This window comes from Tenacibaculum sp., assembly GCF_048269885.1.
GTDB lineage: Bacteria > Bacteroidota > Bacteroidia > Flavobacteriales > Flavobacteriaceae > Polaribacter.
Genome location: NZ_JBLWTZ010000012.1, coordinates 1 through 57,671 on the forward strand (window position 1 = coordinate 1; position 57,671 = coordinate 57,671).

At 31.8% G+C, this 57,671-nt stretch carries 55 protein-coding genes and 3 tRNA genes (1 of these 58 running past the window's edge); 27 read left to right on the plus strand and 31 right to left on the minus strand.

All coding sequences use genetic code 11. The annotated features are described in order from the left end of the window. The 3 genes from ACN0WY_RS10165 to ACN0WY_RS10175 form a co-directional block, all read left to right on the plus strand. On the plus strand, positions 1 to 3,272 hold a 3,272-nt coding region (locus ACN0WY_RS10165; protein WP_417800295.1), incomplete at its 5' end, for an RHS repeat domain-containing protein. Between the two features lie 8 nt (positions 3,273 to 3,280). Beyond that, a complete protein-coding gene (locus tag ACN0WY_RS10170) occupies positions 3,281 to 7,681 on the plus strand; it encodes a DUF6443 domain-containing protein (protein WP_417800296.1) in 4,401 nt (1,466 codons plus the stop codon). Beyond that, entirely contained in the window at positions 7,674 to 8,297 is a 624-nt protein-coding gene (locus tag ACN0WY_RS10175; protein ID WP_417800297.1) for a hypothetical protein, read from the plus strand. The genes ACN0WY_RS10170 and ACN0WY_RS10175 overlap by 8 nt, the downstream gene beginning before the upstream one ends. 107 nt (positions 8,298 to 8,404) lie before the next feature. Here the strand turns inward: ACN0WY_RS10175 and ACN0WY_RS10180 are convergent, their stop codons facing one another. From ACN0WY_RS10180 to ACN0WY_RS10195, 4 genes are all read right to left on the minus strand, one after another. After that, positions 8,405 to 8,686, minus strand: coding sequence for a hypothetical protein (locus ACN0WY_RS10180; RefSeq protein WP_417800298.1), 282 nt, complete (start codon positions 8,684 to 8,686; stop codon positions 8,405 to 8,407). Positions 8,687 to 9,014: 328 nt separating this feature from the next. After that, a tRNA-Leu gene (locus tag ACN0WY_RS10185) sits at positions 9,015 to 9,100 on the minus strand. 63 nt (positions 9,101 to 9,163) lie between these two features. Continuing rightward, positions 9,164 to 9,252, minus strand: a tRNA-Leu gene (locus tag ACN0WY_RS10190). A gap of 23 nt (positions 9,253 to 9,275) precedes the next feature. After that, positions 9,276 to 9,347 (minus strand) — tRNA-Gly (locus ACN0WY_RS10195). A gap of 138 nt (positions 9,348 to 9,485) precedes the next feature. Between ACN0WY_RS10195 and cyoE the strand changes: the two genes are divergently transcribed. From cyoE to tsaB, 9 genes are all read left to right on the plus strand, one after another. Next, a complete protein-coding gene (gene cyoE, locus ACN0WY_RS10200) occupies positions 9,486 to 10,424 on the plus strand; it encodes a heme o synthase (RefSeq protein WP_330487896.1) in 939 nt (312 codons plus the stop codon). Then, on the plus strand, positions 10,424 to 11,008 hold the full coding sequence (locus tag ACN0WY_RS10205) for a cytochrome c oxidase subunit 3 (protein ID WP_330487897.1): 585 nt from the start codon (positions 10,424 to 10,426) through the stop codon (positions 11,006 to 11,008). Before cyoE ends, ACN0WY_RS10205 begins: the two co-directional genes overlap by 1 nt. A 56-nt stretch (positions 11,009 to 11,064) precedes the next feature. Further along, a complete protein-coding gene (locus ACN0WY_RS10210) occupies positions 11,065 to 12,048 on the plus strand; it encodes a cytochrome c oxidase subunit 3 (RefSeq protein WP_330487898.1) in 984 nt (327 codons plus the stop codon). Between the two features lie 19 nt (positions 12,049 to 12,067). Next, on the plus strand, positions 12,068 to 12,406 hold the full coding sequence (locus ACN0WY_RS10215; RefSeq protein WP_099215117.1) for a cytochrome C oxidase subunit IV family protein: 339 nt from the start codon (positions 12,068 to 12,070) through the stop codon (positions 12,404 to 12,406). 66 nt (positions 12,407 to 12,472) lie between these two features. Beyond that, a complete protein-coding gene (locus tag ACN0WY_RS10220; RefSeq protein ID WP_330487899.1) occupies positions 12,473 to 13,120 on the plus strand; it encodes a hypothetical protein in 648 nt (215 codons plus the stop codon). Between the two features lie 11 nt (positions 13,121 to 13,131). Then, positions 13,132 to 13,779, plus strand: a complete 648-nt coding sequence (locus ACN0WY_RS10225; RefSeq protein WP_330487900.1) for an SCO family protein — start codon at positions 13,132 to 13,134, stop codon at positions 13,777 to 13,779. A 1-nt stretch (position 13,780) separates the two neighbouring features. After that, positions 13,781 to 14,305 carry a DUF420 domain-containing protein gene (locus ACN0WY_RS10230; RefSeq protein ID WP_330487901.1) on the plus strand — a complete coding sequence of 175 codons (525 nt, stop codon included), beginning with the start codon at positions 13,781 to 13,783 and terminating at the stop codon, positions 14,303 to 14,305. Positions 14,306 to 14,705: 400 nt separating this feature from the next. Further along, positions 14,706 to 16,037, plus strand: coding sequence for a TolC family protein (locus ACN0WY_RS10235; RefSeq protein WP_330487903.1), 1,332 nt, complete (start codon positions 14,706 to 14,708; stop codon positions 16,035 to 16,037). A gap of 97 nt (positions 16,038 to 16,134) precedes the next feature. Continuing rightward, entirely contained in the window at positions 16,135 to 16,809 is a 675-nt protein-coding gene (gene tsaB, locus ACN0WY_RS10240; protein ID WP_417800299.1) for a tRNA (adenosine(37)-N6)-threonylcarbamoyltransferase complex dimerization subunit type 1 TsaB, read from the plus strand. Here tsaB and ACN0WY_RS10245 read toward each other — a convergent pair. The 3 genes from ACN0WY_RS10245 to ACN0WY_RS10255 all read right to left on the minus strand — a co-directional run bounded on the left by ACN0WY_RS10245 (position 16,806) and on the right by ACN0WY_RS10255 (position 18,296). Then, positions 16,806 to 17,612 carry a mechanosensitive ion channel family protein gene (locus ACN0WY_RS10245; protein ID WP_330487905.1) on the minus strand — a complete coding sequence of 269 codons (807 nt, stop codon included), beginning with the start codon at positions 17,610 to 17,612 and terminating at the stop codon, positions 16,806 to 16,808. The genes tsaB and ACN0WY_RS10245 overlap by 4 nt on opposite strands. Before the next feature lie 55 nt (positions 17,613 to 17,667). Beyond that, complete coding sequence (locus tag ACN0WY_RS10250) at positions 17,668 to 18,024, minus strand: DUF1304 domain-containing protein (RefSeq protein ID WP_330487906.1); 357 nt, start codon at positions 18,022 to 18,024, stop codon at positions 17,668 to 17,670. Positions 18,025 to 18,095: 71 nt separating this feature from the next. Beyond that, positions 18,096 to 18,296 (minus strand): dodecin family protein, encoded by a 201-nt coding sequence (locus tag ACN0WY_RS10255; RefSeq protein ID WP_330487907.1) that lies wholly within the window; start codon positions 18,294 to 18,296, stop codon positions 18,096 to 18,098. A 172-nt stretch (positions 18,297 to 18,468) separates the two neighbouring features. Here ACN0WY_RS10255 and ACN0WY_RS10260 point away from each other — a divergent pair, with 172 nt between their 5' ends. Then, complete coding sequence (locus ACN0WY_RS10260) at positions 18,469 to 18,816, plus strand: toxin-antitoxin system YwqK family antitoxin (protein ID WP_417800300.1); 348 nt, start codon at positions 18,469 to 18,471, stop codon at positions 18,814 to 18,816. 56 nt (positions 18,817 to 18,872) lie between these two features. Here ACN0WY_RS10260 and ACN0WY_RS10265 read toward each other — a convergent pair whose 3' ends face one another. Beyond that, positions 18,873 to 19,511: a viroplasmin family protein gene (locus tag ACN0WY_RS10265; protein ID WP_417800301.1), complete on the minus strand. Its 639-nt coding sequence runs from the start codon at positions 19,509 to 19,511 to the stop codon at positions 18,873 to 18,875. Further along, positions 19,504 to 20,073 carry a phosphoribosylglycinamide formyltransferase gene (locus ACN0WY_RS10270; RefSeq protein ID WP_417800302.1) on the minus strand — a complete coding sequence of 190 codons (570 nt, stop codon included), beginning with the start codon at positions 20,071 to 20,073 and terminating at the stop codon, positions 19,504 to 19,506. Before ACN0WY_RS10270 ends, ACN0WY_RS10265 begins: the two co-directional genes overlap by 8 nt. A 180-nt stretch (positions 20,074 to 20,253) precedes the next feature. On the opposite strand from ACN0WY_RS10270, the gene ACN0WY_RS10275 reads away from it, so the two are divergent. The 5 genes from ACN0WY_RS10275 (at position 20,254) to pyk (ending at position 24,478) form a co-directional block, all read left to right on the plus strand. Then, positions 20,254 to 20,490 (plus strand): acyl carrier protein, encoded by a 237-nt coding sequence (locus tag ACN0WY_RS10275; RefSeq protein ID WP_028891431.1) that lies wholly within the window; start codon positions 20,254 to 20,256, stop codon positions 20,488 to 20,490. Positions 20,491 to 20,496: 6 nt separating this feature from the next. After that, positions 20,497 to 21,747 carry a beta-ketoacyl-ACP synthase II gene (gene fabF, locus ACN0WY_RS10280; RefSeq protein ID WP_330487911.1) on the plus strand — a complete coding sequence of 417 codons (1,251 nt, stop codon included), beginning with the start codon at positions 20,497 to 20,499 and terminating at the stop codon, positions 21,745 to 21,747. A 6-nt stretch (positions 21,748 to 21,753) separates the two neighbouring features. Further along, a complete protein-coding gene (gene rnc / locus ACN0WY_RS10285) occupies positions 21,754 to 22,491 on the plus strand; it encodes a ribonuclease III (RefSeq protein ID WP_330487912.1) in 738 nt (245 codons plus the stop codon). Positions 22,492 to 22,575: 84 nt separating this feature from the next. Continuing rightward, a complete protein-coding gene (locus ACN0WY_RS10290) occupies positions 22,576 to 23,046 on the plus strand; it encodes an IPExxxVDY family protein (RefSeq protein ID WP_330487913.1) in 471 nt (156 codons plus the stop codon). Between the two features lie 4 nt (positions 23,047 to 23,050). Then, the gene (gene pyk / locus ACN0WY_RS10295; protein WP_330487914.1) at positions 23,051 to 24,478 is read left to right on the plus strand and encodes a pyruvate kinase; all 1,428 of its coding nucleotides are present in this window, start codon (positions 23,051 to 23,053) and stop codon (positions 24,476 to 24,478) included. Positions 24,479 to 24,532: 54 nt separating this feature from the next. Here pyk and ACN0WY_RS10300 read toward each other — a convergent pair whose 3' ends face one another. After that, positions 24,533 to 26,833, minus strand: coding sequence for a M20/M25/M40 family metallo-hydrolase (locus ACN0WY_RS10300; protein ID WP_417800303.1), 2,301 nt, complete (start codon positions 26,831 to 26,833; stop codon positions 24,533 to 24,535). Positions 26,834 to 26,933: 100 nt separating this feature from the next. Between ACN0WY_RS10300 and ACN0WY_RS10305 the strand changes: the two genes are divergently transcribed. After that, positions 26,934 to 27,401: a CBS domain-containing protein gene (locus ACN0WY_RS10305; RefSeq protein WP_417800304.1), complete on the plus strand. Its 468-nt coding sequence runs from the start codon at positions 26,934 to 26,936 to the stop codon at positions 27,399 to 27,401. On the opposite strand, the gene ACN0WY_RS10310 is transcribed toward ACN0WY_RS10305, so the two are convergent. Both ACN0WY_RS10310 and ACN0WY_RS10315 read right to left on the minus strand, forming a co-directional pair. Continuing rightward, complete coding sequence (locus ACN0WY_RS10310; RefSeq protein WP_330487917.1) at positions 27,402 to 27,752, minus strand: hypothetical protein; 351 nt, start codon at positions 27,750 to 27,752, stop codon at positions 27,402 to 27,404. Further along, entirely contained in the window at positions 27,742 to 28,284 is a 543-nt protein-coding gene (locus tag ACN0WY_RS10315) for a GNAT family N-acetyltransferase (RefSeq protein ID WP_330487918.1), read from the minus strand. Before ACN0WY_RS10315 ends, ACN0WY_RS10310 begins: the two co-directional genes overlap by 11 nt. Before the next feature lie 171 nt (positions 28,285 to 28,455). Between ACN0WY_RS10315 and ACN0WY_RS10320 the strand changes: the two genes are divergently transcribed. The 3 genes from ACN0WY_RS10320 to ACN0WY_RS10330 all read left to right on the plus strand — a co-directional run bounded on the left by ACN0WY_RS10320 (position 28,456) and on the right by ACN0WY_RS10330 (position 32,571). Next, positions 28,456 to 28,791 carry a single-stranded DNA-binding protein gene (locus ACN0WY_RS10320; protein WP_417800305.1) on the plus strand — a complete coding sequence of 112 codons (336 nt, stop codon included), beginning with the start codon at positions 28,456 to 28,458 and terminating at the stop codon, positions 28,789 to 28,791. Positions 28,792 to 28,950: 159 nt separating this feature from the next. Next, a complete protein-coding gene (locus ACN0WY_RS10325) occupies positions 28,951 to 29,694 on the plus strand; it encodes an energy transducer TonB (protein WP_330487920.1) in 744 nt (247 codons plus the stop codon). An 18-nt stretch (positions 29,695 to 29,712) separates the two neighbouring features. Beyond that, positions 29,713 to 32,571 (plus strand): TonB-dependent receptor domain-containing protein, encoded by a 2,859-nt coding sequence (locus ACN0WY_RS10330; RefSeq protein WP_417800306.1) that lies wholly within the window; start codon positions 29,713 to 29,715, stop codon positions 32,569 to 32,571. A gap of 123 nt (positions 32,572 to 32,694) precedes the next feature. Here ACN0WY_RS10330 and ACN0WY_RS10335 read toward each other — a convergent pair whose 3' ends face one another. The 3 genes from ACN0WY_RS10335 to ACN0WY_RS10345 form a co-directional block, all read right to left on the minus strand. Beyond that, positions 32,695 to 35,100, minus strand: a complete 2,406-nt coding sequence (locus tag ACN0WY_RS10335; protein WP_417800307.1) for a TonB-dependent receptor — start codon at positions 35,098 to 35,100, stop codon at positions 32,695 to 32,697. Positions 35,101 to 35,185: 85 nt separating this feature from the next. Further along, on the minus strand, positions 35,186 to 36,088 hold the full coding sequence (locus ACN0WY_RS10340) for a FecR family protein (RefSeq protein ID WP_417800308.1): 903 nt from the start codon (positions 36,086 to 36,088) through the stop codon (positions 35,186 to 35,188). A gap of 53 nt (positions 36,089 to 36,141) precedes the next feature. Then, positions 36,142 to 36,660 carry an RNA polymerase sigma factor gene (locus ACN0WY_RS10345; RefSeq protein WP_417800309.1) on the minus strand — a complete coding sequence of 173 codons (519 nt, stop codon included), beginning with the start codon at positions 36,658 to 36,660 and terminating at the stop codon, positions 36,142 to 36,144. A gap of 128 nt (positions 36,661 to 36,788) precedes the next feature. Here ACN0WY_RS10345 and ACN0WY_RS10350 point away from each other — a divergent pair, with 128 nt between their 5' ends. After that, positions 36,789 to 38,183, plus strand: coding sequence for a hypothetical protein (locus ACN0WY_RS10350; RefSeq protein ID WP_417800310.1), 1,395 nt, complete (start codon positions 36,789 to 36,791; stop codon positions 38,181 to 38,183). Positions 38,184 to 38,252: 69 nt separating this feature from the next. On the opposite strand, the gene ACN0WY_RS10355 is transcribed toward ACN0WY_RS10350, so the two are convergent. The 3 genes from ACN0WY_RS10355 to metG form a co-directional block, all read right to left on the minus strand. Next, on the minus strand, positions 38,253 to 40,376 hold the full coding sequence (locus ACN0WY_RS10355; RefSeq protein WP_417800311.1) for a Tex family protein: 2,124 nt from the start codon (positions 40,374 to 40,376) through the stop codon (positions 38,253 to 38,255). A 67-nt stretch (positions 40,377 to 40,443) separates the two neighbouring features. After that, a complete protein-coding gene (locus ACN0WY_RS10360) occupies positions 40,444 to 41,895 on the minus strand; it encodes a hypothetical protein (protein ID WP_417800312.1) in 1,452 nt (483 codons plus the stop codon). A 75-nt stretch (positions 41,896 to 41,970) separates the two neighbouring features. After that, positions 41,971 to 44,025: a methionine--tRNA ligase gene (metG, locus tag ACN0WY_RS10365; protein WP_417800313.1), complete on the minus strand. Its 2,055-nt coding sequence runs from the start codon at positions 44,023 to 44,025 to the stop codon at positions 41,971 to 41,973. Between the two features lie 115 nt (positions 44,026 to 44,140). Here metG and ACN0WY_RS10370 point away from each other — a divergent pair, with 115 nt between their 5' ends. Continuing rightward, positions 44,141 to 45,127, plus strand: a complete 987-nt coding sequence (locus ACN0WY_RS10370) for an LD-carboxypeptidase (protein WP_330487929.1) — start codon at positions 44,141 to 44,143, stop codon at positions 45,125 to 45,127. On the opposite strand, the gene ACN0WY_RS10375 is transcribed toward ACN0WY_RS10370, so the two are convergent. Then, complete coding sequence (locus ACN0WY_RS10375) at positions 45,124 to 45,333, minus strand: DUF2892 domain-containing protein (RefSeq protein WP_417800314.1); 210 nt, start codon at positions 45,331 to 45,333, stop codon at positions 45,124 to 45,126. The genes ACN0WY_RS10370 and ACN0WY_RS10375 overlap by 4 nt on opposite strands. A gap of 39 nt (positions 45,334 to 45,372) precedes the next feature. Here ACN0WY_RS10375 and ACN0WY_RS10380 point away from each other — a divergent pair, with 39 nt between their 5' ends. Then, a complete protein-coding gene (locus ACN0WY_RS10380; protein WP_417800315.1) occupies positions 45,373 to 45,732 on the plus strand; it encodes a YraN family protein in 360 nt (119 codons plus the stop codon). Positions 45,733 to 45,791: 59 nt separating this feature from the next. Here ACN0WY_RS10380 and ACN0WY_RS10385 read toward each other — a convergent pair whose 3' ends face one another. Further along, entirely contained in the window at positions 45,792 to 47,174 is a 1,383-nt protein-coding gene (locus ACN0WY_RS10385; protein WP_417800316.1) for a redoxin domain-containing protein, read from the minus strand. Positions 47,175 to 47,297: 123 nt separating this feature from the next. Here ACN0WY_RS10385 and ACN0WY_RS10390 point away from each other — a divergent pair, with 123 nt between their 5' ends. Then, positions 47,298 to 48,092 (plus strand): SDR family oxidoreductase, encoded by a 795-nt coding sequence (locus ACN0WY_RS10390; protein WP_330487933.1) that lies wholly within the window; start codon positions 47,298 to 47,300, stop codon positions 48,090 to 48,092. Here ACN0WY_RS10390 and ACN0WY_RS10395 read toward each other — a convergent pair. Then, on the minus strand, positions 48,089 to 48,445 hold the full coding sequence (locus tag ACN0WY_RS10395; RefSeq protein ID WP_330487934.1) for a hypothetical protein: 357 nt from the start codon (positions 48,443 to 48,445) through the stop codon (positions 48,089 to 48,091). The two genes, ACN0WY_RS10390 and ACN0WY_RS10395, sit on opposite strands and share 4 nt — an antisense overlap. 82 nt (positions 48,446 to 48,527) lie before the next feature. Between ACN0WY_RS10395 and ACN0WY_RS10400 the strand changes: the two genes are divergently transcribed. Continuing rightward, positions 48,528 to 49,058, plus strand: coding sequence for a CvpA family protein (locus tag ACN0WY_RS10400; RefSeq protein ID WP_330487935.1), 531 nt, complete (start codon positions 48,528 to 48,530; stop codon positions 49,056 to 49,058). Between the two features lie 34 nt (positions 49,059 to 49,092). Here the strand turns inward: ACN0WY_RS10400 and ACN0WY_RS10405 are convergent, their stop codons facing one another. From ACN0WY_RS10405 to ACN0WY_RS10450, 10 genes are all read right to left on the minus strand, one after another. Beyond that, complete coding sequence (locus ACN0WY_RS10405) at positions 49,093 to 49,719, minus strand: carbonic anhydrase (RefSeq protein WP_417800317.1); 627 nt, start codon at positions 49,717 to 49,719, stop codon at positions 49,093 to 49,095. Between the two features lie 140 nt (positions 49,720 to 49,859). Beyond that, complete coding sequence (locus ACN0WY_RS10410; protein WP_330487937.1) at positions 49,860 to 50,489, minus strand: carbonic anhydrase family protein; 630 nt, start codon at positions 50,487 to 50,489, stop codon at positions 49,860 to 49,862. Positions 50,490 to 50,544: 55 nt separating this feature from the next. Then, the gene (locus tag ACN0WY_RS10415) at positions 50,545 to 52,125 is read right to left on the minus strand and encodes a SulP family inorganic anion transporter (RefSeq protein ID WP_417800318.1); all 1,581 of its coding nucleotides are present in this window, start codon (positions 52,123 to 52,125) and stop codon (positions 50,545 to 50,547) included. A 184-nt stretch (positions 52,126 to 52,309) separates the two neighbouring features. Then, the gene (locus ACN0WY_RS10420; protein WP_330487939.1) at positions 52,310 to 52,609 is read right to left on the minus strand and encodes a hypothetical protein; all 300 of its coding nucleotides are present in this window, start codon (positions 52,607 to 52,609) and stop codon (positions 52,310 to 52,312) included. A gap of 54 nt (positions 52,610 to 52,663) precedes the next feature. Continuing rightward, on the minus strand, positions 52,664 to 53,416 hold the full coding sequence (locus tag ACN0WY_RS10425) for a tetratricopeptide repeat protein (protein WP_417800319.1): 753 nt from the start codon (positions 53,414 to 53,416) through the stop codon (positions 52,664 to 52,666). Next, on the minus strand, positions 53,416 to 55,179 hold the full coding sequence (locus tag ACN0WY_RS10430; RefSeq protein ID WP_417800320.1) for a BatD family protein: 1,764 nt from the start codon (positions 55,177 to 55,179) through the stop codon (positions 53,416 to 53,418). The genes ACN0WY_RS10425 and ACN0WY_RS10430 overlap by 1 nt, the downstream gene beginning before the upstream one ends. Before the next feature lie 51 nt (positions 55,180 to 55,230). After that, positions 55,231 to 56,055 (minus strand): tetratricopeptide repeat protein, encoded by an 825-nt coding sequence (locus ACN0WY_RS10435; protein ID WP_417800321.1) that lies wholly within the window; start codon positions 56,053 to 56,055, stop codon positions 55,231 to 55,233. Positions 56,056 to 56,063: 8 nt separating this feature from the next. Beyond that, the gene (locus ACN0WY_RS10440) at positions 56,064 to 57,101 is read right to left on the minus strand and encodes a VWA domain-containing protein (RefSeq protein WP_330487943.1); all 1,038 of its coding nucleotides are present in this window, start codon (positions 57,099 to 57,101) and stop codon (positions 56,064 to 56,066) included. 28 nt (positions 57,102 to 57,129) lie between these two features. After that, positions 57,130 to 57,363 carry a hypothetical protein gene (locus tag ACN0WY_RS10445; protein WP_417800322.1) on the minus strand — a complete coding sequence of 78 codons (234 nt, stop codon included), beginning with the start codon at positions 57,361 to 57,363 and terminating at the stop codon, positions 57,130 to 57,132. 36 nt (positions 57,364 to 57,399) lie between these two features. Beyond that, positions 57,400 to 57,671: the end of a VWA domain-containing protein gene (locus ACN0WY_RS10450; RefSeq protein ID WP_330488009.1), read on the minus strand. It continues 736 nt past the right edge of the window; 272 of the gene's 1,008 nt are visible here — the last part of the coding sequence; its start codon lies off the right edge, out of view; its stop codon occupies positions 57,400 to 57,402.

Consider the following 57,671-nt stretch of genomic DNA (forward strand, 5'->3'; position numbering starts at 1 on the left):
GCTTAATCGTATGCGTATTTAAAACTCATGCACAGTTTTATGATATTAATACAATTATACCTAATTCTCCAACTACATCTAAATTTGAAGAAATTAAATCAGCTAACGTTAACGAGTTCCAAGGGAGCTTAGATTTAACTGTTCCTATTTTTAATATAAAAATAGATGATTTGGAAATTCCAATTTATATCCAGTACGATTCCAAAGGAATTAAAGTTGAAGAAGAGGCTAGTTGGATAGGTCAGTCTTGGTCGCTAATTGCTGGAAGTATTATAACACGAAATCAAATAGGAGTACCAGACGATGTAAAAAAGAATGTTGGATTTGTTCCGAACTCGACAGTATATATAAATCCTATCACAAATCAATCTGAAGTTGTAACTTGCTATACTGGAAAAGTTTTTGACAACTGTGGTTGGCTTTATTCAAATAATATGGTTGGTAGAATAGTAAACCTAGAAAAGAATAATTGGAATACGCCTAATCATGATGAAGAATCAAAATATCTAGGAAGTATTTTTCAAGGAGCTTCTGATAGCGCACCAGATATTTTTAATTTGTTTTTACCTAATAAAAAAGGGGAAAAATTCTTTTTTAAAGATTTAAATGAAATCCATTTTTTTGATAAAAATTCAATTAAAATTAATTATTCTTTAAGTGATAGTAATGGAATAACAGAGTTTGAAATTAAAGATGTTGATGGTACTAGGTATAAGTATAATGATACTGAGCTTTTACGTTATCAAAGACAAAACTATATTAGTAATTCTGGAGTAACTAACGTGCCTTCTGGATTGGAAACTTTAGCTAAAACTACCCCTATTAACAAGCTTTCTCAAATGCAAAGAGCTGCTCCATATTCTTTTTGGGATGCTTTAGGACAAGCTAAATGCCAAACAGGAACCGAACCTGAAGCAGTAAGTATTTCAGAAAGACTTTGGCCAAAAGCTTGGCATATTTCAGAAATAACAACTTTTAAAGGAAAAAAAATTACTTATGAGTATGAGACTGATACCATCTATAATTTATCTAACACTCACTGGAAGAGGAATTTATATCTAGGTACACTTGCTGGAGGTATATATCAAAGAGCTTACAATTATTACAATAGTTTACAAAAAATAGCATATCCAAGATTAAAAAAGATAGTTTGGAATAAAGGAAGTATTGAGTTTATTTCAAGTTCGTTAAGGGAGGATGTTTATTCAAATAACGAACAAAAAATTAATTCACAATCAAAGAAGCTTGATAGAATAAGAGTTTATAATGCCAAAAATCAGTTGGTTAAAGAGGTTGAGCTGCTTCATTCATATAATATTGCAGAAGGGTATAATAATGTTTTACCTGAACACGAAAAATCACTTTATAAAAGACTTTTTTTAGAAAAAATTATTATTAAAGACAGTAAATTAAAAAAAGTAAGTAGTTTTAATTTTGAGTATGACTCTACACAATTACCATATAAATTTTCTTATGAACAAGATTATTGGGGGTATTTTAATAATAATAATGGGGCTACTTTTTTACCAAACTTATGGTGGTATCCAGAAGAAGAAAGAGATTATATGGATCAAGGAGTGTTTTCATTATACCCTAGACCTTCGTATGCAGGAACAGAATCTAGGCTTTTTAACTATCAAAAAAGTGGTGATTCAGAGGTTAAATTTGCTGATAGAAGACCAAATTTTAATTTTTCTAAGGCAGGGATTTTAAAAAAAGTTATTTACCCAACGGGGGGAGAATTACACTTAGAATATGAGCAAAATGAATACTTATGGAGAAATATAAATGTTAATGGACCAGGTTTAAGAATTAAGAAAACTACTTTAAAGTCAAGTATGGATGATGTAAACCCTATTATTACTGAATATAATTATAATAATAGTGCAGGACTTACCAATGGAAGGATTCAAACAATACCTATGTTTACTGGTTTAGGAAGATATTTTAGCGAGAGTAACCCAACTCCATTATATTATATTTCATCTGCTCCGATAAATGATTTTAACTATACATTTAATACTAATTTTGGGTATTCAAGTGTAGAAAAGAGAATAATCTCAGGAGGGCAAAATAACGGTTACATTAATACTGAATTTACTAATTATATAACTTTAGGAACAACAAACTATGTTTCCAATCAAGGTGTAGAATTATACAAGTCATCAATATTTAATCTTAGAGGAGATTTTACATATCTTTTTGTTCCTAGTACAGGAAATGGAAGGAGAGAGAATACCCATGATTATTTTCCATATCCTCCAGAAACAAATTTTTCTTTTGCTACAGGAAAGCCTTTAGTAAAGCAAATATTTGATAACGAAAATAATTTAATAAATCAAAAAGTAAATCAATATGGTTTTTCAGATAATATGGATGTTGTCGAATCTTATTTTTCTATTCCAGGAGAAGGAAGTTCTGTAATCAAGTATCTAAGTAACAAGCATAATGTTTTAGAAACAGAAGATAAGAGGATTGAAGATGGTGTTGAAATAGTTAGTAGAACCTCATTTAAGTATAATAATGATTTCCTTATTTCAGAAGAAGAATCATTAAATTCATTAGGAGAAAAGATAAAAGCTGAATACAAATATCCAAAGGATAAGTCAACTTTAATAAATGTTCCTTCAGAAAACTTAGAAGCTATTGATAAGTTAATTGAGAATAATCGTTTATCAGAGGTCTTGCAAAAGAAAACTTATAAGGATAATGCTTTATTAAGTACTGAGCAAAAATTATTCGATTTTCTGGAGCCTAAGTTAAGTAAAATCAGAGTAGGTAAAGGCACCAAAACACTAGACGATTATATAGTTTTTCATTCTTATGATAGTAAAGGCAACCCTGAAGAGGTTAGTAGAAAAGGAGGAAAACATACTGTTTATATTTGGGGCTATTATCAAACACAGCCAATAGCTAAGATAGAAAACGCAACTTTGGCAGAAGTTAATCTAGCTATCTCTACATTAAATGCTAATTATAATACACTTGAAGAAATACAAGAGTTATCTAATTTAGATGATGATAACTGTACAGATTCAGAGTTATGTGATGAAAAGAATCTACGAACAGCGTTAAGCTCATTAAGAAATGCTCTATCACCAAAATCAAAAGTTACTACATTCACCTACAATCCTTTAATAGGAGTTACTAGTATAACTGACTTACGAGGAGAGACAACTTATTACGAGTATGATGATTTTAACAGATTGAAACTTGTAAGAGATGCCGACGGGAATATTTTAAAAGAACACAAATACCATTATAAAAACTAACTCTTGCTATGAAAAAAAATATATTATTAATAATTGTCTCTCTTTTTTTTATAGGAAATCTTTTTTCTCAAACGTTACCAACACCAATAGATACAGGCGAAGATAGTGTTTGGTACCGCGATGCAGATGGGGATGGGTTAGGGAATCCTTTAATTACATATAGAAGTGCAACCCGTCCCAATGGTTATGTTTTTAATGATTTAGATTGTGATGATAGTGACCCAAATGCTACGTTTGAAAAAAGTTGGTATAGAGATAATGATGGAGATGGATTAGGAGATTCGAATACTAGAATTTATAGTTGTAAACAGCCGTCTGGTTATATTTCTACAGGAGGTGATTGTGATGATAGTAATTCTTCTCTTCCTAGGTATTATTATAGAGATAATGATGGAGATGGCTATGGAGATAAAATTAACAGAGTTCTTGATTGTTCAGAACCTTCAGGTTATGTAAGTAATTTTAGTGACTGTAATGATTCTGATGCTACACTTCCTAAATATTGGTATTTGGATTCAGATAATGATGGATATGGAGGAGGAGGAGGAATCCTATATTGTAGTAAACCTGAATTTATTGGTCCTGATGGACAACCTTTATTTTACTCAAATAAAGATGGCGATTGTAATAATAATAATCCAGAAATTAATCCTTTGGCTATTGAGATTTCTGATGGCATAGATAATAATTGTGATGGACAAATAGATGAAAATAGTTCCAACAATAATCCTGATGATTCTATTTATAGTACTAATGAAAACTATACTTTTACAAGGACTTATCAAAAGCCAATGACAAGCTCCAAAGAAATAGTAAGTAATAAAGATGTACTAGAAAGTATTACTTACTTTGATGGATTAGGTAGAGCCAAACAAAGTATTGCAATACAAGCTGGAGGGGTTTTAACGAGTAATGAAATTCCAAAAGATATCGTTACACATATTACCTATGACCCATTAGGAAGGAAGGCTGAAGAATATTTACCTTACGCCACTACAACAAATAATGGAAATATAACAACAGGAGATGTAGCGAGGGCAACAAAGACCTTTTATCAAGCAAAATATGCGGAGGATTTTCCAAATGTAACAGATGTAAATGAAGTAAATGCTTATTCAAAAAAAGAATTTGATGGATCTCCACTTAACAGAGTACTAAAACAAGCGGCTCCAGGAGAGGCGTGGAGATTAAGAAATGGTCATGAAATTGAATTTGATTATGACGCTAATTTAGTTACAGAAGTAAAGGCATATAAGGTAAGCGTTTTAGTTACTGAAAATACCTATATACCTACGCTAATAGGAGGTGATAGTAATTATGAAGAAGGAGAGCTGTATAAAACAGTAACTAAAGATGAAAATTGGACTTCAGGTTTAAATCATACAACTGAAGAATTTAAAAACAAAGAAGGACAAGTCATTTTAAAACGAACCTATAATAACGGTCAAAAACACGATACTTATTACGTATATGATGACTTTGGAAATTTAACTTATGTGTTGCCTCCAAAAGTAGAGGCTCAAGCCGATAAGCCAACTACAACAGAGTTGAATGAGTTATGTTATCAATATGTATATGACTATAAAAATAGATTAGTAGAAAAGAAAATACCAGGGAAAGGTTGGGAATATATTGTGTATGATCAATTAAACAGACCCGTTCTCAATCAAGATGCTAACCTAAGAAGTGTTAACAATACAAGTATTGTAGATGATAAAAAGTGGTTGTTTACTAAATATGATGTTTTTGGAAGAGTAATTTACACAGGTATTTATACTCATAGTTCAATTATTAATAGAGAAGAGATGCAAACCTATTTTGACAATCAAAATAGTTCAAAAGAAAAATACTATGAAGAAAAATTAACTAGCTCAGGAGTATTAGGAGTTTATTACAGTAGCAGTGACTTTCCAAACACAAACTTAGAAGTATTAACTGTAAATTATTATGATGATTATACATTTAATAGGGAAGGCAATGACACCTCTGTAAGCACAGTGCACAATGTAAGTTCAACAACACGTTTACAAGGCTTAACTACAGGTAGCAAAGTTAAAGTTTTAGGAGTTTCACCAGAAAAGTGGGTAACAACAATAACTTATTATGATGAAAAAGCAAGACCAATTTATGTATATAGTAAAAATGACGAATTAAAAACTATCGATATAGTAGAGAATAAATTAGATTTTACAGGAAAGCCTATTGAAGTAAGAACCACCCATAAAAGGGGAGGGCAAGAAGCAGTTGTAATTGTAGATTCTTTTATATATGACCACTCAGGAAGGTTATTATCCCAACAACAATGTATAGGAGATGTTTCTTTAATAAGCTGTAGTAACGAAGCGAACTCAACAGACATTGTGTTTTCTGAAGTAATGACTTTATCAGAGGATAAAATAATAGTAGATAACAATTCTATTACTTTAAAAGAAGGTTTTCAGGTTATAGCTGAAACAGGAAAGTCGATTAAGTTTACTATATCAGAAGTAAACGGAGAAACTATCGTAAGCAATCAATATGATGAATTAGGGCAATTAAAAGCTAAAAAGATTGGAGGTAATTTACAAAAGATAGATTATGAATATAACATAAGGGGTTGGTTAAAAAAGATTAATGAGGATGATGATGCTACCGATAACGATTTGTTTAACTTTAGTATCAACTACAACAATCCTCAAAACGGTGCTACGCCCCTATATAATGGGAATATAAGTGAAACTTCTTGGAATACCTTAAACACCGATACTAGTACGAGGTCTTACTCGTATGAATTTGATGCATTAAATAGATTAGTCAGTGCTACAGGAAATATAGACCGATATGACCTAAGTTCGGTAACTTATGATAAAAATGGGAATATCAAGACGCTTGTAAGAAAAGGGCATTTAAATATAGGAGCAACAAGCTTTGGTACGATGGACGATTTAACATACAGTTATGATAGCGGTAATAAGTTACTAAGAATCTCAGATGGAGCTACTACAGACCAGTTTGGGTTTAAAGATGATGTGCTAGGTAGTACAGTAGATACAACAGATGATTACACCTACGATGCGAATGGTAATATGCTTACTGACACCAATAAAGGTATCACCTCAAATATTACGTACAATCACTTAAACTTACCAGTACAAATCAATGTAGGAGGTCAACTAATTAAATATACCTACGATGCTTCAGGTGCTAAACTGAAAAAAGTAAGTAATGGTGTTACCACAGAGTATTCAGGAGGGTTTAGATATGTAAATGGTGCATTAAAAGACTTTAAACATGCTGAAGGATATGTAAAGAAAGATGGTAGTAGCTTCAATTATGTGTATTCATATACCGACCATTTAGGGAATGTACGCTTGAATTATTCAGACTTAAATAACGATGGAGTTATACAAGCTGCTACTGAAATTTTGGATGAGAAAAACTATTATCCATTTGGTGGAACTCATGAAGGCTATAATACAGCTATCAATGGAGCATATTATCCATTTGGGTATAACGGTAAAGAAGAAAACGATGAAAATGGCTTAGCAACCTTAGATTTTGGCGCAAGAAACTATGATAAATGGGCTGGTCGTTGGATGAATATTGATAATAAAGCAGAAGCAGTAGGTCAAATTCATAGTAGCCCTTTTGGTTTCGCATTGAATAAGCCTACAAACTTAACTGATCCTGATGGAGATTGCCCTCCTGGAATTAATTGTGAAAATGTTTTAGATGGTATGGAAAGAGTAAGAGTTAATAGAGCAAGTAATTTAGGGGCAGGTTATACAAGAAATAATGGTAGAAAATGGCATGCAGGTCATGATTTGTATGCTCCAGCAGGAAGTAATGTCAGAGCCTCGATGTCAGGTAAAGTACATAAGGCAGGAACAAGTAGTTCATATGGTAATTATGTTACTATAAAAACTACTCATACAGATCACGTACCTACAGGTGAATATACAACTAGAAGTGATGGAACAATTATTCCTGAAACAAAAAAAGTAACTAGAACCTATTATACATTTTATGCTCATTTAGAATCAACTGATGTTAAAACTGGAGACACAGTTAAGGCTGGTCAAAAAATAGGAGCAGTTGGTACTACAGGAAATGCAAATGGATTAACAGGAAATAATGTACATTTACATTTTGAAATAGGGACAGAGTTGAGAGGGAAGAACAATCCATTTTTGAAAAAATCAAAACTTTTAGATGCAAATACTGCTTATAAGGATGTGTTCTTTAAATCCCAAGATGAAAGTGGTAATCAAAGTATAACAGGTGTAGTAAGAATATCTAAAGATAAAGATGGTAATATAATTTTTACATTTCAGAACTTTAAAAATACTACTGAGAATGGTAAAAATCAAACAAGACTAATATCTAATCAAAGAAAAGACGAATTACTAAATGGTACAGGGTTTGAATAAAATAATAATAATTCTTTTGGTTATTACATCTTGTAATAGCCAAAAGAAAGCTAAAGAAGAAAGTACTTCTATCGTTAATGAAACTTATAAGAAAGCTGAAGAAAAGCAAGTGAATTCAAAAGAGATTAAAACAGTAGATTCAATTTCTAAAAAAGAAATAGAACCTGTTAAGTTTTTAAAAAAAGCAGGTGTCATTAATAAATCTTATGTTTTTACTGAAGAAATAAGTTATAAAACATATAATAACATTAATTATCAAGTAAATTTGTTAGTGTTAAGTTATGAAGAAAGTTTAGGGAGTCTTTTTTTAGAAGATCCTGTTGTAAACATTTTCTATATCAGAGAAAAAGAAAATCTTTTAGATTATCGTATTATTTATACTATAGATGATGAAGATTTTAAGTTTTCCTTTAAGAAAGGGGAAATCTATTTTTTTGAATATTATGATTCTTCTACAGGCTGGAAAAAAACCATTTTTTATAATAAAAGTTTTTATCAAACACATAGATATGATGAGTCTGATAATATAGATATTGAATCTATCGACTTAAAAAACGGTACATACAAACTAAAAAACAAGAATGAAGTGTTTAAGTTTGAAGAAATAAAAAAATAATAAAAACCACCTTTAAGGTGGTTTTTATACTTCTATATATTATTTGTGTAATTCATAAAACTTCGTGTTTTATTTTTTACAGTTTCAGTATTAAAAATAATTTTTCCTCAAAAAGGAAAAATTATTGATTTAATTTTTTTCTCAAACTCACCTCCAAAACTAGAAACTAAAGTAAAAGGAAGTTTAGGTGAACTTTTAAAGTCTTTGTGTTTTATTAGTTTTTTAAACCTTTGTAGGATTATTAATTCACTTATCTGTTTTGATGCTCCCAATGCGAAAATATATTCAGACAAATCATCCATAGCAAAGAAAATATATGCAGTTTCTTCCGTTGTTTCTCTAGTATAATAATCTACGTAAAGTATTTCTTTTGATCTGGTGGCTTTCATATTATTTAGGGATATTAACTCTTTTTGTTGTACATACTTAAAAACAAATTCCCCTGCTCCCGCTAGTATTTACTAGTGGCGGTTATGCGTAAGCAACTAGAAATTAAATTTTAAAAAATAACAAAGATGAAACCACAGCAGTAATGTTGTGGTTTTTAAAGAATGAGCTTTTAGCTTCGTATTAAGATATAACAAAACTAAAATGATACTTTTACCTTAAATACCATGCTTAATTACTTTTTATAAATAAGGCGATTATGTGTGAACTTACTTTAGGACGGGATATAAGAATAAAAAAAGCCTTAACAACTAAATGTTAAGGCTTTTGTACTGAAGGCGGGACTTGAACCCGCACGGGCATTACGGCCCATTGGATTTTAAGTCCAACGTGTCTACCAATTCCACCACTTCAGCGTATGTGTTTTGTTAATGACTACTTTTTTAAAATGAAACCTCACTCATACAAGTGAGGTTTCTTGGTACTGAAGGCGGGACTTGAACCCGCACGAGCATTACGGCTCATTGGATTTTAAGTCCAACGTGTCTACCAATTCCACCACTTCAGCATACTCTTTTATAAAAAGGCTTGAGCGAAAGACGGGATTTGAACCCGCGACCCTCACCTTGGCAAGGTGATGCTCTACCCCTGAGCTACTTTCGCGTAGTCATTTTTTTATTTTAATGAACGTGCATTACTGCGAATGCGGGTGCAAATATAACACCATTTTTTTAATTACAAAGCAGTTTTTAATTTTTTTCAATTTTAATTCCAATAAAAATTTATGGTGGTTCAATAAGAATGGAATATCTTTGCAGAAATTTTTTAAAATTAGAAGTGGATTCCGTTTCATCTGTACATACTAAAACTTCCATAAAATCAATAGTTAAAGACTTTAAACAGTTAACGAAAGTTGGGTTATCCATTAGTGTGGTTTTTACTTCTATCACTGGATATTTATTAGGAGCAGAATCGATTAATTATACTACCATAGTTTTATTAGCTTTAGGCGGGTACTTAATGGTTGGGGCATCAAATGCTTTTAATCAAGTAATAGAAAAGGATATTGACGCCGTAATGCAACGCACAAAAAACCGTCCGTTACCTTCTGGAAGAATGTCAGCAACTACAGCTTTAATCATTGCTACATTATTTACTATTGCTGGTATTGCTATTTTATATGCGATTAATCCTAAATGTGCCTTATTTGGCGCAATTTCTATCTTTTTATATACCAGTGCTTATACACCTTTAAAAGCAGTAACGCCTTTAGCCGTTTTTGTAGGTGCTATTCCTGGCGCTATTCCTTTTATGTTAGGTTGGGTAGCAGCAACAGGAAAATTTGGTATAGAAGCAGGATTCTTATTTATGATTCAGTTTTTTTGGCAATTCCCCCATTTTTGGGCAATCGGTTGGTTACAGTTTGAAGAGTATAAAAAAGCAGGTTTACATATGCTTCCTATGGATAAAAAAGACAAAGGAGCAGTAGTGCAAATTATTTTTTATACCTGTATTATGATTTTAATGTCGATTGCGCCTGTGTTAAAGGTGACGGGAGACTTTTATATATACCCTATAACAGCAGCAATTATTTTATTATTAGGGTTGTTGATGCTTTACTATGGGATAGTTTTATACAAAACACAAAAAAATACCGATGCTCGTAAATTAATGTTAGCGAGTGTTTTTTATATCACAATTGTACCCATAATTTATGTGGTAGATAAATTTTTACACTAATGAGTGAACAATCATTGAAAGAAGAATTAAAAGTAGCGAAACGTAAATCGGCTAAACCAATGTTATGGATTTCCATGATTAGCATGGTGATGTTTTTTGCAGGGTTAACAAGTGCTTATGTAGTTAGTATGAACCGTGAAGATTGGGTTACGTTTGATTTACCTCAAGCATTTTATATAAGTACGGTATTAATAGTGTTAAGTAGTATTACGCTATTTTTCTCTCAAAAATTATTAAAAAAAGATAATATACAAGCTTCATTTACTTTATTACTAATAACTTTAGTCTTAGGTTTAGGTTTTGTATGGTATCAATATGTAGGCTTTAATGAGCTAAAGGCTGTAGGACTTTATTTTACAGGGCCAGAAAGCACCGTATCTACATCGTTTATTATAGGAATAACATTTATGCATATTTTGCACCTATTGGCAGGTGTAATCGTGCTTTTAGTCGTTATTTATAATCATTTTAAAAAGAAGTATTCTTCAGCCGATATGCTTGGGTTTGAACTCGGTGCAATCTTTTGGCATTTCGTTGATGTACTGTGGATTTATCTATTTTTCTTTTTCTATTTTATTAGATGATGAAAAATGCGTAATTTTGGCGCACTGATTTAACAAAAATTAACAATAAGAGATTTATGGGAGCAAATATTGCTGTAAATTCTGACAACAAGGAGACCTGGAGCGGAGGTGGTGTAAAACCATTTGGCGCTAGTTATGGTAAAATGATGATGTGGTTTTTCATCGTATCGGATGCATTAACTTTTTCGGGCTTTTTAGCAGCGTATGGTTTAACACGTTTTAAATTTATTGATTCTTGGCCTATTGCTGATGAAGTATTTACACACTTTCCAGGATTGCACGGTGTACACGCACCGATGTACTATGTGGCATTAATGACGTTTATATTAATTGTATCATCGGTAACTATGGTGTTAGCGGTAGATGCAGGTCATAAAATGCAACAAAAAAAGGTAGCTTGGTATATGTTTGCTACGATAGTTTTCGGTTTGATTTTCGTTGGATCTCAGGCTTGGGAATGGAAAAATTTCATCAATGGATCTTATGGTGCTGTTAAAACTACAGATAATCATATTTTACAATTTGTAAAAGACGGTCATCAAATTGCTTTAGCAGACTTTGTTCACAATGAGAGAAAAGATGAAAGAGTTCAGCATCAAAGAGAAAATGGATTGTGGTTTGAAAAAGAAGCAACAATTTCTCAATATTCAGTAGCTCAGGTACAGGAAGCTTTCAAAGCAGATCCATCCCTATTAATCAGAATTGAAAAAGTAAATCCTGAAACCAAACAAAAAATAATTTTATCAAGAGAAGAGAGTTTAGCTCAATTAGGAAAAGCTAAAATGGTTGTAGAAGGAGCCAACTTGCATGTAAACGAGTATGGAAACCCAATTTTTGCAGATTTCTTCTTCTTTATTACAGGATTTCACGGATTCCACGTATTCTCAGGAATTGTAATCAATATTATCATTTTCTTTAATGTTGTGTTAGGTACGTATGAGCGTAGAGGACACTATGAAATGGTTGAAAAAGTAGGTTTATATTGGCACTTTGTAGATTTAGTTTGGGTATTTGTATTTACTTTCTTCTACTTAGTATAATCAAAAAACAAGAGTAAAAATGGGTCACGCACACGAATCAAATACAAAAAGAATTTGGATTGTTTTAGCAATCTTAACAATAGTAACAACAGTAGAGGTAGCTTTAGGTATTGTAAAACCAGCAGGTTTACACTTACACGGATGGGGTACTAGTTGGTTAAACTGGATATTCATTATCTTAACGATTGTAAAAGCATACTACATTGCATGGGCTTTTATGCACTTAGAAGGAGAAAAACCTTGGTTTAGACGTGCTATCGTTTGGACAGCTGTCTTTCTAATATGTTACTTAGTAACCTTAGTATTAATAGAAGGTGGTTACTTATACGATACATTAGCACCATTAGTAAAATGGTAATCATATAAAATAAAAATTAAAGGTGGTGTCATAACCACCTTTTTTTATACTTAAATTTATAATAAAATGGATAAAACAAAAAGAAATATAGTATTGTTTGCACTGTTCATCGTGCCATTATTGTTTTATATATTTTTATCATTAGGAATCAATAACTTTGCAAAGTTACCTGTACTAACAGAAAATGTAATTGATATTTCTTCAATAAGTAAAAAACACCAGTTTGATAAAAGAATATCAATAGTTGCCTTTATAGGAAGTAATGTAGAAGAGGCAAAAGGAGAATTGTTTAACCTTAATGAAAAGATTTACAAACCATTTTATGGATTTAAAGATTTCCAGTTAATCGTTATTGCTTCCAACGAAGCCAAGGAAGACGTAGAAAAACTTCAGAAAGAAATAGGAGCTTTTACAAACATGATAAAATGGAACTTTATTTATGCTAGTGAAGCTGAAATTGAAGTATTGTACGATAGTTTTAAAACAAATCAGTCATTAGATAAAAACTTACATTCTTCAAAGGCTTTTATAATTGATAAAAAGGGGAGTTTAAGAGGAAGAACAGATGATGAGGACAGTGCAGGGGGTAAGTTGTTTGGCTATCATATGAAGTCTGTAGCTGAACTAAATAATAAAATGAAAGATGATGTTAAAGTAGTACTGGCAGAGTATCGTTTGGCATTAAAAAAGAACAACGCAGATAGAGAAATTTAAGGAAAACTCAGATGAAAAAACAAAATTATTCATACGTAGGTATTTCACTAATCGTATTGCTTTTTGGTATTTATGCAATCCCTAAAATTGTAGCCCACTTCCAAACAGCTAACTTGCATAAGTTCAATAAAGTGCCAGACTTTGAATTTATCAATCAAGACGGTGAAACAATCACTAATAAAAACTACGAAGGAAAAGTGTATGTAGTTGAGTTCTTTTTTGCCACTTGTCCTACTATCTGCCCTTTAATGAATGCACAAATGGTAGAAATTCAAAATGAATTTATGGGGAATCCGAATTTCGGGATAGCATCCTTTTCAATTACACCTGAAATTGATACACCACACCAATTGAAAGAATATGCAAAGAATAATGGGATAAATCATAAAAACTGGCATTTACTTACCGGAAAGTCAGAGGATGTTGTATATGATTTGTCGAATGAAGGTTTCAAGCTATATGCTGGTAAAGGAGAAGCTAGCCATGGTGGTTTTGAGCATTCTGGTTTGTTTGCATTAGTTGATAAAGATGGATACATTCGTTCACGTTATGATGAACATGGTAATCCAATTATGTACTACAGAGCCTTGGATGAGCATAATTTTGGAAACCAAATTAGTGAGTTAAAAGAAGATATTAAGTTATTACTGAAAGAGTAAGATGAGTACAGCAGAAGAAAAAAAGTATAAAAAGTTTATTACCGTAATTTCTATCGTAATTCCTATTGCAGTAGCTGCTTTATTTGGGATTAAAATACCTAATGTAGAACCATTGTCTTTTTTACCGCCTATTTATGCTAGTATAAATGGTTTTACGGCTGTGTTGCTAGTTGCTTCGGTAGTAGCAATTAAAAATGGAAAAAGAAAATTACATGAACAGCTAAATACCACAGCTATTGTTTGTTCTGCGTTGTTTTTGGTGATGTACGTGGCATATCACATGACTTCAGATTCTACTAAATTTGGAGGAGAAGGGATAATTAAATATGTATACTTTTTTATTTTAATAACTCATATATTATTATCAATTATCATTATCCCATTTGTCTTAATAACCTTTATGAGAGCTCGTTTGGGGAATTTTCCTGAACATAAAAAAATTGCAAAAATTACATTTCCCTTATGGTTATATGTAGCGGTTACAGGAGTAGTTGTTTATTTAATGATATCACCTTATTATGTTTAAAAAAATTATATTTTTTATATTTCTAGTATTTTCCCTGAATGCTTCTGCACAATGTGCAATGTGTAAGGCTGTCGTTGAAGGAGGTAATGAAACGATCGCTGAGGGAGTAAATAATGGAATTACTTACTTAATGGTGTTTCCATATATATTAGTCGGACTTTTATTTTACTTTATTTACCGTCACAAAAAGAAAGCAAAAAGCTAGTATTTCAAAATCAAGAATATTTTTTGTAACATTTCTCAGTTTTAATCGTCATATAGTCGCAGTAAAAAATAACTTACCGTATTTATATGGTAGGATACAGAATTGTTTGCTAGTTTTTCTAATTAACAGAAAAGCAATATATTTCTACTTTTAGAAATATCAACTAACTGAGTTTAAATAAAAAATATTGATCTTTTGAAAACTAAAATTGCATTATTTGCAGCTATTTTTACTTCTGTAGCTGTTTTTTCACAAAAACAATGGACACTTAAAGAGTGTGTAGATTACGCCTTAAAAAACAACATATCAGTTAAGCAAAATCGCTTAAGCGTTCAATTAGCTGAAAAGGACGTTGAAATATCTAAAGGAAATTTTTTACCTGATTTAAACGCTTCTTCAAGTGCTGGTTTTAGTTCTGGTTTATCACCAGATCAAACAGGAGTTTTAAAGAATACACAAAATTTTAATTCTTCATTCAGTCTGTCAAGTAGAGGAACTATTTTTAACGGTTTCAGAAATCTAAATCAAAAAAAACAGGCAGAATTGAGTGTTAAAGGAAGTGAGTTGGATTTAGCAAAAATAGAAAATGACATTTCTTTAAATGTAGTAAATGAATACTTAAATGTATTGTTTGCTAAAGAAAATTTAGAGGTTGCAACAGTCCAAGCAGAGATTAGTAAAAAGCAAATAGAAAGAGCTAGAGCTCAGTTTGAAGGAGGGGTAATACCAAAAGGAGACTTATTAAATGTGGAGTCTACTGCTGCGAATGATGTTCAAAGTGTAGTGTTACAAGAAAATACTTTGAGCATAGCCTTACTAAGGTTAAGTCAATTATTGCAAATACCTTCTAAAGATTTTGATGTAGCTGATATTGAAGTAGGCTCACCTTCAGCAGCATTATTATATGATAACTCAGATATAGTATATGAAAAAGCATTAACTGCTTGGCCAGATATAGAAAGAGCAAAGTTAGATGTAAGCAACGCTGACTTAAATATTAAGCTAGAAAAAGGAGCTTACTTACCCAACTTGTCTTATTCTATAGGAGCAAGTAGTTCTTATTTTCACCAGTTTAATAACCTATTTCCAGGCCAAACTAATGAGTACTTTTTTAAGCAAACAAAAGATAGAATTAGGTATAATATAGGTTTATCACTTAATATTCCAATTTTTAATCGTTTTCAAACAAAAAATAGGGTTACTAAATCTGTAATAAATAAAGAGGTTTCTGAACTTGCTTTAGAAAATCAAAAATTACAATTACAACAAGAAATAGAAAGTGCTTTTTTAGATGCAAAAGCAGCTGCTAAAACCTATGAAGCAGCTCAAGTGTCATTAGAGGCTCAAAAAGAAGCTTTTAAAAATGCCCAAGTTAGCTACGACTATGGGTCGATGACTCAATTTGATTTTGATCAAGTACGTAACCGATTGGTGAATGCGGAAGGAGCAATAATTAGAGCAAAATATGATTATGTGTTTAAAACGAAAGTATTGAAATTTTACTACGGAGAGTCAATCGTAGAATAATTTAGAAAGATATATTTATTGTTGGAAGAGCCTTGTTAGAATTTTACTAATGAGGTTTTTCTTTATAATGTATCTTTGCCAAAAATAAATTTCAGATTTGGCAACAATCTTACATATAGAAACTGCAACTAAAAACTGTTCGGTTAGTGTAGCAGCTAAAGGAGAGCTTTTAGCAATACAAGAGTTAAATGATGGAAACTATTCACATGCTGAGAAACTACACCCATTTATTCAGCAGGTAATACAGGAAGCAAAACTTTCTTTTAATGATATTGATGCTGTGGCAGTAAGTAAGGGGCCGGGTTCTTATACAGGATTGCGCATTGGAGTTTCAGCAGCTAAGGGGCTGTGTTTTGCTTTTGATAAACCTTTAATAGCTATAGAAACCTTGCAATCTTTGGCTCATAAAGTTTCTATGGAAGAAGGAGTAATTATTCCGATGTTAGATGCTCGTCGTATGGAAGTATATGCAGCTGTATATAATTCTAAACACGAACGAGTAAGAGATATAAAAGCTGAAATTATAGACGAAAATTCTTTTCAAGAGTACTTGTTAAAAGGAAAAGTATATTTCTTAGGGGATGGAGCAGAAAAGTGCAAAGAAGTTATTACGCACGAAAATGCAGTTTTTATTGATGGAGAGTTTCCTTCTGCGAAAGAAATGGTTCAGTTAAGTTTTGATAAGTACAAAAAAAACGACATCGAAGATGTCGCTTATTTTGAACCTTTTTATTTAAAAGATTTTGTGGTTACGCCTGAAAAAAAACGTTAACTCTCTTTGTGGATTTCAACAGAGTGAGGGTAAGGAATTTCTATTCCCGCTTTATCTAAGGCAATTTTAGTATTTTCTGTTATGTCAAAGTAAACAGCCCAATAATCTTCTGTTTTAGACCAAGGTCTTACAGCAAAATTCACAGAACTATCTGCTAATTCAGACACATTTACTGTCGGAGCAGGATCTTTTAATACCTTGGGGTGCGAAGTGATAACATTCATTAATACTTCTTTAGTTTGCTTAATGTCTGCGTCGTAAGAAACACCAAAAGTTAAATCCACTCTACGAGTCCCTTCCGAAGAATAATTTATAATATTTCCATTCGATAAAGATCCGTTAGGGATGATTATTTCTTTATTAGATAATCCTATGAGTTTGGTGGTAAAGATTTCAATCTCTTTTACAACCCCAATTTCCCCCTGAGCTTCGATTAAATCACCAACTTTAAACGGTTTAAAAAGCATAATTAAAACACCTCCAGCAAAATTACCTAAAGAGCCTTGTAAAGCTAAACCAACAGCCAAACCTGCTGAAGCTAAAATAGCCGCAAAAGAAGTGGTTTCAACACCTAATTTTGCTATTACAGTAATAATTAAAAGAATTTTTAATGACCAGTTTAATAAGTTAGCTAGGAATTTTTGCAATGTAATATCTACCTCTCTTTTAGACATTACTTTTTTTGCTGCTCTAAGAATTAAGTTGATAAGGTAAGAACCTACAATGTAAATAATAATAGCAACAATTGCTTTAGGAGCATACATTACTATGAGGTCCTGAAATTTTTCTAAATACTTTTCCATTTTTTATGGTAAATTTTAGTTGTTAATAAATGATTTTAGTTAGTAGTGGTTAATCTTATAGCATTAGACTAATTATTCCTGCGAAAGCAGGAATAGACTGGATGACAAAAATACGAGGTTTTTTTGTAGAATAAGAACCATAAAGACCAGCAATAAAAACACAGCTCAAAAAAAACAGACCTACATCGGTTTTTTGTGATGCAATAGACCAAATTAGACCAGCTGCTAGAAAACCGTTGTATAAGCCTTGATTAGCAGCCAATACTTTTGTTTCTTCTGCAAAATCTTTTGATTTTAAACCAAAAGTTTTTATTCCCTTGGGGTGGGTCCATAGTAGCATTTCTAGTACAAGAATATATAAATGAATTATAGCTACCAAGGTTAAGAGAATGTATTGTACAATATTCATCATAAATTAAAAGATAAATGCGGTTTAGATAATTGTCAAAACCGCATATAGTAAATAATTTGTTTAGGTTAAGGTTATTTTACTTCAAAAGTTACCTTTAGATTTACTCTAAATTCAGTTATTTCATCATCATTCACAACTACACTTTGCGATTGTACAAAGGCAGATTTAATACCTTTTACCGATTTCGAAGCTTGTTTAATGGCTTTTCTGGTAGCATCTTCCCAGTTTTCTTCTGAGTTTGCTAAAATTTCAATAACTTTCATTACTGCCATAATAATAATTTTAAGATTAATTTATGTAAATGTAAGATTTTTTATAGTCTTTTCAATTTGATAATCAAGTGTTAAAATATTTAATGTTAATTTAATGTTATGTAAATGTTTCAAATATGTAAAATTTTTGTATATTTGTGTTAACAGGTATTAACTTTAAAAGATTTAGATTATGAAAAAATTAGTATTAGCAGCTTGTATGTTGTCGATATCATTTATACAAGCTCAAGATGTAGAGCCAAAATATGAAGTTGAAGGTGATTTAGTAAAAGCCACTTATTTTTATGAGAATGGTACTATTAAAGAACAAGGTTTTTTCAAAAATAAAAAGTTAACAGGTACTTGGACTTCTTTTGATAAGAAAGGAAATAAGGTGGCTATTGGTCATTATGAAGCAGGAAAAAAAGTAGGTAAATGGTTTATGTGGAAAGAAGATGGATTGAAAGAAATCGATTTTAAAGATAATGCCATAGCAAGTGTACAAACTTGGAAAGAAGAAACCAAAATGGCAGTGAAATAAGTTAATATTTTGCAGAATAAGAGAATTAGACCGAGTATTTGAATATGCTCGGTTTTTTATTTTCTTCCAAAATCAGCAGGAATTTCTCCCCATGCTTTGGTTTCCCACTTCAATAAAGGATTTGTAAAAGTGTTTTGTTGTAACCAGTTTTCAGCACGTTTAATTAAGTCTAAAACCTCTTTATTAGAACTATCAAATGTAATATTGGTTCTACACTGCTTTTTTTTAACCCAACTCATAGCAATTTTAGAATCAGAATAAATAGGATAAGAATCCATTTTTTTAGTTTTTAACAGGGCAATTCCATGGACGAGAGCTAAGAACTCACCAATATTATTAGTACCGTTTTTAAATGGCCCCATTTTAAATATTTCTTTCTTGTTATGGGTCAACACCCCCCTATATTCCATTAAGCCAGGGTTTCCTGCACAAGCAGCGTCAACAGAAATACTTTCTAAAATAGGAGAACCGTAGGTAGCTTTTTCTTCTGGAGAAAGTGTTGTTTTTTTAGTGTCTTTTCCCTTGTAGTCGTTATAGCTCTTCTTTATTGCTAACTCAGCTTCTTTTTTATCGGCAAAAGCTTTGTATTGTGCTCCAGTAAAGCCATTAATTTGCTTTTTACAAGCGTCCCATGAAGAAAAGACCCCTGTTTTTTTTCCTTTCCAAACTACGTAGTATTTTTTCTTTTTACCCATTTTGTAAAATAAGCTCTTCTATAATTTTTGGGAAGTGTTTATATTCCAACACGTGAACTTTTTGAGCGATAGTTTCCGGAGTATCATCCGTAGAAACAGCCGTTTTAGCTTGGAAAATAATAGCGCCTTCATCGTAATTTTCGTTTACGTAGTGAATGGTAATACCAGTTTCAGTTTCATTATTTTCTTTTACAGCATTGTGTACATTCATTCCATACATTCCTTTTCCTCCATACTTTGGTAATAAAGCAGGGTGTATATTTATTATCTTATTAGGGAAAGCGTCTACAATTTTAGAAGGAATACGCCATAAAAACCCTGCTAATACAATAATGTCAGCTTCTGCAAGTAAAAAATTTAATACCGTATCTTCTTTATGAAAGCTTTCTTTATCAAATAACGATGCGTCAACATTTAGTTTCTCACAACGATCAAAAACTTTGGCATGCTGGTTGTTAGAAAGCACATGAGTAACAATCGCAGTTTTAGAAGAGTTGAAGTATTTTATGATGTTTTCGGCATTAGAACCAGAACCAGAAGCAAAAATAACGATGCGTTTCATGTTAAAATTTAGTTGTTTTGTTACTACAAAAAAAAGAATAATTATTAACAATGGTGGTGTTTGTAGCAAAATATTCAGGTATTTTTTTTATTTTAGACATCACATTTTTGAGCAAAAGTTAGAATTAATAACTAAGATTTGTATTTTTGCCTCGATTTTAAATTTTAAAACAAACAAATTATGTCAGACATTGCATCAAGAGTAAAAGCAATTATCGTAGACAAATTAGGAGTAGACGATAACGAAGTAACTAACGAAGCAAGCTTCACAAACGATTTAGGAGCAGATTCTTTAGATACAGTTGAGTTAATCATGGAATTCGAAAAAGAATTTGATATTCAAATTCCAGATGATCAAGCAGAAAACATTGGTACTGTAGGTCAAGCGATTAGCTATATTGAAGACGCAAAAAAATAAGATTATATGCAATTAAAACGAGTTGTAGTAACTGGACTTGGCGCATTAACGCCAATAGGAAACAATAAAGAAGAGTATTGGAATAGCTTGGTTAACGGAGTTAGCGGAGCAGCACCTATAACGTATTTTGATGCTGCCAAGTTCAAAACTCGTTTCGCATGTGAGCTTAAAGGTTTCAACGCGACCGATTTTATAAATAGAAAAGAGGCGCGTAAAATGGATAGATTTACGCAGTACGCAATGGTTGCTTCAGACGAAGCAATTGCCGATGCTAAGTTAAACCTAGATGAAGTTAACAAGTTAAGAGTTGGCGTTATTTGGGGAGCGGGTATTGGAGGTTTAGAAACATTTCAAGATGAAGTGTTAAACTATGCGAAAGGTGATGGTACTCCAAAATTTAACCCATTCTTTATCCCAAAAATGATTGCAGATATTGCTCCTGGAAATATTTCTATTAAAAATGGATTTATGGGGCCAAACTATACTACGGTATCTGCTTGTGCATCATCAGCAAATGCTATGATTGATGCGTTAAACTATATTCGACTAGGCCACTGCGACGTAGTTGTAACAGGTGGTAGTGAAGCTGCTGTTACAATTGCTGGAATGGGTGGTTTTAATGCTATGCATGCTTTATCTACAAGAAATGAAAGTCCAGAAACAGCTTCAAGACCTTTTGATGCTGAACGCGATGGTTTCGTTTTAGGAGAAGGAGCTGGTGCCATAGTTTTAGAAGAATATGAACATGCAAAAGCTCGTGGAGCTAAAATTTATGCAGAAGTTATTGGTGGAGGATTGTCTTCAGATGCTCACCACATGACAGCACCACATCCGGAAGGAATAGGTGTAATTGCAGTAATGAAAAACTGTCTTGAAAACGCTGGAATAAAACCAGAAGACGTAGACCATATCAACACTCACGGTACTTCAACCCCTTTAGGAGATGTTGCAGAATTAAAAGCAATCTCTGAGGTGTTTGGAGATCATGCTAAAAACATTAATATCAACTCAACAAAGTCTATGACAGGACATTTGTTAGGTGCTGCTGGTGCTATTGAAGCAATTGCTTCGTTATTAGCAATGGAGCACGGTATTGTTCCCCCAACAATTAATCACACTAACGTTGATGAAAACATCAACCCAGAGTTAAACTTAACGTTAAACAAAGCTCAAAAAAGAGAGATTAAAGTTGCAATGAGCAATACATTTGGTTTTGGTGGTCATAATGCTTGTGTTGCCTTTAAAAAACTAGATTAACCTTTTATGAATTTTCTTCGTAGAATTGTTAAACCCCAAAACAAAGCGGATGAAAACTTCTACTACGAATTAAAAGAACTGCTTAATTTTAAACCAATTAAGTTATCGTATTACAAAAAAGCATTTACGCACAGATCTTTAAAATTAGTAGATAGTAATGGACATCCTATAAACTACGAACGTTTAGAGTTTTTAGGAGATGCCATTTTAGGTACAGTAATAGCTTCTTACTTGTTTAAAAAAGTACCGGAAGGAGATGAAGGATATTTAACTCAAATGCGATCTAAAATCGTAAGCAGAGAACATTTGAACAATCTAGGGAAAGATTTAGAGTTAATTAGATTTGTAAAAAGTAATATTTCTAAAGAGCACGTTAGCAATAATATTCACGGAAATATTTTTGAAGCCCTTATAGGGGCAATTTATCTAGATAGAGGATACAATTACTGTCATCAATTTATTTATGAACAAGTAATAATGCCTTATGTAGATATAGAGCGATTAGAAGGTAAAATATCTAGTTATAAAGGTTTTGTAATTGAATGGTGCCAAAAGCAAAAGAAAAAGTATAAATTCGAGTCTTACGAAGATTCAGGGAATCAAAATAAGAAGCACTTCAGTGTACGTGTTAGTATCGATGGTAATATTATAGCTAAAGGAAGAGCAACATCAAAGAAAAAAGCAGAAGAAATCGCTGCAAAAAGGGTGTATTTTGCCATGCAAAACCAAATGCTTAAATCTTAACACGTAAACAAAAAACGTTTTCGTAAAATTTACATAGTATTTTCTATACATTCATTAATTTAGCAAAAACAAATAATTGTTTTTATGCCAATTTATGAGGTGAACATAAATGAGTTTTCTAACGATAATTATATATTGATTGGAATTCATACTACTTTAAACGAGTATAAATTAGCATATTTATTAAACCAATATTTACAAATTAAGTTTAATAGGGCAGGTTACGATTTAGATTTTGTTAAAAAAGGAAATCTATCATCTTACACGGTATACGAGTATACTAATGTTAAATTATGTCAAGATTGGTTTTTAATAGCAAATGCTTATAAGTCAACTCTTGAAGCAGAATCAATAAGTCTTTTTAATCAAAGTGATTCAATAACGCGGTTGATACCAGAAAAGAAAAAAGTTGACTTTTTTTTAAAGTTAGAAGGAGATTTTGATTACGACTCAATTGTAAAAATTATTGAAGTTATTAAACAAATACCTCAAATAATAACCTCTTATCAAATAGAGGTAAACTCATTAAAATCGAAAGATTTTTTAATTTTTTAATTATATGCCACATAACAAGAAAACAAAAATTGTAGCAACATTAGGTCCAGCAACAAACACAAAAGAAATTTTAGCAGATATGGCTGCAGCTGGTGTAAATGTTTTTAGAATTAATTTTTCACATGCCGACTATGAAGTAGTAAAAGAACGTGTACGTCAAATACGCGAGATAAATGAAGAAAGAGGTTATAATGTAGCCATCTTAGCCGATTTACAAGGGCCAAAACTTAGAGTTGGTGTAATGCAGGAAGGAGTAGAATTAAAAGCAGGCGATACCTTTACTTTTACGACAGAAAAGTGTGAAGGAACACAAGAAAAAGCATACATGACCTACCAACGTTTTCCAAAAGATGTAAAGGTAGGGGAGAAAATTTTAGTTGATGATGGTAAGCTATTGTTTGAAGTAACTGCTACAGACAAAGAAAGTGAAGTTATAACCAAAGTAGTTGTTGGAGGAGCACTGAAATCGAAAAAAGGAGTGAACCTTCCAAATACGAAAATTTCATTACCAGCTTTAACAGAAAAGGATAAAAAAGATGTAGTTTTTGCTTTAGAACAAGAGGTAGACTGGATTGCACTTTCGTTTGTAAGAACACCAGAAGACTTACGTATTTTACGTGATATCATTAAACAGAAATCGCGTTATAGAGTTCCTGTAATAGCAAAAATAGAAAAACCTGAAGCTGTTGAAAACATTGATGCTTTAATTCCATATTGTGATGGATTAATGGTCGCTCGTGGAGATTTAGGGGTAGAGGTGCCTATGCAAGATGTTCCTTTAATTCAAAAAAGCTTAGTCCGCAGAGCGAAGCTAGCCAGAATACCAGTTATTATTGCTACACAAATGATGGAAACTATGATTGAAAACTCTGTACCAACAAGAGCGGAGGTAAATGATGTAGCAAATTCTATTATGGATGGAGCAGATGCTGTAATGCTTTCAGGAGAAACTTCAGTAGGAAAACACCCTGTTAGAGTTATCCAAAAAATGACAGAAATTATTGGTAGTGTAGAGTTTTCAGATTTAATTGAAGTGCCACAAGAGCCACCTCATATTCGTACCAAAAGATTTATTACAAAATCGGTATGTCATCATGCAGCATTGATGGCAGATGATATCAATGCAGCAGCAATATCAACCTTAACTAATAGTGGATATACAGCTTTTCAAATTTCAGCTTGGAGACCAAAATCACATGTATTAGCGTTTTCATCTGAGAAAAGAATCTTAGGAAAGTTAAATCTTCTGTGGGGTGTTAGAGCTTATTTTTACGATAGAGAATTAAGTACTGATGATACAATTGAAGATATTAATGAAATAGCTAAAGAAAAAGGCTATGTAAAGACAGGGGATTTTATAATTAACCTTTCTTCAATGCCAGTGAAAGCAAAAGGAATGGTAAACACGTTACGTGTTTCTCATATAGACTAAATAGAGATAATAGAATATAAAAAAGCTCAACTTTAAAAGTTGAGCTTTTTTGTTTTATAGTTTAAGCTTTCGTGTACAAATAATAGCATCGTTAACCACAAAAGGCATTGGCATCATTATTTCACTTCTTGGTCGTATGGTAAACTTAGGATGCGATAATAAATCGTTTGATATTTCATTAATTACAATATCAGGCTCGGTGTTTTTATCAATTGTAAAAGAAATAGTCAAGTCTTTATCAGTATTTGCCATTTGATAAATTAACAAGGTTCCTTTATCGGCTGTAAAAGCTTCTCCTTTATCATATAAAGTTCCGTTTACAGTAAAATTAGTTAACTCTATTTGGGTATTTGTATACAACTCGTATTTATCAATGTTACGAGTAGGAGTGATTGTAAATGAGACATTTCGTTGGTTATTAACAACGGTATCTTGATGAATCTTGATGTTAGAAATACGAATGTTTTTATTTTCTGCTTTTTGGTAATAATTAAAAGAAGTGTTGTATTTACTTTTTCCAGCCATTAAATCAGCTCCACCTTGTTTAGACTCGTCGTTAAAATATTGTTTCGTATATCCATCTAATGTTTTATTATGACTAGCCCAATACGAAGTGTTTGTATCAGAATTTTGAATAAAAACTAAACTATTAGGTTTTTTCTTTTCAATTGAAAAACCACTATTAAACGTTGCATACCCAAAGAATAATAACGCAAGAAAACCAGTCAACGTTTGCCATCCGTTTTTAGTTTTTTCCTGATAAAAAACAGGAAGCATCAATCCGAAAATAAACACCAGAAGTACGGCAGAAATAAATACTGTTTTTAAACCTAGCGCTACAGGAAATAATTGAACCATAGGAGCAATCATATACACTGTTGGAATAGATATAATTGCAAATAGTGTAGCTCTAGATGCTTTATTAATATTCATGAAGAGTAAGATTGCTAAAATCAATAAAGAAGCAAAAACAGGAATAATAAAGAAACCAGCTCCTGGTAAATTCATGTAAATTATAACATTTATAACCAACCCAAAAGTTATGGGAGCGATTAGTACATCGATGGCTTTGGCTTCTTTTAGTTTATTGTATACTTTAAAAAGAATCCAAAGGTTTAAAAGAACAAAAGCAATAATGTATTGATATCCATTATAGGTAAAACCATGAAGCATGTCGGTATATTGTGGATGGATAATTAACAATAATTGCCACAGTCCGTATGAAATAGCGATGCACAATACTAAAGATACCATATAAGGAATAAAGCCTTTTAAGATACCTACAATTGTCATCTTCTTCTTATATATACCTACAGCAACCAGTGCTATAAATAACAAAAAGGCAATGATAAGCATTGGCAGTACCCAAGAAAACGGATATGTTAGCAACTTAGTAAAAGGAAAATTAACATAAATATAATCAGTGTCACTGTTTAAGTTCGTTAAATCAGCATCCGCAAAATAGTTTAACGAAGTGGTAAAATAGTCTGCTTGATGTAATAATGTTTCTCTATTCAATCTTTCGTAGGAATCTTGTTCGGTGTGATAGTCAAAATGATCATCAATAAAGGCAAAATTAAATCCGTTAATATCTCCTTTTTCTCTAAAAACAGTTAAATCCGTATCGTTAGGAAGTTTTTTATATACACCGTACATTAAAGAGTTAGCAGCTGGATAATTAGGGTTTGCATTTAAAAACTCAGTTAATAATGTTTTGTTTTTCCCGTTAGTCTCCATCAACATGTAACTAGAACCACCACTACCGCGAGCTTCAAAATTGAGAACTAAGCCAACATCTTTTGCCCAAGGATGCTTTTCAACAAAAGCCTGTGCACCTAAAAGACCTAACTCTTCAGCATCCGAAAAAAGTATGATAATATCGTTTTTAGGCGTCTTATTTGCGGCTAGGTAAGCTCGTATACCTTCTAAAATAGTTACGACGCCAGAACCTGCGTCACTTGCACCTAGTGATGAATGAGGATTAGAATCGTAGTGGGTTAAAAGCAGTAAAGCTTTGCCGTTTTCAGTGCCCTTAATTTTAGCAATAATATTTTCTGTAGTGGTTGCTGCTCTCCACTTTTTATTAATAGCAGTTTGATATTGAATTTCAGGTTCTAAATTTAGTTTTTGTAACTCTTGAACTAGGTATTCTTGTACTTTTTTATGTTCTTTAGATCCAGTATGATGTGGTTTTTGAGAGATGTTTTTTAAATGATATAGTGCATTATCAATTGAAAATTCAGTAGCACTAATTTCTTTTTTTGAAGAGGTTACACTTGGAAGTATATCGTTAAAGCTCCAGTAAACAGTTAAAATAATGATGAGAACTGCAAGGTAATTTCTTGATGATTTCATAGTTGGATTTTAGTACTTATAAAAGTAAGTAATTTATTTTTTAAGAGGGGTAATTGTAATCGATTAAAAATCAGTATATTTAAGAGTAAAATTTAAGATTATGGCAATTAAAAGTTTTCAAGGAAAGAGGACGAATACACCTCAAGAAGAGAATGTACCAATTTTGGTATCTGATTATATGACCAAAAAATTAATAACATTTAGAGAAGAACAACCTATTGAAGATGCGATAGATATACTTATTAAACATAAAATATCAGGCGGACCTGTTGTTAATGAAAAAAATGAATTAATAGGAATTATTTCAGAAGGTGATTGTATAAAACAAATATCGGAAAGTAGGTATTACAACCTACCAATTGGTAAGAAAAATACGGTTGGAAAAGCCATGGTTAGAGAAGTTGAAACAATTGATGGTAATATGAATATTTTAGATGCAGCTAATAAATTTTTAAAATCACGTAGAAGACGTTTTCCTATCGTTCTAAATGGTAAGTTAGCGGGGCAAATTAGTCAAAAAGATGTGCTTATTGCTGCCATGAAATTAAAAGGGAATACGTGGAAATAACTAATCTTGCTTTACCAATAAATAAATTTCGTTTTCCAACTCTAAATATCCTTGGTCATACACATAAAAATAGGTACTACCTGCTTTTGTGGTGTAAAGTGATGTAACAAATTTGAAGTCAAAACCCCTATCAAATAACTTCCGACGAGTTACTTTAGTTTTACCAGAAGTATTCAACTCAGAAAGAATTTTATAATTCTTTCGTAACCGGTTGTTTGTGTTTCTAATTAGGTTTTTACTCTCCTTGTTAACTTTGTTATTATATGCATTTCTACAGTAATCAGAACAAAACTTTTTATCAACCCTACCAATAACTTTATCTCCACATTCTAAGCACTTCTTATCGTTCATAGTCTAATTTTTTAAGTTCGTACCAGTTAACATCAATTCCCTTATAATCAAATTCATTTACAAAGAAAAGTCCTATTTTTTGTAGAATTTTGTTAGAACCAATATTTTCTACATCAGCTGCGCCGTATATAATATCATAATTCATTTTTTTAAAACCAAAGTCTAAACAAGCAAAAGCAGATTCTGAAGCATAACCTTTACCCCAAAAACGCGGAATAAAACGATAACCAATATCAATAAAATTAGTAAAACCATTTAATGCTTCTTTTTCTCCTTCATTACGTTTCAATCCAGACCAACCAATAAAGTCACCAGAAGCTTTTTCTATACAAGCAAACCTACCAATACCCCTCTCTTTATACTGTTCTTGTATAAAAGCGATACCATCTTCAGCTTGTTTGTGCGTCGTAATAGGATTGTTCCCTAAATATTTATGGACCTCAGGGTTAGAATCTAACTCGAACATACCTTCCAAATCACTTGCTTGGAGTTCTCTTAAAATTAAACGCTCGGTTTCTAAATAAAATTTCATACTGTAAGTATTTGATTTCAAATATATTAAAAAATAATTAAACGATTACATTCAATTACAAACGAAAACAACTGATTACTAACCGGTTTTAATTTGCTTGCTGTTTCATCTTTGCACTGTCAATTCGATTGAATGACAAGTCTTAACTGTTTAACATTAAAAGTAAATATTATGAACGCACTAAAAAACAGAGTACAGTTAATTGGTAATTTAGGCGATATGCCAGAAATCATCATTTTAGAGAGTGGAAAAAAACTAGCAAAGTTTGCCATTGCAACCAATGAAACGTACAAAAATTCCCAAGGTGAAAAAGTGACAGATACACAATGGCATAATGTAGTTGTTTGGAATAAAACAGCAGAAATTGTTGAAAAATACTTAGAAAAAGGAAAAGAAGTAATGATCGAAGGGAGGTTGACTTCTCGTTCTTTTGACGATAAAGAAGGTAACAAACGTTATATAACAGAAGTAATTTGTAACGAATTACTAATGTTAGGCAACAAATAAGTGGGAATTTAGCTAAGAAAAAGATTTGAAAAAGAACGAGTTAATACATTAACTCGTTCTTTTTCAATAATTATTTTCTATATGTTAAAATTTTTATAAATTCGCGCCACCAAACTTTTAACTTCAAACTAATTTACTAGATAATTAAATCATATGTATATGAAAAATAATTTCTTTCTAGTAGTATTTTTATTTTGCTCTTTTAATTTCTATGCTCAGCAGGAAGTATGTGAATCTCCTGATGATTCTGTGATGGATGTTAATAGTATAACAAAATGTACTATTGAGCCTGTAAAGAACTCAAAGAAGAAAGCTGATAGACAAATCAAAGTTAAAATTTCAGCAAGTAAAAGGTATCTTAAAAAAAGAGCTGTTACAAAGCAAAAAGCTCAAGCTATAAGCTCAGTTAGTACTTTAAATGTTAGTGATGTTTCTGCTTCAGAAGAAGTAACAATAGAAAAAACAGAGGCGGTAAAAGAGATAGGCTATAAAGATAATTTAACAAGAATAACTGAAAAGTTATCGAAAGAAGAATTGTCTAAAGCACAAAAGCTTTATTATGTTGAAAGAGTACCCTCTTTTGACAAGTGTAAAAACGCAAAGAAAAAAGAAAGACTTGACTGTTTTAACATAGAAATGGTTAAGCATATTAATAAACATTTCCGCTACCCTGGCGAAGCAGTAAGAAACCATATTGAAGGAGAAGTATGGATTCGATTTATAATCGATAGGGATGGTTATGTAACAAATATTAAAACCCTTGGTCCTGATGGAGGAGAAATCCTTAATGAAGAAGCCAAAAGAGTAGTATCTAAGCTACCACGCTTTGAACCAGGTAAAAATAAAGGAAAGCGAGTACCTGTAAAGTATGGTTTTCCAATAAACTTTTCATTAGAAGAATAAAAATCAATTAAATTTAAAATGTTACAAAAACAATTAGTAATGATTGTTTTTACCTTGGCTGCTATAACAAGTTATGCACAGGTAAAAATATCAGGTTCTGTATACGATGAATATTTAGAACCGTTTTACAATGCAAAAATTACAAGTGGTGAAAATTTTGCGGTTTCGGATGAAGAAGGAAACTTCACAATCGTTTTATCAAGTAATACCTTGCCTCAAACATTAATAGTTTCTGCTTTTGGTTTTAAAACAGAAGAAGTACCCGTTATATCTTTTGAAAAAAAGGTAAATGTAGTCTTAAAAGAAAATTTGTTGTTAGATCAAGTAATTATTTCTGCCTCAAGAGTTCCAGAAAGAATTATAGAATCACCAGTAACTGTTGAGAGATTAGGACTTGCAGATATAAGAAAAAACACTTCTAATTCTTTTTATGATGGACTCACAAATTTAAAAGGAATTAACTCTAGAGAAGGGAGCTATGGGTTCAAATCAATAAATACAAGAGGTTTTGCCGATTTTGCAAATACGCGTTTTGTTCAAATGATTGATGGAATGGATACAGCTGCTCAGGCGTTAAGTTATAGTACAGGGAATTTTTCTGGAGTTTCTGAATTAGACATTCAAAGCGTTGAAATTTTACCAGGAGCATCTTCTGCTTTATATGGAGCCAATGCTTACAATGGAATCATGCTTATGAATACCAAAAACCCTTTTGATTACACAGGGATCACGACTATGTTTAAAAGCGGTTATACGAGTCAAGAAGCAGGAGGAAATAATCCTTTTTATGATGTGGCAGTAAGAATGGGGTACAAATTTAATGATGCTTTTGCTGCGAAAGTTAACTTTTCGTACTATGAAGCTGAAGAATGGCATGCCAATGATTTAAGAAATAAAGAGGTTGATACCAATGAATTAATAGATGGAACAATAAATTCAACTGTTAATTATAATGGAGTGAATACCTACGGAGATGAGAGTTTCCGAGACTTAAATTTTTATGATAGCGATAATATTGCTTGGGGTACTCTTTTAAGAAGAACAGGGTATACAGAAGCTGAGCTTGTTAGAAATAATTTTAAATCGAAAAATGCTAGGTTTTCAGGATCTTTATATTTCAGACCTTTTAAAGATGAGTCTTTAGAAATTCAGTTGACTTCAAGATTATCATTACGAGATAACCTTTTTCAAGGAACAAGTAGGTTAGCTCAACGTGGTTACTTCATTGGGCAACATAAATTAGAAGTCAAAGGAGATGATTTTTATGTAAGAGGGTATTATACAGGAAATAATTCTGGAAACTCTTACGATTTAACAAGAACAGGAAGCGCTTTAAATGAAGCTGTAAAATCGATGGGAGTTTATGCAGATGAATTTTACGACCAAAGATATGTACAAGGAAAATCATTGGAAGAGGCAAGAGCATACGCTGATAGAGATAGGTTAGCGTATGGAACCAATGGGTTCGCTAGAGAGTTTACCAGAATAACAAGCACATTAATTTCTGATGGAGGAAGTAAGCTTTATGAAAAAAGTTCTTACACTCATTTAGATGGTAATTATAACTTTAAAAGATTATTAAACGAATGGGCTGATGTACAAGTGGGAGCTTCTTATCGTGAATATAATCCAAGATCTAAAGGAACACTATTTAATGATAAAAAAGAAAAGGTTAGTATAGAAGAGTATGGGATGTATACACAAATTCAAAAGAAATTTTTTGAAGAAAGACTAAAACTAACAGGATCTATTCGTTACGATAAATCTGATAATTTTGAAGGAAATTACTCTCCAAGATTAGCGGTGAATTACGCTTTAGGAGAAGAGAAAAACCATGTTTTAAGAGCGTCGTACCAAACAGGTTTCCGTAATCCAAGTATCCAAGAGCAGTATATGTTTTTTGATTCTCAAGTAAAAACTACTGTTGGAGCAATTGGAGATAACTTAAGACGTATAGCTTATCCTGATAGCTATTTTATAAGATGGGACGACCAATTAAGCAATTATGTTTATGATACTAGAACAGTAACAGGAGATGAAATTCTTAATAACTCGCTGTTAACCAGAAGTGTTTATTACGATCAAGCAACATATAACGGAGCTACCTACATAGAATCTCAGTATGATGAGTTGGTACCTGAAGTAGTAAAAACAATAGAGTTAGGGTATCGAAGTATGTTCCGTTTAAATAATGAAACAAATGTAGATGTAGATATAAATGCTTTTTATAGTACACATGACAACTTCGTGTTTTATCAAGATGTAACAGTACCCAATGCAGGAAAAGTATACCCTTACGGAAATAGAAAAGCTACAGAAGCGGAATTAGAAGAGCCACAAAATAAGTATGGATTTGTTAGAGATGGTGTCGTTATATTAGATGAAGAGGCTAATCAAGCGTTTAGTGCAGGTTTAGTAAGAGACTTTACAATAACAACCAATAGTAATTCACAGGTAGAGTCATACGGTTTTGGTTTTGGTATGCATACAAAACTATTTAGCAATTTTGATTTTGGACTTAACTATAACTTTATTGATTTTACATACGAAGACAAAGATTATGGTTTATTTGAACCTAATTTTAACACCCCAAAACATACTGTAAAGGCACAGTTTGGGAATGAAAATCTGTTTAATAATTTTGGTTTTGGAGTGAGTGCAAGATGGCAAGATAAGTATAGATGGGTTTCAAACTTTGTAAAGGGAGATATTGCTGAAAGAACAGTAATTGATGCACAATTAAACTATAGAATTCCATCAATTAAATCTCGAATTAAGATTGGAGGAACAAACTTATTTGGAAAAGAATACTATGTAGCTCCTGGATCTGGAAAAATAGGTCAGTTATATTATATCTCTTGGATAATTAATAACTAAAAAACAATTTATTAAAGCTTAAAAAAGCAGTATCAACCTAAGGTTGATACTGCTTTTTAATTGTGGGTTGTTTTGTTGTTGGTAGTTTAAGGCTTGATATAAGAGAGGGCAGAAAAGAATTAATTAAAAATTTAGTTTCAATAAAAAGTTAGGCGTTGTACCTAATGAGTAACGAGCATACTTATTAGCGTTGTTATGTTCTATTCTGTAATAATTATTAATAGTGTTTTTGGTGTTCAATAAGTTCCATACAGAAACACCAATATTTACACTTATATCATCAGTTAGTTGTTTTTTGTAAAGAGCAGAAGCATCTGCTCTTAAATAATTTTTAAGTCTACTATTATTGGCAGTACCATAATTAATTTCATCATTAACAATTTCATTACCCAAAACAGGTTGAGAAGTTGGTTTTCCAGAGGTGTAATTTAGTCCCAGTGACATGTTAAATAATTTATTTGAATATGTGCCCCCTATGGTAGCAGCGTGGGTAATATCAAAATTACTCGAAAATTGTTTTTCTACTAAATTATCAAAAGAGTAAGTATTTTGAATAAACGAATAACTTAACCAAGTACTTAGGTTTTTGAAGTTTTTTCGCAATAAAAAATCAATACCAAAAGCATTGTAGCTTCCTTTGTTTTTACTGAATTCATATTTGGTGGTAAAACTTTGGCTTTGTGTGGTAATACCATCAACCTTTTTGTAGTATCCTGTAGCATCTATAAGCCATTGTTTCTTTTTATAGGTAAACCCTATAGAGGCTTGTTTGCTTTTTAATATAGGAATGCTATCGTTGTCAGATGCTTGCCACCTGCGCTTTTCAACACCAAGAAAGTCATTTTGGAAATGAATAACTTGAGATACGTTTTGATGCTTGAACTCTCCTAAAATTTCCAAAGAAAAAGTATTGCTTATTTTTTTATAAATGCTTAATCGAGGTTCAATAAGTATTTGGTTAAATTTTTTAATATAGTTTACACGTACCCCAGGTTTTATTGTAATATTACTATATGAATTATGGTATTGTGTTTGTCCAAAAATAGCATGCTCTCTTATAACATTAGAGAATAATCTTAAATATCTAGGATTGTCAACATCGTTACGATTGGTTATTTGTGTTTCAACAAAATTATAACCACCACTGTATTTCCAGTTATTTTTGGTGTAGGCAGCTTCTAGTTTTATATTCGTTTCTGAAACGATGTTTTCTTGAAAAAAACGTTGGTTATCTAAAATATTTGCATTGGTAGCTTGTAAGTTATAATCTGTTTCATAAAGTTGTATGATGGTACTAAATTTAGGGGTCCATTTTCGACGATAATGAATACCACCAGCAATACTTTGTTGTGACAAACTACTTTGTTTAGTTTCTGTTGAGTTATGTACAATAGCAGTTTCATCAAAAGTTAAGTTATTATCAATTAAAATAAAGTTTACCCGAATAATATCTTTGTTGGTTGGGGTGTACAACCATCGTAAAGAAGTATCGTAAAAATTAAAATCTTGATTAGAATTGGTAACGTTTTTATCATTGTTTTCTATTTCGGTACTTTGGGTAACACGTTTAAAGTAATTTTGGTAGGTAGGGGTTTTAATCCAATCGTCAATAGATCTTCGAGCAGCAATTTGTAGTGAAGATTTTCTTCCTAAAGGAATATCAGCAAAAATGTTGGCATTGATAAAATTCAAACTCAAACTTCCAGTAAAATCTGTTTGTAATTCATTATTGGATTTCATATGAATGGTTCCTGAAACCCCATTAGAGTAAGAAGCATCAGTACCATTATTAATTACGGTTGCAGTTTGTGTGATTTTTGGATTGAAGCTTGAAATTAATCCAAAAAAATGTCCAGTTTGATACATTTTTATGCCATCCCATAAAATAAGGTTTTGATCGTGTGAACCCCCTCTAATTGTAATGTTTGAAACAGTTTCATCTACACTTTGAATACCTGGTAAAGCTTGTACCGTTTGTAGTACATCTGTTTCAATTAATCCAGGGAGCAGTGTGAATTTTGTAAAATCGATTGTTGTGCTACCATTAATAGTTTTATCAATACCTTTTACCAAATATCCATTAATGCTGATGTTAGAAATTAATTCCTGATACTCAGTTAAATAAAGGTTTTTGCAGTTTGTAGAAGCCAATTCGCTAGCTAACTGAGTCATTGTATGATAACCGACAAAACGAATGTTTATTTTTTCTGAACTGCTTTTAACTTTGAGTTTAAAAAAGCCTTCATTATTAGTTATGGCATGGCTTTTTTTTGTAGTTATGGTTGCTCCAATCAAAGGAGTTTTTGTGGTAATGTCTTTGATATAACCACAAATTACTAAGGGAGAAGATATGCCAATTATTTGCGTGTCTATATGAGTAAATACAAAACCAGTTTGGACTTCTAGTGTTTTAAGTTTTTCATTTAAGTTAAGCTTATTAGAAACAGGGTATGTATAGGTGTTTTTAATTAAATTGCTATTGTAGTTAAATTGAACATTGTGAGTAAAAGCAATTTGTTGTAAAACCACTTTAAGCGGTGTTTTTTCATCTATTTTCTGGGCCTGTATACTTGAGAGCCAAAGACACCAGAAGAATGTAAATAAAATGTAAAACTTACTGTTGTTCATCCCATATAATTACTCGTTGCTCATTTTTAATTTCGTACGATAAATTAAACGGATGAGTGATAGATTTTAGGGCTTTGTCAAGATTATTATTGGTAAAAGCACCAGTAAATTTTAGAGTACTATTATGTATGTTAAGTTGTATCTTAATGTTGTATTGTTGTTCAAGTTCAACAACAACATCAGTAAGTAATGCGTTTTCAAAAGCACTCATGTTTTTTAACCACTTGGGTTGGGATAAAACGGTATGGGTGTTTTGTTCAATGCCTTTTATAATACTCAACTCTTTTCCAGCAGGGAGTGTTGTAATTTTATCATTATAACTCACTTGCACCAATCCTTCATAACATGAAACTTTCAAAATACTATCTCTGTCTAGTACATTAAATTCAGTACCTAAAACACTCACAACTCCATTTTTAGTTATTACATCGAAACGCATTCCTTTTTCAACGTCAAAAAAGGCTTCACCCTTAAGGTGCAAACTTCGTCGCTTTTTCCATGTACTCGCATTGTATTCAAGGTGAGAAAATTCATTGAGTCTTACTAAAGAATTATCTGGAAGTGTAAAGACTTTGCTCTCGGCATATCGAGTATTAAAAACGGTTACGTCATCAGTATTCAAAAAATAAAACATTCCTAAACCTATAATAAATACTGCGGCAATTTTAGAGAGAATCGAAAACCAATTTGTTGAGGTTGTTTTTGAAGATAAACGCTTGTTTAAGCTCTCGAAAGAAGGGATAGAAATATGCTTGTCAGCTTTAAAACGTTGACCTTCTTGAATAATTTCCTCAAGAAACTTGGCTTCTTCCAGAGCGTCAAAAGCTGCTTGTTCTTTATCGGTTAACTCGTTGTGTAACCATTTTTGTATTAAATCATCCTTCTTCATGACTGATTGTCTATATTAATAAAACACCTTAGTAGGTAAATATCCCAAAATTTTTATTTCAAATCATCTAATTGATTTTTTAATTTTTTAAACGCCGAATAAATTCTATGTTCAGCAACTTTTTTTGTAATGCCTAATATTTCTCCAACTTCTTTGTGTGTTTTACCTTCTATTTTATTCAACATAAAAGCCATACGTTCCTCTTCTTTGAGGTTTGATAAAGCTTTTTCATATCGCTGTAAAAATTCTTTTTTACGAAGCATAAATTCAGGAGATTCATTTGTGTAATCTTTGGGCTTTATCTCTTGGTGCTTAAAAACAACTCTTTGATGCTTCACAGCGTTTAACATTAAATTATTAGCAACGGTATAAAGAAAGGACTTAGCTTTTTCAGGAATTATTTTTTCACAATTTTCCCATAACTTAATAAAAGCATCCTGAACTTTATCGGTAGGGTTTAAAGCACTTCCGTACTTGTAGTATAAAAAAGCACCCAGCTCTTGAGCATGTTTTTTATACAATAAAGAAAATTTCTTTTCACCACAAATGTTATGATATAGGGATTTAGACAAACTAAAATAAGGTTTTAAGAGGGAGAAAGGTATAAAAAATATTTTTTTATTGGGATATTGTAAAAGTTAGTTGTTTTATATGAAAGGAGCAATAAATCGAACTAAAACAAATAAATAACCCAGAAATTATGAAATTTTTTAAAACATCCTTGTTGCTATTTAGTACATTACTAATATTGTTTTCGTGTAGAACGGAAGAGATTCAAATTATTGATCCCCCAATAGAAAATGAACTTGCTGCAAATTCGACAGTAGCTAAATTGATGAAAAATACTGTTGCAAAAGATGGTTCTAAAGACAATATTATTGATAAGGCTAGTTGTTTGAGTGTTAAATTACCAGTGACCGTTACCGTAAATTCAAAAGAAATAACAGTAAATGATGAAGATGGCTATGAAGAAATTGAAGATATTTTTGATTTGTTTGACAACGATGTAGATGCTATTGTTATTTCGTATCCTATAGAAGTTATACTAAGTGATTATACGGTTAAAACAGTAAATTCTGATGAAGAATTACAGCGTTTAGCTGAAAATTGTACAGGAGAAAATGAAGCTGACGATGATATTGAGTGCTTAGATTTTTATTACCCACTTAAAGCATCAGTATTTAATGCTAATTTAGAGTTAATACTCACCATTACCATTGAAGATGATGAACAAATGCATAAGCTGATTGAAGACTTAGAAGACTACTCAGCAGTAACAATAGAGTTTCCTTTTAAAGTAATATTAAATGGAGATACCTATGTGTATATTAATAATATGCAAGAGTTAGAAGAAGCGCTAGAAGAAGCAAAAAATAGTTGTGATGAAGATGATGATAATGACTATAACGATGATGATTGTGATAAATGTAGTACAGAAGGAATTAAAAAAATATTTGCAAATTGTAATGAATGGAGTGTAGAAAAATTATACTTAAATGAAGAGTATCTTACGGAAGAGTTTAAAATGTTTACATTTTCATTTAGAGAAAACGGGTCAATAAAAATAGATAATAACGGAGATATTTCAGAAGGAATATGGGAAATAACAGGAGAAGGGAATGAGATGAGTTTTTCAATCAATATACTGGATTATCCAGCTTTTAACGGAACGTGGTATTTACACGAAGTTAAAGAAGATTCAGGGGAAGTAAGTGTGCATTTATTACTTGAAGGAAACCACCTTCGCTTTAAAAGTCAATGCTCTACTGTAAAAGATGGATTGAATGCTATTCTATTAGCAGAAGGGAGCATTTGGGCTGTTGAAAGCTATAAAAATACCGGAGAAGATGAAACAGCAGTTTTTGCCGATTATCAAATTTATTTTTATTCAGAGAATGTAGTTAAAGCAAAAAAGGACGGAGCTGTAATAGAAGGTGTTTGGGAGTCGTTAAATGATGGGAGTATGCTGGCTTTAAACTTTTCAGACGAACCTGTAAATGCATTTAATAAAGAGTGGGAAGTTGCTGTAATGTCTGAAACAGAAGTAGTTTTAGAAGCGAATGATAAAAGGTTAGTTATAAAACGTATCAACTAAAGGAAGTGCCAAATTTATATTCCTTTTATTGATTTTGATTGGGAAAAACCAGCTAGAGTAGCTGGTTTTTTATTTTTCGAGTTTTAATTGAATCCGTTTTCTGGCAGTATCTACTTCTAGTACCTTAACTTGAACATGTTGGTGTAAACTTACATGCTCGTTAACATCTTGTACGAATGTATCAGCAAGATTGGATACATGTACTAAGCCACTTTCTTTAATACCTATATCAACAAAGCAACCAAAGTTAGTAATGTTATTTACAATTCCGGGTAGTACCATACCTATTCGTACATCATTTATCGTTTTAATATGTTCATTAAAGCTAAAAGCTTTGGCTTTTTCACGAGGATCTAAGCCAGGTTTTTCCAACTCTTTCACAATATCTTGTAGTGTTGGCAACCCGAAAGATTCAGTTACGTACTGCTGGAGTTTAATTTGTTTTAAAACAGAAGAATTTCCAATCAAGTCATCTACTTTTTTGCCAACATCTTTGGCTATTTGTTTTACTAAAGCATAGCGCTCTGGATGTACAGCAGAATCATCTAGTGGATTATCACCGTTTTTAATTCGTAGGAATCCAGCGGATTGCTCAAATGCTTTTCCGCCTAAACGAGGGACTTTTTTTATCGTTATTCTATTGGGAAAAGCCCCATTTTCATTTCGATAGTTCACAATGTTTTCAGCCAATTTAGGACCGATACCAGAAACATAACTTAATAAGGAAGCGCTGGCAGTGTTAATATTTACACCAACTTTATTTACGCAGTGTTCTACTACCGTATCTAATGATTTTTTTAATTGTGTTTGGTCTACATCGTGTTGATATTGCCCAACTCCAATTGATTTTGCTTCTATCTTTACCAGTTCAGCTAAAGGGTCAGCTAATCGACGCCCGATTGAAACAGCCCCACGAACAGTTACATCATAATTAGGAAACTCATCTCGTGCAATTTTAGAAGCTGAATAAATGGATGCACCAGCCTCGCTTACTACAAAGACTTCTACTGAATTTTTAAAATATACACGTTTTACTAATTGTTCTGTTTCTCTTGAAGCGGTTCCGTTACCTATAGCAATCGCTTCTATTTTATAAGCATCTGCCAAAGAACAAAGCTTGTTCATTGCTTCTTTAGATTGATGTTGAGGTGCATGCGGAAAAATAGTTTCGTTATGTAATAAGTCTCCTTGTTCGTTTAAACAAACCACTTTACACCCTGTTCTGAATCCAGGATCAATAGCTAAAATTCGTTTTTCACCCAATGGGGAACCTAACAGTAATTGTTGTAGGTTTTTAGCAAATACGTTGATGGCGTTTTCGTCTGCTTTTTCCTTAGCAATTGTTAAAGCTTCGTTTGACAGCGCAGGGAATAACAAACGTTTGTAAGCGTCAGTAATGGCTAATTCAATTTGTTCAGCACATTCGTTATGTGAACGAATAACTCTGTCTTCCATTTTTTGCAATGCTCGTTCGTCGTCTATACTAATTTTTATACGAATAAATCCTTCTTTTTCTGCACGTAAAATAGCTAACAATCGGTGAGAAGGAATTCGACTTAGATTTTCTTCCCAATCAAAATAATCTTTAAATTTTTGAGCAGCTTCGTCCTCTTTTTTAGTTTTGACAACCTTGGTTGCAATGGTAGCAAAACGCTCTAATTGATAACGAATGTTATTTCGAATATCCGTACGTTCATTAATCCATTCAGCAATAATATGGCGAGCGCCTTCTAACGCTTTTTCTTCAGATTCAACGTCATTGTTTACATACTTTGAAGCGGTGTAGTCCAAATCGTTTACTCGCTGACTCATAATCATCTTCGCCAAAGGTTCTAAGCCATTTTTACGAGCGGTTTCAGCCTTGGTTTTACGTTTCTTCTTATAAGGTAGGTAAATATCTTCTAGGGTAGTTACATCATCTGTCTTTTCAATTTTTGCTTTTAACTCATCAGTTAAAGCATCTTGTTCTTCAATGGCTTTTAAAATTGCTGCTTTCCGTTTTTCTAAGGCTTCAAATTGTTCTTTGAACTGTACAATTTGACCAATTTCAACTTCGTCTAAATTTCCTGTTTTTTCTTTTCGGTAACGGGATATAAAAGGAATAGTACAATCTTCATTTAACAGTTCAATCGTGTTTTGAATTGATTGTTTTGAGATTTGTGTACGAGAGGTTATATAGGAGATAAGTTGCATTTAAAAGTATTTTAGAATAAAAAACCTCGCATAGATAGCGAGGTTTCAAATATAGTAAAAGGTTAATTTATCTTGTGAATTTTCTTAAGTGATATGTTTTATCGCTAGGAGTATAATCACTTCTAATATAAAAATCTTTATACTTAAAAATAGTATAACCTATATCACTTTTTTTAGGGGTGCTTTTTATGTTATCAAAAATATTTTTAGGTATTTCAGCGTCTTTAATGTGTTCAAAATTCATGTCAAATAAACATTCAATTTGAGTAGATTTAGTATTGGTAAAGGAAGTATATGCAAACATGGTAGGGTTAAAGAAAAGATTCACATTAACACTTCCTACGCTAGCTATTGCTCCACCAATTCCTCCAAAACCACCCATCATCATTGGAGCAGCAGTTCTTTGTTCAACATAACCTCCCAAAGTAACTAAATAAGTGTTTTTGTTTTTTATGACTGAAACACCAATTTTACCAGCTGTTATTTTACGTAAAAACTTTTTGGTTTTTTCTAGCTCCCTATAGCCATTATAAAACCCTCCTTTTTGAATAATGGAAGTGTTTTTAAAGAGTATTTCTTCATCTTGATTCACGGCATATTCTTTTATGAAATTACCAGTTGAATAGTCTAAAATATACATTGATAAAACGTCTTTTGTAGCAGCCACTAATGCTATTTTATCATCAAAAACAAAAGAATTGGTTTTTTTTCTTCCTGATTTAATGTTAGACAGAGGTTTATTAAAAGTAGTTATAGAAGCGTGATAACTCGTTAAGTTTATAGTTAATAATTGAGTTGTTTTTTCGTTATGATCAAAAGAAATTATAAGGTCATTGTCTTTTAAATACATTTTTGTAGTTTCAGAAACTGACTCAATTGAATTTGGAGTACCTTCTTCAAACTTTTTGATAGGTGAGTAATTAAAAGGTAACAACAAATCTACAACTCTTATTTTTTTATTCTTTTTGTTGAGAAGTTTTAATTCAGCAATGTCTAATGGAATGTATTGTAAGTTACCTTCTTCATTAAGATAGTTTAGAAATATACTACCATCTATTTTATTTCCAGAGATAATATAAAACTTGTTTTTTAAAGAGACTGTTTGGATAAAAGTTTGCCCAGAAGGAAGCAAAAATTCTTTTACTGCATTTTTTTTATCATTAAAAGAAAAACTTACAGCAGCAAATTGTGTATTACTTTTATTAGTTAAGAATATTTTATAATCATCACCATAAATACTACTTCCTAAAAGTATTTTATACTTCCTTTTTTTAGTTTCAGATGAAAGTTGACCAGTTAATTTAAATTCGTCATTAAATTTATATGCATACACATTTTTAGCGTCAGCAATTAAAATAGCTAAATCATTATTTTTTGTGTTTACAACAGGAATTACATCTTTAATATCTGTTGAGTTTTCTTTTAGAAGATTTTTAAAGCTAGCAATTTCAGTTTGCGCAATTATAGAGCTATACATACATCCTATTAAAAATAGGATATTGATACAATTTTTTTTCATTTTTAGTTATTAAGAGGTATAAAAAAACCTCGCATAAAATGCGAGGTTTCAAATATAGTAAATACAGTTTTTTGTTTAAGCGATAAATTCACCATTATTCACCTTTTCTGAAGGTTGTACAAAGGCTAATTTACCATCAGGAGTATCGGTCATTAAAATCATTCCTTGGCTTTCTACACCACGTAATTTTCTTGGAGCTAAATTACACAGTACAGATACTTGTTGCCCAACGATATCTTCTGGTTTAAAGCTTTCAGCAATTCCAGAAACAATCGTACGTGTGTCAATGCCAACATCTACGGTAAGTTTCAGTAGCTTTTTTGTTTTAGCTACTTTTTCAGCCGCAACAATAGTTCCTATTCGAATGTCCATTTTGGTGAAATCATCAAATTCAATAGTCTCTTTTTGAGGCTCAACCACTTTGTTAGCAGCTTCATTCGCTTTTTTAGTAGCTTCTAGTTTGTCTAACTGTGCTTGAATTGCAGTGTCTTCAATTTTAGAAAACAATAATTCAGCTTTATTAATTTGATGATCAGCTGGTAATAGAATATCTTTTTCAGCTACATCATTCCAAGCAAGCATAGTATCAATATTTAAAATTGACTTTAATTTACTTGAGGTAAACGGTAAAAAAGGTTCTGATACTATCGCCAAACCTGCTGCGATTTGCAAGGCAACATTCATAATAGTTTTGGTGCGCTCTTCGTCAACCTTAATCACCTTCCAAGGTTCTTCGTCAGCTAAATACTTATTACCTAAACGAGCTAAATTCATCATTTCTTGAGACGCTTCTCTAAAACGATAACGTTCGATAGATTTTGCAATAATATCTGGGAATTGCTGTAATTGCTCTAAAGTATCTTTGTCAATTTCTGAGAATTCCCCCGCAGGTGGTACCTGTCCGTTGTAGTATTTGTTTGTTAATACTACCACACGGTTAATAAAGTTTCCAAAAATAGCAACTAACTCGTTGTTGTTTTTAGCTTGAAAATCTTTCCAAGTAAAATCGTTGTCTTTATTTTCAGGAGCATTGGCTGTTAAGGTATAGCGCAACACATCTTGTTGGTTAGGAAACTCTTCTAAATACTCATGTAACCAAACCGCCCAGTTTTTAGAAGTTGATAGTTTATTTCCTTCTAAATTTAAAAACTCGTTAGCTGGTACATTTTCTGGTAAAATAAAATCACCATGTGCCTTTAACATGGCAGGGAAAATAATACAGTGGAATACAATATTATCTTTACCAATAAAGTGGACTAATTTAGTATCGTCTTTTTTCCAATAATCTTCCCAATTTTTACCTTCTCGTTCTGCCCATTCTTTAGTAGAAGAGATGTAACCAATAGGAGCATCAAACCAAACATATAATACTTTTCCGTCAGCCCCTTCCACAGGAACAGGTATTCCCCAATCTAAATCGCGAGTTACGGCACGAGGGCGTAAACCGTCATCAATCCAAGATTTACATTGTCCTAATACATTTGGTTTCCAATCGTTTTTATGTCCTTCTAAAATCCATTCACGTAAAAAATCTTCGTGCTTATCTAATGGTAAAAACCAGTGTTTAGTTTCTTTTAAGGTAGGAACATTTCCAGTAATAGCCGATTTAGGATTGATTAAATCGGTAGCGTTATGACTGGTACCACATTTTTCACACTGATCACCATAACTTTCTTCGTTTCCGCATTTAGGGCATGTACCAATGACAAAACGATCTGCTAAAAATTGATTTGCCTCTTCGTCATATAATTGTTGAGTAACTTCTTCAATAAATTCACCATCGTTGTACAACTTTGTGAAGAAATCAGAAGCTGTTTTGTGATGAATTTCAGCTGAAGTACGAGAATAGTTATCAAAAGAAATACCGAAATCTTCAAATGATTTTTTGATGATTCCGTTGTACTTATCAATAATATCTTGTGGAGTAACACCTTCTTTTTTAGCACGCATGGGTATTGCAACTCCGTGTTCATCTGAACCACAAATATAAGCTACGTCTTTTCCTTTTTGACGCAGGTAACGTGCATAAATATCTCCAGGAACATATACGCCTGCTAAATGTCCAATGTGGATTGGTCCATTGGTGTAAGGTAATGCTGCTGTAATTGTATATCTTTTTGGTGTACTCATGTTTTTCTACTAAAATTAAAGCGCAAAAGTACGAAAAAGCAATTTTTTATACTGTTATAAATTAGGTACATTTGATAGATTTTAAACCTTTAAGATCAAGAAAAGAGACTTGTTTATGGAAAAAAGAATTTTCATCTTATTTTTTTTACTGATAATTACATCAGTCTACGCGCAAAATGAAACTATGAAGTTGACCACACCACCGTATTTAAAGAAAGGAGATACTATTGCAATTGTTGCTCCTGCAGGAATTTTAAAAAATCGTAAACAAACCATTGATAAAGCAAAAGAATTAGCAGAAAGTTGGGGCTTAAAAGTGGTGTATGGAAAACATCTATTTGCTCAGAATGATCATTTTGCAGGTACCGATGAAGAGCGTTGTCAAGATTTTCAAGATGCGTTAGACAATCCTAGTATTAAGGCAATTTGGAGTGCACGTGGAGGATATGGTTCTGTGAGGATTTTAGATAAATTGGATTTTACGAAGTTTAAAAAACATCCAAAATGGATTATAGGCTATTCTGATATTACAGCATTTCATAATCACGTTCATAACTTAGGAATTGAAACATTACATGCGATGATGGGTACAAGTATGGAAGAAGACCCAGAAGATCTTGTACAAACAATCGCTACTTTTAAGAAAGCATTATTTGGAGAAAAATTACGCTATGAAATTCCTGCTTCACAAGAGAATAGAGTAGGTGAGGTTTCAGGAGAGTTAATAGGCGGTAATATTGCTATTTTGGCTTCTATGCTAGGGTCAGAAAGTCAACTTTCTACAGATGGAAAAGTTTTGTTTATAGAGGAAATAGGGGAGTATAAATATTCGATAGATAGGATGTTGCAAAGCTTAAAGCGTGCAGGGTACTTTACAAAAGTAAAGGCTGTTGTTGTTGGTGATATGACTAAAATTAAAAGAAACACAACACCGTGGGGAAGCTCCATAGAACAATTAATTTTAGAGGTTGTTCCTGAAGATATTCCTGTGCTATTTAATTTCCCCGCAGGTCACGAACCAGATAATAGAGCATTGATAATGGGTAGCGAAGTTAAATTATTGATACGTAAGAATAAGCAGTGTTTGGTAGAGTTTAATTAACTGTTTTTTGTTTTACAGGTGTTTATTCCTAATAACTTGTATAGTGGGCAAAAATTTATCAAGCTTGTAACTAAAAGGATTATGGCCAGTACGAGTAAGATATTACCAAAAATTCCTGAAATAAATTCAAAGTAAGATAGCGCAGCTATTATTAAAGCGATTAAAGTTCTAATGGCTTTATCGGTGTTTCCCATGTTTTTTTTCATGATAAAAAGATTTAAGGTTACTCAAATATAAGTTTTTAAATGGCACAACACAATGAACTTGGTAAGAAAGGAGAGCAATTAGCAATAGATTATCTTGTTAAAAATGGATATACTATTGTTGAAAAAAATTACCGATTTCAAAAAGCGGAGGTTGATATCATTGCCCAAAATAAAGATGTATTAGCCGTTGTTGAAGTTAAAACGCGATCGACAACTTATTTTGGAAATCCACAAGACTTTGTGAATCCAAAGAAAATAAAACTATTAGTTACAGCTATAGACGATTACGTTATAAAGCGTGATTTAGATGTAGAAATACGGTTTGATATCATTGCTATTATTAAACAACGAAATGAGTTTGTAATAACACATATTGAAGATGCATTTTTATATTTTTAAAAAAGAAAAAGCTCAACAAATTTGTTGAGCTTTTTTTATGCTGTTTTATTAGTGTTTAACTATTCGTTATTACTATTAAAGTACTTTTCTACATCTTCTTCATGATCAGGCATGGCAATAATGTTCTTGTCTTTATCTAATACGAAATAAGATGGAGTACCAAGTAGGTTATATTTTTTTACGGTTTCGTTGTCAAATTTATATTCAGGATGTGTTCCTATAGCATTGTGCCATCCTGGTAGGTTTTTAACAAACTCATCCCATTCGTTTTCTTCATTTTCAATACCAAAAGAAACTACCGATACTTCTTTATGAGTTTGCATAAACTTATAAAGTTCAGGAATTTCTTTTACACAGTGTGGACAACCAGTACTCCAGAATACTAATAAATACTTGTTACCATCATTTAATGTAGATAGTTTGTATTCTTCATCACCTTCTTTCCAAGAAAAGTCAGGAGCTACTCTACCTACTGTTGCTAGTAACACATCTAGCTTTTCCTTTTTAAAATCGGCATCTTGATCTTCAGCAGGAAGTTTATCATAATATTCCGCAAACATCCAATCTACAACTGGTCCGTTACGCTTGTCAGTAAGTGCACTAATTAAATAATCGATTACTGCTTTTTCTAACTTGTTAGAAGAAATTTTCTTCATAACATTGGTAATAGATTCCTTAATTAATTTTTGTTGAACATTTTTATCTTCAGAATAGTTTAAGTAAAAAACATAGTCGTTAATTCTATCAATTAAAAAAGAAGAGTTGTATAATTCATCACTCTTAAAATCAACATATTCAAAAAAGTTTTCATTGGTAGCAGATAAGTAATCTTGTATGTTATCATGCGGGTTAGATGAATTATATCGACGAGAAGCTCTTATAAAGCTATTGACCAACATTCCTTCAGACTTGTTTTCATAAGTTTCCTGTACATCTTCTAATTCTTTAAGTTCTTTTTTATATGCTTTTTTTGCATCTTTTGAATTTGTTTCGATATAAGAAGCCTGTAACGAATCTATCTTTTTTTGTACAGCATTGTATGCTTGTAGGTATTCACTGTATAGTTTATTTTCTCTAGAACTCGTGAAAAGAACTGATTGATCAGGATATCTTGGGTTGAAAACAAACTCAACATTTTCTTTATTGAAGAAAAAATCAACAAAACCAGCACCAGAATTTCTATAAGTAGCTCTGTAGGCTCCAGGAGTTGCTGTGTTAGGTAGTTCAAAGCTAAACTTTCCTAAAACTTGTTGTTCACCACTTATAGCAACTGTGTCAAATTTAATAGTGGTATTTGAAAGGAACTTTTGTTTTGCTCCCTCAATTTTATATAAAATAACCCAATCTCCTTTGTCTGGAGGGGTCATGGTACCTTTAACAGTGTACTGTGCATTTACAAGTGATGTGGTGAATATTAATAGAGCCAGTAATTTTTTCATCATAATATTTTAAAGGGTTATTAATAAGGTTTTAAAACTAGTCATTTACGAACTTCTATCCAAGAAGTGTACCACTTTTATTTTTTCTTATGTATTTTAGAAACGTTTTTTTAATTATTTGAAAACATGAACTTTAAAGAACAAATATTTTGGGTAACTGGTGCTTCTTCTGGAATTGGTAAATCTCTAGTAGTTGAGTTATCTAATTACGGAGCAAAGTTAATTATATCTTCAAGAAATGAAAGTCTTTTAAGAGAAGTGCAAAAACGTTGTAAATTTCCTGAAAAGGTTAAGATTTTACCTTTAGATTTAGAAGATTATGAAAACCTTCCTGAGAAGGTTACCAAAGCCATTTCTTTTTTTGGAAGAGTAGATGTCTTAGTAAATAACGGAGGCATAAGTCAACGATCGCTCGTAAAAGATACTTCAATAAAAGTTGATAAACGCTTAATGGCCATTAACTACTTAGGAACTGTGGCATTGACAAAAGGCTTATTGCCTCATTTTATAAACAATAAATCAGGGCATTTTGTTGTAACTACAAGTATTGTTGGGAAAATAGGAACTCCACTGCGTTCTACGTATGCAGCTACTAAACACGCATTGCATGGTTTTTTTGATAGTTTGAGAGCAGAACATTATAAAGATAATATAGCTGTTACGTTAGTTTGTCCGGGGTTTGTAGCTACCAATGTGTCGAAAAATGCATTAACAGGAAACGGAACTCCACAAAATACGATGGACTCAGCTACAGCAAATGGTATACAACCAACGAGGTTTGCTGAGATGATGATAAAAGCTATAAAAATTAAAAAGGAAGAAGTATATATAGCAGGTGCGAAGGAAAAGTTAGGGGTATATGCAAAGCGTTTTTTTCCTAAGTTATTATCAAAAATGATTCGGAAGTTAAGCGTTACTTAATCAAAAAAATGAATCAACTCAAAATAATTAATAATGGCTTCTTTCATTAAAACCGATTGTTCACCTGGTTTTAAGTTGGGCAATTCGGTTACAGTTTTATAGTGAGGCCATCCATCGTTATCAAAAAAATCGAATTCATAGTATCCGTAAGGTTCTAATAATTTACAAATAGCGATATGCATAAGGTTTACTTTTTCATCTTTTTTAAACTTACGATGTCCTTGTCCTAATTCTTGAACACCAATTAAATAAATAACTCCATCAATATTGAGATCATCTCCATCAGCAAATTGTTGAGATAATTGAGTTATTACAAAATCCCATTTTTCTTTTAAGTTGGCTTCTTTTGTCATTTGTGTTTTTTGAGAAAGCAAAGATACAAATGAGTTATGTATATTTGAGCATAGATTTTTACAGTAGAACGCTTTTATATTTATGAATACTTTTGATATTATTATTGCTGCATTACTACTTTTTGGCTTTGTAAGAGGTTTAATGAAAGGATTGTTTGTAGAGGTTGCTTCTTTGGTTGCTTTGGTTGCAGGAGTGTATGGAGCTATCCACTTTTCATACTTTATTGGAGATTGGTTAAAAGACAGTGTTACTTGGGATGAAAAGTACATTTCTTTGGCGGCTTTTGCAGGAACTTTTGTGGTAATAATTGTAGCGATAGCACTATTAGGGAAAATTTTAACCAAAATAGCTGATTTTGCAGCCTTAGGAATTTTAAATAAAATTCTAGGAGGTGTTTTCGGAGCTTTAAAAATTGGATTAATTTTAAGCGTAATTTTTATTTTCTTCGGAAAAATGAATGATACTATTCCGTTTGTAAAGGAGGAGAGTTTAGAAGAATCTATTTTATTTAAACCAGTAAAAAAGATTGCTCCAACAATTTTTCCGTCAATCATAAAAGATGAGGAAGGAGAAGAAAATGAGAATAATAAAGAACTAGAAATAACAATATAAAAACGGATAAAAATAGTATCCGTTTTTGTAGTATTTAATCTAAATGATAAATTTCCATAATACCTTCTAAGATGTGTTCAAAATCGATATTTAAATCGATAAGGTTTCCTGTTTTGATATCAAAAACCCAACCGTGCACTTTTAAACCTCTATCCCTGTATGCTTTTTGAACGGCAGTAGTTTTAATAAGGTTAACACATTGCTCTTGTACGTTTAAATCAACCAAACGATCGTAGCGAGCATCTTCATCTTCTATAGTATTCAGTTCCTCTTTGTGTAGGCGGTATACATCTCTAATATAGCGTAGCCATGGATTTAACAACCCTAGATCGGAAGATTGCATAGCTGCTTTAACCCCACCACATGAATAGTGGCCACAAACCACAATATGGTTTACTTTTAAATGCTCAACAGCATATTCAATAACGGAAGCAGAATTTAAGTCAATTGCAGGAACCATATTGGCAATGTTTCTGTGTACAAAAACATCACCAGGACTTAGTCCCATTAAATCTTCGGCAGAAACTCTACTATCAGAACAACCGATGTACAATAACTCAGGACTTTGCCCTTCGTTTAATTTTTTAAAATAATCGTTATTGGTAGACAATTTGTTTTTTACCCACTCTTTATTGTTTTCAAAAATTTTAGATAGATTCATTAGTAAAAAAGTTTATTAGAAAAATCTTTGATGCTTGTTTTATAAGTGAAGCACACCAGTTGTCGAAGTTAATAAAAAAGAGAATCTAAAACCACGTTTAAATTCTCTTTATATTATTATATTAATTATGGAAGTATTGTTTATTCAAAAAAAGTAACCGCTCCGTCAGTAATATCATACATCGCTCCAACAATCATGATTTCACCGTTGTTATGCATTTCGGCAAGTACTTCACTTTCGTTTAAAATTCGGTCGATAGTTAAATGTACATTTTTTTCGGCAACTTTATTTACAAACTCTAAATTAGACGAGTTTCTCAAACTTTCGTCCTTAGGTTCAGTTACGGCTTGTACAGCAGGTTTTATTTTACCTAACATATTGGTTAAATTACCCAACTCAGCATTGTCACAAGCCCCCTTAATAGCTCCACAACTAGTGTGTCCTAAAACAATGATTAATTTAGTACCCGCTAATTTACAAGCAAACTCCATACTACCTAAAATATCTTCGTTTACAAAGTTACCAGCAATTCTGGCACTAAAAATATCTCCTAAGCCTTGGTCGAAAACTAATTCGGCAGAAACTCTTGAATCGATACAGCTTAAAATAGTAGCAAAAGGAAATTGTCCTTCTCTCGTATCGTTAACTTGTTCTAATAAGTTACGATTTGCTTTTAGGTTGTTTTGAAATCTTAAGTTTCCTTCTTTTAAGTATTGTAATGACTTTTCAGGAGTCATTGTAGCTTGCGTTTCTTTAGTATGTGCTTTCATTATATATTTTTATAAAATTATTGATGTCGTTTTTTTATTTACGAATTTAAAACGTTTAGGCAGCTTTTGGTCTAAGTTTAAAAAACTTAATAAAGCTTTCTGGGTTTTCTACAACACCGCGTTCTGAAATAAGTTTAATATTGATATTTCTTTCTTTTGCTTTAAAAGCAAAATCTTCTAGAATTTCAATAATATCATTATCTAAGTACCTAGTTTTTCTTACGTCTAACTCTAAATGAGTGTCTTCAGGTAAGCTATCTAATTCTTTTAAAATGGCTCCTTTGTTAAAGAAAGTTACTTCTTCTGCAAGTGTCATTTTTATTTTGTGTATTCCGTTGCTTTTATCTTCGATGTGTAAGAAGTGAGAATTTTGATAACTTTTTATCAAAATAACACAAACTCCAACAGCTAATCCTAATGAAATTCCGGTAAGTAAATCGGTAAAAACAATACCTAATACGGTTACGATAAAAGGAACAAATTGTTTCCATCCTAAGGCAAACATTTGTTTAAATAAGCTTGGTTTAGCTAGTTTATAACCAACAACTAATAAAATTGCAGCTAAAACAGATAACGGTATTTTATTTAACAGAGTAGGAATTAAAATAACAGATAATAGTAAAAATAACCCGTGAATAATTGCTGACATTTTAGATTTACCTCCAGACTGAATGTTGGCAGAACTTCTTACAATTACTTGAGTAATTGGTAACCCTCCAATTAAACCAGATAAGATATTTCCAGTTCCTTGAGCTAATAATTCTCTATTTGTTGGAGTTACGTTTTTATCTGGATCTAATTTATCTGTAGCTTCAACACAAAGTAAGGTTTCTAAACTAGCTACTAATGCAATTGTAAAAGCAGTTACCCAAACTTCGTAGTTGGTAATAGCACTAAAGTTAGGGAAGGTAAATTGACCTAAGAAAGAATCAAAACTTTCAGGAATAGGAACACTTACCAAATGAGATGCTTGTATTGCAAATGTTTCATTTCCTTGTGTTAAGGTAAAAAAGACTATTCCCATTACCACGGCTACTAATGGTCCTTGAATTAATTGGAATATTTTTCCTTTTTTACTTAAAACTCTGTCCCAAAGAATTAGAATAGCTAATCCAATAAAACCAATAACCATTGACCCCATAGTAATATTATCAGTAATACTTAAAAGAGCAGAAAAAGTGTTTTCTCCAGAAGGTTCAATAAAACTATCAGCTCCTTCTGGCTCTGCATCATATCCAAAGAAATGAGGAATTTGCTTTAAAATAATTATGATACCAATACCAGTAAGCATTCCTTTAATTACAGATGATGGAAAATAATAACCAATAACTCCTGCTTTAAGAACACCAAAAAGTATTTGAATAATTCCTCCTAAGACAACAGCTACTAAAAAGTTTTCATAACCACCTAAAGAACCAATAGCGGTTAATACTATAGCAGCTAAACCAGCTGCCGGACCACTAACTCCAATTTTTGAGCCACTAATGGCTCCAACAACAATACCTCCTACAATTCCTGCAATTACACCTGAAAAAAGAGGAGCTCCACTCGCTAAAGCAATACCTAAACACAAAGGTAAAGCAACAAAGAATACGACAATACTTGCGGGTAAGTCGCTTTTAATAGTTTTAAACATAATAGATGCGTTTATTTAGACTCCAAATAAAAAATTCAGAGCGTATATTTAATTTAAATGATTGATTTTTTGACTAAGAGAAACTTAAAATGTTTCAAAGAAGCAATACCGTTTTTGCTATGCGTTGAAATATTTTTTAGATTTTCTGTTTAAGACCTCGTTAGGAGATAACTTACTTAGATGCTTAAGTAGTGAAGAACTCGGGAGGAGGAGTGAGAATTTTAGGGTATTGTGAAACGTAGTCTTTAGATTGAAAACGAACGTTTTTTCTCTTTTGGATTTTCTTGTATAAAAAAGAAGTATCGTTTTCGTTAGGGTGCGCTTTTAACTCAGCAAATTTAACGTGTTTTGTGTTTTCTTCTTCCTCACTAAGATTTAAGAAAATAGTAATGTCTTGATCTTTATCAACCAATGTAATAATCGAAGGCGTAACAATAATGCCTGTGAATAGAACAATAAAAAAAATGGCGATTTTAGATTTCAAGATGATTTTTATTTATTTAGAGGTAAAAGTAACTAATTTTTTATAGCTAAAATGTTATAGTTCTTGTAAAGTTTTGGTTTTTATCCATCCAACTTTTCCATCAACGAGTTTTATTTTTTTCCAATTATCTACAGAATCTAGTATTTTAACCTTGGTTCCTTCGTGTAATATGAAAATTTCATTAGAGTTTTCGGTAGGTTCATTAGTAACAGAAACTTCTTCAGTGTAAATAATGGCCTCAATATTGTTTTTAGATTGGTTGTATTGTGTGTACGTTATAATCAAACAAGTTAGTAAAAGTAAAAATGAGATAATACTGGTTGTAAAGTAAGTTCTTTTTTTACTTGGGGTATAGGCAAAATAAAATAGTAAAAATAAAATAGAAGCTATAAAAGAAAATACAATGGTAATTACAGCCCAGGTATTATAAGTAAACTTTTGTAAATAATTTTCATTGAATTTTTGAACTACTGATTTGGGCAACGCTTCAATTCTATCAAGAGTTAAACGTTTTGCGATAATTAAGTTGTTTTTAGCATCTTCATTTAAAGGGTTTAACTGCAATGCTTTTTCGTAATTGTAAATAGTAGGAGCTATCTTATGAAGCTTATAGTAACAGTTTGCCAAGTTGTAATACACTTCGGATGAAGCTAGGTTTTCATCTTCTATTTGCTCATATAACTTAATAGCTTCTTCGTACTTTCCTTCTTTGTATAGAGAATTAGCACTTAAAAAAATATCATTGGCATTTTGTGCAAACGTACTAATTGACACCAATAAGAATAAATATATAACTAACTTTCTCATTATAACTGTCTATCTAATTGCATTATTACTTGTTTTGCTTTTTCATACTCCTCTTTCATCTGTACATTGGTAATTGGAGTGTATCTAGCAAAATCACAATTGTTAAATACTTCAATAAAGCTGTTAATAGTTTCTTTACGAACGTTTTTATCAGCTAGTAAATCTGTAATTTTTTCACGACTTATATCAGAGGTTTCTACACCTAGTTTTGCTTTTAAGTAATTGTGTAAAGCTCTTTCTAAAGCTTCATAAAAGGCTTCTTTATTGCCTAATCGTTTTTGAGCCTCTGATAAGTATTTCTTGGCAAGTTTGTCTGCTTTTCGCAACTTATTACCCAATACATCACTATCACGTTCTTCCTTCTTTTTTTGAATAACAATTCCAACGGGAATTGCTAAAATAGGAAGTAACAAAAGAATATAAAACAGGGTTGACTTAAAGAAATCATCAGTTTTAATAGGCTGTAAATTGGTAGTTGTTTGAATATATCTAAAATCACTACCTGTAACTTTTACCTCTTGTTTGGATACTGTATTAGCATCAGAGTTTGTTGGAATTTCTTTTCCTTCTAAAACATCAACGTATAAATCATCAGTAGTGATGGTTTGGTATACTTTTTCTTTTGGGTTAAAGTAAGAAAAGCTAGTTTTTGGAATTCTATATTTTCCTTTAAACTCAGGAACAACAGTGTAGTTATCAGTAACAGATCCAGATAATCCAGTTCCAGTAATACGAACATTTTCTTTTCTTTCAGGTTGATAAACTTCTAGTTCTTTAGGAGTTTCAACTTTTGGTAGCTCAAAAAGTTTTAAATTTCCTTTACCATTTACGGAAACTTTAATTTGTGATGATTCATTAGCTTTTAAGGTATTTTTACTTAAAGAAACATCGAATGAAAATTCACCAACGGCACCAGTAAAGTCTTCCGGTTTGTTTTTAAGAGGTAAGGACTGAGCGTTAACAATTTTCTTAGCAGAAGAAAATTCTTTACGAACTTGACGTGTAATTACGTTTCCAAAAAAGTCAGCTCGTCCGGTAGGAACTGCCACAATTATATCCATTTTCATAGGATCGATTGTCAGTTTACCAGAGGTTGTTGGAATTAATAGGGCTTTATGTAAAACAGCATAACGATAAGTTTCACCGTTGTAAGTACCTGTTTTAACAGGCATTCCGTTACGTTTAATTTCCTGATTCCAGAAACCATTGTATTGTGGAGCTTCTGTTATGGCATTATCATAAATACCAACATTATCGCTAAAATATAAGCGATATTCTACATAAATTCCCTCGCCAACATAAGGTTTAGATTTAGAAATTTCGGCAACTAAATGAATATTTTGCTCAGCAATATAACTAGGGTCATTTGGGTTTTTAGGAATGTCAACAGCATCTAAAACAATAACTTTTACAGGATTTGAAGTGAGTGTTTTACCTTCAATTTCAATACTGGCTGGAGGAATATTAAATTCTCCTTTCCTTTTAGGTTGTAGTATAAAGGTATAGGATTGATTAAAAGAAATTTTACCATTAATCCAAGATTGACTTACCGACTGGCTAGGGCCTCCAACTATTTTAAAATTAGTAAAACTTGGCGCTTTAAAATTATCGGCTCCTTGTTTGTTGATTGAAAACTCAATACGTAATCGTTGGTTTACACCCAATTTGTTTTTACTAACCGAAGCCGTTAACACAGCGTCTTGTGCATGAATGGCAAATGTTATAAAACTAACGAATAACGATATGTATACTTTAAACTTCATGTTAAATTTCAAAAATGTCTAAAAATAACTAAGATTTTAAAAACTGAAAAATTACCAGTCTTTTTCTTGTTTCACTTTCCTTCCTTTTGATTTTTTCGCATTCATTTTTTTCTGCGTCTTGTTTTCCTCATTATTTAAACTCTCTAACAGTTGTTTCATTTGTTCAGGAGTCATTTTACCTTGTTGAGGTTTCGGTTTTTGATTTTGCTTGTCTTTTTGGTCTTGATTAGGTTTTTGTTGATTTTTTTGATCGTCATTTTTCTGATCTTGTTTATCATCTTTTTTATCCTTATCGTCTCCTTTCTGATCCTTGTTTTTATCGTTTTGTTTGTCTTTGTCGTCTTTTTTCTGTTGATCTTTCTGATCTTTGTTTTTTTGGTCTTTATTTTTATCCTTGTTATCCTTCTGATTTTGTTGTTGTTTTTTAGCTTCTTTTTGAGCAACGGCTAAATTATAACGTGTTTCATCATCATTCGGGTTTCTACGTAAGGAATTTTTAAAAGCTTCAACAGCTTGTTCATATTGCTTTTGTTCCATCATGGCATTACCTATGTTGTGATAAGCTTCAGCCTGAGCCATTTTGTCTTTTGAAGTCTCAGTAGTTACTTTGAACTGTTCTACTGCTTCTTTGTACTTCTTTTCTTGGTATAAAGTATTGCCAAAATTATAGCTTGCTTTTTCATACTTACTATTTTTACCTAAAGCTTTTCGATAAGCAATAGCAGCATCACTAAACTTTTGTTTATTGTATAGCTTGTTTCCTTCTCGTAACAAACCACGAGCTTCACGTTGTAGTTTAAGTGTATCTTGCTGTGCATTGGTTGTCGCAGAAACAGCAAGGACTATAATGAATATTAAATTTTGTAAACTTTTCATACTACATGTTAAGATTCTTCGTTAAACAAATCTACTTTCTTCAACCATTTGGTTTTCTTATCAAACAAAAACATATCTAAAATTAAAAATAACAGTCCAATACCTACAAACCATTGAAATTGGTCTTTGTAATCAGAAAATTGTTTTGTTTCAAACTCATTTTTTTGGGCATTTCCAATAATCTTCTCTATAGCTTCTACTGGATTTTCAGTTTTATTACCATCAAAATATTGTCCGTCAGAAGCATCTGCCACTCCCTGTAAAACATCCGGTTTTCTTTGAGTAATGACGGTTTCTCCCATTCTATCTTTTTTATAACCAATAAGCGCGCCATTTAATTTGATAGGAATTGGACCTCCTTTTTCGGTTCCTACACCTACGGTATATACTTTAACACCTTCGTTGGCGATGTTTTGAGCAACTTGTTTTGTTTCTTCTTGATGATCTTCACCATCTGAAATAATGATTAAAAAACGATTAGTTTGCTCATCGTTATCATAATAAGTGTTCGCTAAATTCAACGCTTCATTAATGGCTGTACCTTGACTCGAAACCATGTCTGGATTTGCGTTTTGCAAAAACATTTTTGCAGCAGCGTGATCGGTGGTAATAGGTAGTAAAGGATAAGCATTCCCCGCATAGATGATAATACCAACTCTATCACTTCCTAATTTATCAATAGTTTTAGAAATTATTTGTTTCGCTTTTTCTAATCTGTTAGGAGCAATATCTTCTGCTAACATACTTTTAGAGACGTCTAAGGCAAATACTACATCAACACCTTCTCTTTTTACCGTTTTAAGTTTTGTTCCCATTTTAGGGTTAACTAACGACAGAATTAAAAACGATAATCCTACTAAAAAGAAAACAAGTTTTAATACTGATTTGAAGGTTGATGTGTTTGGTGCTATTTTAGATAAAAGCAACGGATTAGCAAACTTTTTTTGAGTTCGTTTTTTCCACCATAAAACGAATAGGAAAACCACAATTATTACAGGAATAATTGCAAAAAGATAAAAATATATTGGTTCTTCTAGTTTGTACATCCTTCGGATAGTTTAATTATTGATGCGTTTAATCGTTTAACTGTGATTTTCGTAAAGAATTCAACATGTTAGAAATTTTGTATATGGTATTTCTTAATTTTAAATAGTCTTCTTCATTTAAAAAGTTTAAATCTCTTGAAACAATTAATTGACTTAGAATTTCTATTGTTAAACCAAAATTTTCTGTAACAGAATATGTTTTTTTAGAAAGCTTAACAGCTTCTTTCCAAACTTCTAATTTTTCAAAAGAGAAAATATACATTTTTTAACTTTTAAACAGTTTAACAATTACACAATTTTATATAAAACTTTTAAATAACGTGTTTTTTAACGTGAACTCTAAGAGTAAAAAGATTCCTGCTAGGAAAACTAACAAGCGATATTTTTCAGAGTAATTATAATATTTAAATTCCTCTATTTTAGTTTTTTCTAACTTGTCAATCTCGTCGTAAATTTCTTTTAACTTAGTGTTATTAGTGGCTCTAAAATATTTACCGCTGGTTTCGCTAGCAATATGTTTTAGTAAATTTTCATCAATTTCAACAGGTTGGTTTTTAAAAGAAATTTTAC

Bases quoted from the DNA above. Each gene is read 5' to 3' on its own strand.
- ACN0WY_RS10170 (WP_417800296.1), top strand. From the start codon at position 3,281: ATGAAAAAAAATATATTATTAATAATTGTCTCTCTTTTTTTTATAGGA.
- ACN0WY_RS10180 (WP_417800298.1), bottom strand. From the start codon at position 8,686: ATGAAAGCCACCAGATCAAAAGAAATACTTTACGTAGATTATTATACT.
- cyoE (WP_330487896.1), top strand. From the start codon at position 9,486: ATGGAATATCTTTGCAGAAATTTTTTAAAATTAGAAGTGGATTCCGTT.
- ACN0WY_RS10205 (WP_330487897.1), top strand. From the start codon at position 10,424: ATGAGTGAACAATCATTGAAAGAAGAATTAAAAGTAGCGAAACGTAAA.
- ACN0WY_RS10210 (WP_330487898.1), top strand. From the start codon at position 11,065: ATGGGAGCAAATATTGCTGTAAATTCTGACAACAAGGAGACCTGGAGC.
- ACN0WY_RS10215 (WP_099215117.1), top strand. From the start codon at position 12,068: ATGGGTCACGCACACGAATCAAATACAAAAAGAATTTGGATTGTTTTA.
- ACN0WY_RS10220 (WP_330487899.1), top strand. From the start codon at position 12,473: ATGGATAAAACAAAAAGAAATATAGTATTGTTTGCACTGTTCATCGTG.
- ACN0WY_RS10225 (WP_330487900.1), top strand. From the start codon at position 13,132: ATGAAAAAACAAAATTATTCATACGTAGGTATTTCACTAATCGTATTG.
- ACN0WY_RS10230 (WP_330487901.1), top strand. From the start codon at position 13,781: ATGAGTACAGCAGAAGAAAAAAAGTATAAAAAGTTTATTACCGTAATT.
- ACN0WY_RS10245 (WP_330487905.1), bottom strand. From the start codon at position 17,612: ATGGAAAAGTATTTAGAAAAATTTCAGGACCTCATAGTAATGTATGCT.
- ACN0WY_RS10250 (WP_330487906.1), bottom strand. From the start codon at position 18,024: ATGATGAATATTGTACAATACATTCTCTTAACCTTGGTAGCTATAATT.
- ACN0WY_RS10255 (WP_330487907.1), bottom strand. From the start codon at position 18,296: ATGGCAGTAATGAAAGTTATTGAAATTTTAGCAAACTCAGAAGAAAAC.
- ACN0WY_RS10260 (WP_417800300.1), top strand. From the start codon at position 18,469: ATGAAAAAATTAGTATTAGCAGCTTGTATGTTGTCGATATCATTTATA.
- ACN0WY_RS10265 (WP_417800301.1), bottom strand. From the start codon at position 19,511: ATGGGTAAAAAGAAAAAATACTACGTAGTTTGGAAAGGAAAAAAAACA.
- ACN0WY_RS10270 (WP_417800302.1), bottom strand. From the start codon at position 20,073: ATGAAACGCATCGTTATTTTTGCTTCTGGTTCTGGTTCTAATGCCGAA.
- ACN0WY_RS10275 (WP_028891431.1), top strand. From the start codon at position 20,254: ATGTCAGACATTGCATCAAGAGTAAAAGCAATTATCGTAGACAAATTA.
- fabF (WP_330487911.1), top strand. From the start codon at position 20,497: ATGCAATTAAAACGAGTTGTAGTAACTGGACTTGGCGCATTAACGCCA.
- rnc (WP_330487912.1), top strand. From the start codon at position 21,754: ATGAATTTTCTTCGTAGAATTGTTAAACCCCAAAACAAAGCGGATGAA.
- ACN0WY_RS10290 (WP_330487913.1), top strand. From the start codon at position 22,576: ATGCCAATTTATGAGGTGAACATAAATGAGTTTTCTAACGATAATTAT.
- pyk (WP_330487914.1), top strand. From the start codon at position 23,051: ATGCCACATAACAAGAAAACAAAAATTGTAGCAACATTAGGTCCAGCA.
- ACN0WY_RS10300 (WP_417800303.1), bottom strand. From the start codon at position 26,833: ATGAAATCATCAAGAAATTACCTTGCAGTTCTCATCATTATTTTAACT.
- ACN0WY_RS10305 (WP_417800304.1), top strand. From the start codon at position 26,934: ATGGCAATTAAAAGTTTTCAAGGAAAGAGGACGAATACACCTCAAGAA.
- ACN0WY_RS10310 (WP_330487917.1), bottom strand. From the start codon at position 27,752: ATGAACGATAAGAAGTGCTTAGAATGTGGAGATAAAGTTATTGGTAGG.
- ACN0WY_RS10315 (WP_330487918.1), bottom strand. From the start codon at position 28,284: ATGAAATTTTATTTAGAAACCGAGCGTTTAATTTTAAGAGAACTCCAA.
- ACN0WY_RS10320 (WP_417800305.1), top strand. From the start codon at position 28,456: ATGAACGCACTAAAAAACAGAGTACAGTTAATTGGTAATTTAGGCGAT.
- ACN0WY_RS10325 (WP_330487920.1), top strand. From the start codon at position 28,951: ATGAAAAATAATTTCTTTCTAGTAGTATTTTTATTTTGCTCTTTTAAT.
- ACN0WY_RS10330 (WP_417800306.1), top strand. From the start codon at position 29,713: ATGTTACAAAAACAATTAGTAATGATTGTTTTTACCTTGGCTGCTATA.
- ACN0WY_RS10340 (WP_417800308.1), bottom strand. From the start codon at position 36,088: ATGAAGAAGGATGATTTAATACAAAAATGGTTACACAACGAGTTAACC.
- ACN0WY_RS10350 (WP_417800310.1), top strand. From the start codon at position 36,789: ATGAAATTTTTTAAAACATCCTTGTTGCTATTTAGTACATTACTAATA.
- ACN0WY_RS10355 (WP_417800311.1), bottom strand. From the start codon at position 40,376: ATGCAACTTATCTCCTATATAACCTCTCGTACACAAATCTCAAAACAA.
- ACN0WY_RS10360 (WP_417800312.1), bottom strand. From the start codon at position 41,895: ATGAAAAAAAATTGTATCAATATCCTATTTTTAATAGGATGTATGTAT.
- metG (WP_417800313.1), bottom strand. From the start codon at position 44,025: ATGAGTACACCAAAAAGATATACAATTACAGCAGCATTACCTTACACC.
- ACN0WY_RS10370 (WP_330487929.1), top strand. From the start codon at position 44,141: ATGGAAAAAAGAATTTTCATCTTATTTTTTTTACTGATAATTACATCA.
- ACN0WY_RS10375 (WP_417800314.1), bottom strand. From the start codon at position 45,333: ATGAAAAAAAACATGGGAAACACCGATAAAGCCATTAGAACTTTAATC.
- ACN0WY_RS10380 (WP_417800315.1), top strand. From the start codon at position 45,373: ATGGCACAACACAATGAACTTGGTAAGAAAGGAGAGCAATTAGCAATA.
- ACN0WY_RS10385 (WP_417800316.1), bottom strand. From the start codon at position 47,174: ATGATGAAAAAATTACTGGCTCTATTAATATTCACCACATCACTTGTA.
- ACN0WY_RS10390 (WP_330487933.1), top strand. From the start codon at position 47,298: ATGAACTTTAAAGAACAAATATTTTGGGTAACTGGTGCTTCTTCTGGA.
- ACN0WY_RS10395 (WP_330487934.1), bottom strand. From the start codon at position 48,445: ATGACAAAAGAAGCCAACTTAAAAGAAAAATGGGATTTTGTAATAACT.
- ACN0WY_RS10400 (WP_330487935.1), top strand. From the start codon at position 48,528: ATGAATACTTTTGATATTATTATTGCTGCATTACTACTTTTTGGCTTT.
- ACN0WY_RS10405 (WP_417800317.1), bottom strand. From the start codon at position 49,719: ATGAATCTATCTAAAATTTTTGAAAACAATAAAGAGTGGGTAAAAAAC.
- ACN0WY_RS10410 (WP_330487937.1), bottom strand. From the start codon at position 50,489: ATGAAAGCACATACTAAAGAAACGCAAGCTACAATGACTCCTGAAAAG.
- ACN0WY_RS10415 (WP_417800318.1), bottom strand. From the start codon at position 52,125: ATGTTTAAAACTATTAAAAGCGACTTACCCGCAAGTATTGTCGTATTC.
- ACN0WY_RS10425 (WP_417800319.1), bottom strand. From the start codon at position 53,416: ATGAGAAAGTTAGTTATATATTTATTCTTATTGGTGTCAATTAGTACG.
- ACN0WY_RS10430 (WP_417800320.1), bottom strand. From the start codon at position 55,179: ATGAAGTTTAAAGTATACATATCGTTATTCGTTAGTTTTATAACATTT.
- ACN0WY_RS10435 (WP_417800321.1), bottom strand. From the start codon at position 56,055: ATGAAAAGTTTACAAAATTTAATATTCATTATAGTCCTTGCTGTTTCT.
- ACN0WY_RS10440 (WP_330487943.1), bottom strand. From the start codon at position 57,101: ATGTACAAACTAGAAGAACCAATATATTTTTATCTTTTTGCAATTATT.
- ACN0WY_RS10445 (WP_417800322.1), bottom strand. From the start codon at position 57,363: ATGTATATTTTCTCTTTTGAAAAATTAGAAGTTTGGAAAGAAGCTGTT.